Source organism: Nocardioides sp. WG-D5, assembly GCF_054031175.1.
In genome coordinates this window covers 895,697-948,093 of record NZ_CM132928.1, presented here as the reverse complement: position 1 = coordinate 948,093, position 52,397 = coordinate 895,697, and the positions used below count along the sequence as shown (strand labels likewise).

General features: G+C 69.1%; 63 protein-coding genes and 1 other RNA gene (2 of these 64 running past the window's edge). 38 read left to right on the top strand and 26 right to left on the bottom strand.

Annotated elements, in window-relative coordinates:
- On the bottom strand, positions 1–12 hold the 5' end (the start) of the coding sequence (locus ACWZJV_RS04685; protein WP_008357995.1) for a hypothetical protein. Its footprint begins 396 nt before the window's first position; 12 of the gene's 408 nt are visible here — the first part of the coding sequence; it begins with the start codon at positions 10–12; its stop codon lies beyond the left edge, outside the window.
- Between the two features lie 151 nt (positions 13–163).
- Entirely contained in the window at positions 164–742 is a 579-nt protein-coding gene (locus tag ACWZJV_RS04680; RefSeq protein ID WP_196873500.1) for a carboxymuconolactone decarboxylase family protein, read from the bottom strand.
- A gap of 272 nt (positions 743–1,014) precedes the next feature.
- Here ACWZJV_RS04680 and ACWZJV_RS04675 point away from each other — a divergent pair, with 272 nt between their 5' ends.
- Positions 1,015–1,404: a hypothetical protein gene (locus ACWZJV_RS04675; RefSeq protein ID WP_307785563.1), complete on the top strand. Its 390-nt coding sequence runs from the start codon at positions 1,015–1,017 to the stop codon at positions 1,402–1,404.
- A gap of 23 nt (positions 1,405–1,427) precedes the next feature.
- Here the strand turns inward: ACWZJV_RS04675 and ACWZJV_RS04670 are convergent, their stop codons facing one another.
- A complete protein-coding gene (locus tag ACWZJV_RS04670; protein ID WP_196873502.1) occupies positions 1,428–1,646 on the bottom strand; it encodes an imine reductase family protein in 219 nt (72 codons plus the stop codon).
- 149 nt (positions 1,647–1,795) lie between these two features.
- Here ACWZJV_RS04670 and ACWZJV_RS04665 point away from each other — a divergent pair, with 149 nt between their 5' ends.
- From ACWZJV_RS04665 to ACWZJV_RS04640, 6 genes are all read left to right on the top strand, one after another.
- Positions 1,796–2,359, top strand: a complete 564-nt coding sequence (locus ACWZJV_RS04665; protein WP_040755037.1) for an NADAR family protein — start codon at positions 1,796–1,798, stop codon at positions 2,357–2,359.
- Between the two features lie 127 nt (positions 2,360–2,486).
- On the top strand, positions 2,487–3,347 hold the full coding sequence (locus ACWZJV_RS04660; protein WP_008357990.1) for an alpha/beta fold hydrolase: 861 nt from the start codon (positions 2,487–2,489) through the stop codon (positions 3,345–3,347).
- A 211-nt stretch (positions 3,348–3,558) separates the two neighbouring features.
- The gene (locus ACWZJV_RS04655; RefSeq protein ID WP_008357989.1) at positions 3,559–3,987 is read left to right on the top strand and encodes a hypothetical protein; all 429 of its coding nucleotides are present in this window, start codon (positions 3,559–3,561) and stop codon (positions 3,985–3,987) included.
- A gap of 5 nt (positions 3,988–3,992) precedes the next feature.
- Complete coding sequence (locus tag ACWZJV_RS04650) at positions 3,993–4,607, top strand: hypothetical protein (protein WP_008357986.1); 615 nt, start codon at positions 3,993–3,995, stop codon at positions 4,605–4,607.
- A 235-nt stretch (positions 4,608–4,842) separates the two neighbouring features.
- Positions 4,843–6,357, top strand: coding sequence for a HEAT repeat domain-containing protein (locus ACWZJV_RS04645; RefSeq protein ID WP_008357984.1), 1,515 nt, complete (start codon positions 4,843–4,845; stop codon positions 6,355–6,357).
- 69 nt (positions 6,358–6,426) lie between these two features.
- Positions 6,427–6,834: a hypothetical protein gene (locus ACWZJV_RS04640; RefSeq protein WP_008357983.1), complete on the top strand. Its 408-nt coding sequence runs from the start codon at positions 6,427–6,429 to the stop codon at positions 6,832–6,834.
- A gap of 26 nt (positions 6,835–6,860) precedes the next feature.
- Here the strand turns inward: ACWZJV_RS04640 and ACWZJV_RS04635 are convergent, their stop codons facing one another.
- Complete coding sequence (locus ACWZJV_RS04635; protein WP_008357981.1) at positions 6,861–7,745, bottom strand: NAD(P)-dependent oxidoreductase; 885 nt, start codon at positions 7,743–7,745, stop codon at positions 6,861–6,863.
- 87 nt (positions 7,746–7,832) lie between these two features.
- Here ACWZJV_RS04635 and ACWZJV_RS04630 point away from each other — a divergent pair, with 87 nt between their 5' ends.
- Positions 7,833–8,216 carry a winged helix-turn-helix transcriptional regulator gene (locus ACWZJV_RS04630; RefSeq protein WP_008357980.1) on the top strand — a complete coding sequence of 128 codons (384 nt, stop codon included), beginning with the start codon at positions 7,833–7,835 and terminating at the stop codon, positions 8,214–8,216.
- A 6-nt stretch (positions 8,217–8,222) separates the two neighbouring features.
- Here the strand turns inward: ACWZJV_RS04630 and ACWZJV_RS04625 are convergent, their stop codons facing one another.
- Complete coding sequence (locus tag ACWZJV_RS04625) at positions 8,223–9,140, bottom strand: alpha/beta hydrolase (protein WP_008357977.1); 918 nt, start codon at positions 9,138–9,140, stop codon at positions 8,223–8,225.
- 80 nt (positions 9,141–9,220) lie between these two features.
- On the opposite strand from ACWZJV_RS04625, the gene ACWZJV_RS04620 reads away from it, so the two are divergent.
- Positions 9,221–9,778: a TetR/AcrR family transcriptional regulator gene (locus tag ACWZJV_RS04620; protein ID WP_457180386.1), complete on the top strand. Its 558-nt coding sequence runs from the start codon at positions 9,221–9,223 to the stop codon at positions 9,776–9,778.
- Here ACWZJV_RS04620 and ACWZJV_RS04615 read toward each other — a convergent pair.
- The gene (locus ACWZJV_RS04615) at positions 9,748–10,602 is read right to left on the bottom strand and encodes a helix-turn-helix transcriptional regulator (RefSeq protein WP_008357973.1); all 855 of its coding nucleotides are present in this window, start codon (positions 10,600–10,602) and stop codon (positions 9,748–9,750) included. The genes ACWZJV_RS04620 and ACWZJV_RS04615 overlap by 31 nt on opposite strands.
- Before the next feature lie 158 nt (positions 10,603–10,760).
- Here ACWZJV_RS04615 and ACWZJV_RS04610 point away from each other — a divergent pair, with 158 nt between their 5' ends.
- Both ACWZJV_RS04610 and ACWZJV_RS04605 read left to right on the top strand, forming a co-directional pair.
- Positions 10,761–11,456, top strand: coding sequence for an SDR family NAD(P)-dependent oxidoreductase (locus tag ACWZJV_RS04610; RefSeq protein WP_008357971.1), 696 nt, complete (start codon positions 10,761–10,763; stop codon positions 11,454–11,456).
- Positions 11,457–11,526: 70 nt separating this feature from the next.
- Entirely contained in the window at positions 11,527–12,996 is a 1,470-nt protein-coding gene (locus tag ACWZJV_RS04605; RefSeq protein WP_008357968.1) for a peptide MFS transporter, read from the top strand.
- A 117-nt stretch (positions 12,997–13,113) separates the two neighbouring features.
- Here ACWZJV_RS04605 and ACWZJV_RS04600 read toward each other — a convergent pair whose 3' ends face one another.
- The gene (locus ACWZJV_RS04600) at positions 13,114–14,466 is read right to left on the bottom strand and encodes an LPXTG cell wall anchor domain-containing protein (protein WP_196873505.1); all 1,353 of its coding nucleotides are present in this window, start codon (positions 14,464–14,466) and stop codon (positions 13,114–13,116) included.
- A gap of 419 nt (positions 14,467–14,885) precedes the next feature.
- On the opposite strand from ACWZJV_RS04600, the gene ACWZJV_RS04595 reads away from it, so the two are divergent.
- From ACWZJV_RS04595 to ACWZJV_RS04585, 3 genes are read left to right on the top strand one after another with little or no spacing between them, the layout of a single operon-like run.
- Positions 14,886–15,371, top strand: coding sequence for a GtrA family protein (locus ACWZJV_RS04595; protein ID WP_196873506.1), 486 nt, complete (start codon positions 14,886–14,888; stop codon positions 15,369–15,371).
- A gap of 24 nt (positions 15,372–15,395) precedes the next feature.
- On the top strand, positions 15,396–15,905 hold the full coding sequence (locus ACWZJV_RS04590; RefSeq protein WP_196873507.1) for a lecithin retinol acyltransferase family protein: 510 nt from the start codon (positions 15,396–15,398) through the stop codon (positions 15,903–15,905).
- 19 nt (positions 15,906–15,924) lie between these two features.
- Positions 15,925–16,176 (top strand): hypothetical protein, encoded by a 252-nt coding sequence (locus ACWZJV_RS04585; protein ID WP_008357952.1) that lies wholly within the window; start codon positions 15,925–15,927, stop codon positions 16,174–16,176.
- 25 nt (positions 16,177–16,201) lie between these two features.
- Here ACWZJV_RS04585 and ACWZJV_RS04580 read toward each other — a convergent pair whose 3' ends face one another.
- The 3 genes from ACWZJV_RS04580 to ACWZJV_RS04570 all read right to left on the bottom strand — a co-directional run bounded on the left by ACWZJV_RS04580 (position 16,202) and on the right by ACWZJV_RS04570 (position 18,331).
- Positions 16,202–17,200, bottom strand: coding sequence for a trypsin-like peptidase domain-containing protein (locus ACWZJV_RS04580; protein WP_457180385.1), 999 nt, complete (start codon positions 17,198–17,200; stop codon positions 16,202–16,204).
- A 97-nt stretch (positions 17,201–17,297) separates the two neighbouring features.
- Positions 17,298–17,771: a hypothetical protein gene (locus ACWZJV_RS04575; RefSeq protein ID WP_457180384.1), complete on the bottom strand. Its 474-nt coding sequence runs from the start codon at positions 17,769–17,771 to the stop codon at positions 17,298–17,300.
- Positions 17,762–18,331, bottom strand: a complete 570-nt coding sequence (locus ACWZJV_RS04570; RefSeq protein ID WP_008357948.1) for an RNA polymerase sigma factor — start codon at positions 18,329–18,331, stop codon at positions 17,762–17,764. The genes ACWZJV_RS04575 and ACWZJV_RS04570 overlap by 10 nt, the downstream gene beginning before the upstream one ends.
- Positions 18,332–18,511: 180 nt before the next feature.
- Between ACWZJV_RS04570 and ACWZJV_RS04565 the strand changes: the two genes are divergently transcribed.
- Genes ACWZJV_RS04565 through ACWZJV_RS04540 form a run of 6 tightly spaced genes read left to right on the top strand, consistent with a single transcriptional unit; the run spans position 18,512 to position 21,102 of the window.
- Positions 18,512–18,991 (top strand): Asp23/Gls24 family envelope stress response protein, encoded by a 480-nt coding sequence (locus ACWZJV_RS04565; protein ID WP_196873511.1) that lies wholly within the window; start codon positions 18,512–18,514, stop codon positions 18,989–18,991.
- Between the two features lie 2 nt (positions 18,992–18,993).
- Positions 18,994–19,323, top strand: a complete 330-nt coding sequence (locus ACWZJV_RS04560) for a hypothetical protein (RefSeq protein ID WP_008357944.1) — start codon at positions 18,994–18,996, stop codon at positions 19,321–19,323.
- Between the two features lie 22 nt (positions 19,324–19,345).
- Complete coding sequence (locus ACWZJV_RS04555) at positions 19,346–19,522, top strand: hypothetical protein (protein WP_008357942.1); 177 nt, start codon at positions 19,346–19,348, stop codon at positions 19,520–19,522.
- A 25-nt stretch (positions 19,523–19,547) separates the two neighbouring features.
- Entirely contained in the window at positions 19,548–19,925 is a 378-nt protein-coding gene (locus tag ACWZJV_RS04550) for an Asp23/Gls24 family envelope stress response protein (protein WP_457180383.1), read from the top strand.
- A complete protein-coding gene (locus ACWZJV_RS04545) occupies positions 19,922–20,521 on the top strand; it encodes a DUF6286 domain-containing protein (protein WP_457180382.1) in 600 nt (199 codons plus the stop codon). The genes ACWZJV_RS04550 and ACWZJV_RS04545 overlap by 4 nt, the downstream gene beginning before the upstream one ends.
- Positions 20,518–21,102 (top strand): hypothetical protein, encoded by a 585-nt coding sequence (locus tag ACWZJV_RS04540; RefSeq protein WP_457180381.1) that lies wholly within the window; start codon positions 20,518–20,520, stop codon positions 21,100–21,102. The genes ACWZJV_RS04545 and ACWZJV_RS04540 overlap by 4 nt, the downstream gene beginning before the upstream one ends.
- Before the next feature lie 119 nt (positions 21,103–21,221).
- Here the strand turns inward: ACWZJV_RS04540 and ACWZJV_RS04535 are convergent, their stop codons facing one another.
- The gene (locus ACWZJV_RS04535) at positions 21,222–22,016 is read right to left on the bottom strand and encodes an IclR family transcriptional regulator (RefSeq protein ID WP_457180380.1); all 795 of its coding nucleotides are present in this window, start codon (positions 22,014–22,016) and stop codon (positions 21,222–21,224) included.
- A gap of 159 nt (positions 22,017–22,175) precedes the next feature.
- Between ACWZJV_RS04535 and ACWZJV_RS04530 the strand changes: the two genes are divergently transcribed.
- Together ACWZJV_RS04530 and ACWZJV_RS04525 are read left to right on the top strand one after the other, a co-directional pair.
- The gene (locus tag ACWZJV_RS04530) at positions 22,176–22,976 is read left to right on the top strand and encodes a maleate cis-trans isomerase family protein (RefSeq protein WP_457180379.1); all 801 of its coding nucleotides are present in this window, start codon (positions 22,176–22,178) and stop codon (positions 22,974–22,976) included.
- Positions 22,977–22,989: 13 nt separating this feature from the next.
- Complete coding sequence (locus tag ACWZJV_RS04525; RefSeq protein WP_457180378.1) at positions 22,990–24,339, top strand: SLC13 family permease; 1,350 nt, start codon at positions 22,990–22,992, stop codon at positions 24,337–24,339.
- A gap of 89 nt (positions 24,340–24,428) precedes the next feature.
- Here the strand turns inward: ACWZJV_RS04525 and egtD are convergent, their stop codons facing one another.
- The 5 genes from egtD to ACWZJV_RS04500 all read right to left on the bottom strand — a co-directional run bounded on the left by egtD (position 24,429) and on the right by ACWZJV_RS04500 (position 27,872).
- Complete coding sequence (egtD, locus tag ACWZJV_RS04520) at positions 24,429–25,436, bottom strand: L-histidine N(alpha)-methyltransferase (RefSeq protein WP_457180377.1); 1,008 nt, start codon at positions 25,434–25,436, stop codon at positions 24,429–24,431.
- Positions 25,433–25,903, bottom strand: a complete 471-nt coding sequence (locus ACWZJV_RS04515) for a hypothetical protein (RefSeq protein ID WP_457180376.1) — start codon at positions 25,901–25,903, stop codon at positions 25,433–25,435. Before ACWZJV_RS04515 ends, egtD begins: the two co-directional genes overlap by 4 nt.
- Entirely contained in the window at positions 25,900–27,156 is a 1,257-nt protein-coding gene (egtB, locus tag ACWZJV_RS04510; protein ID WP_457180375.1) for an ergothioneine biosynthesis protein EgtB, read from the bottom strand. The genes ACWZJV_RS04515 and egtB overlap by 4 nt, the downstream gene beginning before the upstream one ends.
- Positions 27,157–27,316: 160 nt before the next feature.
- Positions 27,317–27,666, bottom strand: an RNA gene (rnpB, locus tag ACWZJV_RS04505) — RNase P RNA component class A.
- Positions 27,667–27,680: 14 nt separating this feature from the next.
- Positions 27,681–27,872: a DUF1918 domain-containing protein gene (locus ACWZJV_RS04500; protein WP_196873524.1), complete on the bottom strand. Its 192-nt coding sequence runs from the start codon at positions 27,870–27,872 to the stop codon at positions 27,681–27,683.
- Between the two features lie 88 nt (positions 27,873–27,960).
- Here ACWZJV_RS04500 and ACWZJV_RS04495 point away from each other — a divergent pair, with 88 nt between their 5' ends.
- Together ACWZJV_RS04495 and ACWZJV_RS04490 are read left to right on the top strand one after the other, a co-directional pair.
- Positions 27,961–28,383, top strand: coding sequence for a tetratricopeptide repeat protein (locus ACWZJV_RS04495; RefSeq protein ID WP_457180374.1), 423 nt, complete (start codon positions 27,961–27,963; stop codon positions 28,381–28,383).
- A gap of 23 nt (positions 28,384–28,406) precedes the next feature.
- Positions 28,407–28,718 (top strand): 4a-hydroxytetrahydrobiopterin dehydratase, encoded by a 312-nt coding sequence (locus tag ACWZJV_RS04490; RefSeq protein ID WP_008357788.1) that lies wholly within the window; start codon positions 28,407–28,409, stop codon positions 28,716–28,718.
- Between the two features lie 6 nt (positions 28,719–28,724).
- Here ACWZJV_RS04490 and ACWZJV_RS04485 read toward each other — a convergent pair whose 3' ends face one another.
- From ACWZJV_RS04485 to ACWZJV_RS04475, 3 genes are read right to left on the bottom strand one after another with little or no spacing between them, the layout of a single operon-like run.
- Complete coding sequence (locus ACWZJV_RS04485; protein ID WP_457180373.1) at positions 28,725–29,468, bottom strand: transglutaminase family protein; 744 nt, start codon at positions 29,466–29,468, stop codon at positions 28,725–28,727.
- A 14-nt stretch (positions 29,469–29,482) separates the two neighbouring features.
- A complete protein-coding gene (locus ACWZJV_RS04480) occupies positions 29,483–30,412 on the bottom strand; it encodes an alpha-E domain-containing protein (protein WP_457180372.1) in 930 nt (309 codons plus the stop codon).
- Complete coding sequence (locus ACWZJV_RS04475) at positions 30,412–31,908, bottom strand: circularly permuted type 2 ATP-grasp protein (RefSeq protein WP_457180371.1); 1,497 nt, start codon at positions 31,906–31,908, stop codon at positions 30,412–30,414. The genes ACWZJV_RS04480 and ACWZJV_RS04475 overlap by 1 nt, the downstream gene beginning before the upstream one ends.
- A gap of 75 nt (positions 31,909–31,983) precedes the next feature.
- On the opposite strand from ACWZJV_RS04475, the gene ACWZJV_RS04470 reads away from it, so the two are divergent.
- Positions 31,984–32,193 (top strand): hypothetical protein, encoded by a 210-nt coding sequence (locus tag ACWZJV_RS04470; RefSeq protein ID WP_008357784.1) that lies wholly within the window; start codon positions 31,984–31,986, stop codon positions 32,191–32,193.
- On the opposite strand, the gene ACWZJV_RS04465 is transcribed toward ACWZJV_RS04470, so the two are convergent.
- Positions 32,194–33,411, bottom strand: coding sequence for a PQQ-dependent sugar dehydrogenase (locus ACWZJV_RS04465; RefSeq protein ID WP_457180370.1), 1,218 nt, complete (start codon positions 33,409–33,411; stop codon positions 32,194–32,196).
- Between the two features lie 43 nt (positions 33,412–33,454).
- On the opposite strand from ACWZJV_RS04465, the gene ACWZJV_RS04460 reads away from it, so the two are divergent.
- Positions 33,455–34,099 (top strand): ion channel, encoded by a 645-nt coding sequence (locus tag ACWZJV_RS04460; protein WP_457180369.1) that lies wholly within the window; start codon positions 33,455–33,457, stop codon positions 34,097–34,099.
- Positions 34,100–34,199: 100 nt separating this feature from the next.
- Here ACWZJV_RS04460 and panB read toward each other — a convergent pair whose 3' ends face one another.
- Both panB and ACWZJV_RS04450 read right to left on the bottom strand, forming a co-directional pair.
- Positions 34,200–35,072, bottom strand: coding sequence for a 3-methyl-2-oxobutanoate hydroxymethyltransferase (panB, locus tag ACWZJV_RS04455; protein ID WP_457180368.1), 873 nt, complete (start codon positions 35,070–35,072; stop codon positions 34,200–34,202).
- Between the two features lie 95 nt (positions 35,073–35,167).
- Entirely contained in the window at positions 35,168–35,704 is a 537-nt protein-coding gene (locus ACWZJV_RS04450; RefSeq protein ID WP_457180367.1) for a GNAT family N-acetyltransferase, read from the bottom strand.
- A gap of 54 nt (positions 35,705–35,758) precedes the next feature.
- Between ACWZJV_RS04450 and ACWZJV_RS04445 the strand changes: the two genes are divergently transcribed.
- The 9 genes from ACWZJV_RS04445 to ACWZJV_RS04405 all read left to right on the top strand — a co-directional run bounded on the left by ACWZJV_RS04445 (position 35,759) and on the right by ACWZJV_RS04405 (position 46,487).
- Positions 35,759–36,229 carry an N-acetyltransferase family protein gene (locus tag ACWZJV_RS04445; RefSeq protein ID WP_457180366.1) on the top strand — a complete coding sequence of 157 codons (471 nt, stop codon included), beginning with the start codon at positions 35,759–35,761 and terminating at the stop codon, positions 36,227–36,229.
- A gap of 135 nt (positions 36,230–36,364) precedes the next feature.
- Positions 36,365–37,429, top strand: a complete 1,065-nt coding sequence (locus ACWZJV_RS04440; RefSeq protein ID WP_457180365.1) for a 3-keto-disaccharide hydrolase — start codon at positions 36,365–36,367, stop codon at positions 37,427–37,429.
- A 65-nt stretch (positions 37,430–37,494) separates the two neighbouring features.
- Positions 37,495–39,519: an NAD(+) synthase gene (locus ACWZJV_RS04435; protein ID WP_457180364.1), complete on the top strand. Its 2,025-nt coding sequence runs from the start codon at positions 37,495–37,497 to the stop codon at positions 39,517–39,519.
- Between the two features lie 96 nt (positions 39,520–39,615).
- Positions 39,616–40,251: a SatD family protein gene (locus ACWZJV_RS04430; RefSeq protein ID WP_457180363.1), complete on the top strand. Its 636-nt coding sequence runs from the start codon at positions 39,616–39,618 to the stop codon at positions 40,249–40,251.
- Positions 40,248–40,997 (top strand): hypothetical protein, encoded by a 750-nt coding sequence (locus tag ACWZJV_RS04425; RefSeq protein ID WP_457180362.1) that lies wholly within the window; start codon positions 40,248–40,250, stop codon positions 40,995–40,997. Before ACWZJV_RS04430 ends, ACWZJV_RS04425 begins: the two co-directional genes overlap by 4 nt.
- A gap of 21 nt (positions 40,998–41,018) precedes the next feature.
- Positions 41,019–41,210, top strand: a complete 192-nt coding sequence (locus ACWZJV_RS04420) for a hypothetical protein (RefSeq protein WP_196873535.1) — start codon at positions 41,019–41,021, stop codon at positions 41,208–41,210.
- 49 nt (positions 41,211–41,259) lie between these two features.
- Entirely contained in the window at positions 41,260–42,597 is a 1,338-nt protein-coding gene (gene glnA, locus ACWZJV_RS04415; RefSeq protein WP_008357768.1) for a type I glutamate--ammonia ligase, read from the top strand.
- Positions 42,598–42,778: 181 nt separating this feature from the next.
- Complete coding sequence (locus ACWZJV_RS04410) at positions 42,779–43,486, top strand: type 1 glutamine amidotransferase (RefSeq protein ID WP_457180361.1); 708 nt, start codon at positions 42,779–42,781, stop codon at positions 43,484–43,486.
- Between the two features lie 28 nt (positions 43,487–43,514).
- Positions 43,515–46,487 carry a bifunctional [glutamine synthetase] adenylyltransferase/[glutamine synthetase]-adenylyl-L-tyrosine phosphorylase gene (locus tag ACWZJV_RS04405; protein ID WP_457180360.1) on the top strand — a complete coding sequence of 991 codons (2,973 nt, stop codon included), beginning with the start codon at positions 43,515–43,517 and terminating at the stop codon, positions 46,485–46,487.
- A gap of 47 nt (positions 46,488–46,534) precedes the next feature.
- Here the strand turns inward: ACWZJV_RS04405 and ACWZJV_RS04400 are convergent, their stop codons facing one another.
- The gene (locus ACWZJV_RS04400; protein ID WP_457180359.1) at positions 46,535–47,830 is read right to left on the bottom strand and encodes an MHYT domain-containing protein; all 1,296 of its coding nucleotides are present in this window, start codon (positions 47,828–47,830) and stop codon (positions 46,535–46,537) included.
- A gap of 186 nt (positions 47,831–48,016) precedes the next feature.
- Here ACWZJV_RS04400 and ACWZJV_RS04395 point away from each other — a divergent pair, with 186 nt between their 5' ends.
- Together ACWZJV_RS04395 and ACWZJV_RS04390 are read left to right on the top strand one after the other, a co-directional pair.
- Entirely contained in the window at positions 48,017–48,715 is a 699-nt protein-coding gene (locus ACWZJV_RS04395; protein WP_457180358.1) for a spermidine synthase, read from the top strand.
- Positions 48,716–48,724: 9 nt separating this feature from the next.
- The gene (locus ACWZJV_RS04390) at positions 48,725–49,207 is read left to right on the top strand and encodes a YbaK/EbsC family protein (protein ID WP_457180357.1); all 483 of its coding nucleotides are present in this window, start codon (positions 48,725–48,727) and stop codon (positions 49,205–49,207) included.
- 73 nt (positions 49,208–49,280) lie between these two features.
- On the opposite strand, the gene ACWZJV_RS04385 is transcribed toward ACWZJV_RS04390, so the two are convergent.
- Positions 49,281–49,484 carry a cold-shock protein gene (locus tag ACWZJV_RS04385; RefSeq protein WP_008357755.1) on the bottom strand — a complete coding sequence of 68 codons (204 nt, stop codon included), beginning with the start codon at positions 49,482–49,484 and terminating at the stop codon, positions 49,281–49,283.
- Positions 49,485–49,807: 323 nt separating this feature from the next.
- Here ACWZJV_RS04385 and ACWZJV_RS04380 point away from each other — a divergent pair, with 323 nt between their 5' ends.
- Positions 49,808–51,460: a glycoside hydrolase family 13 protein gene (locus ACWZJV_RS04380; RefSeq protein ID WP_457180356.1), complete on the top strand. Its 1,653-nt coding sequence runs from the start codon at positions 49,808–49,810 to the stop codon at positions 51,458–51,460.
- Positions 51,461–51,465: 5 nt separating this feature from the next.
- Here the strand turns inward: ACWZJV_RS04380 and ACWZJV_RS04375 are convergent, their stop codons facing one another.
- Entirely contained in the window at positions 51,466–51,885 is a 420-nt protein-coding gene (locus tag ACWZJV_RS04375) for a DUF1707 SHOCT-like domain-containing protein (RefSeq protein ID WP_457180355.1), read from the bottom strand.
- A gap of 115 nt (positions 51,886–52,000) precedes the next feature.
- Positions 52,001–52,397, bottom strand: the end of a protein-coding gene (locus tag ACWZJV_RS04370; RefSeq protein ID WP_008357748.1) for an AEC family transporter. Its footprint extends 524 nt past the window's final position; only the last 397 of its 921 coding nucleotides appear in the window; its start codon lies off the right edge, out of view — the gene reads right to left on this strand; it ends in the stop codon at positions 52,001–52,003.

Here is a 52,397-nt window from a genome sequence, read left to right as displayed (position 1 = left end):
CTGGCGACTCATCCTCGGCTCCTCGCTTCAATACTCCCCCTACCGCCAGTGTCCTCCCGGACCGAGGGCTCGTCAGCGGTTTTCAGCGACATGATCAGGCCTTTCAAGTCGGGCCAGCACCGCTCGTGACACCTTCCTGGTGCGGCCAACCGAGTCATCCCCGTCAACCGGGCGCACGTCCCCAGGTGATGACCGTGCGTACGGCTGGATCGAGGGCGTCGGCGAGGGTGATGTCCGGCCGGGCGCCGAGAGCGCCGTTGATGCTGGAGAAGGCCGTGCGCAGCCCTGCGTAGATGGTCAGCGCCACGATCTGTGGCTCGCTGAACCCCGCGTCACGCAGACGCTCGATGTCTCGCGGTGTGCTGCTGCCGGGGGAGCGGGCGACGGTGCGTGCCCAGGCGGCCAGCGCGTGTTCGCGTTCGCTGAAGGGTTCCTCGTCGCCCGTGAGTGCGGCGATCGCAGTCTTTGGGTCGGACCAGGCGCTCAGGCGTTTGCCCCACGCGACAGCGCAGTAGGAGTCACCGACAGCCACGGCCTGGGCGATCACGATCATGGCTTTGTCGCGCAGTGTCAGTCCTGCCGCGTCGGCCGTGGCGTCGAACAGTCGCTGGAGCTGCTCCTTCATCTCCGGCTGATGTGCCCACACGCGGGTGAGGTCCCAGACATAGCCGTCGTCGGCGAGGTCTTCGGCGTACAGCTCTTCCTGGCCGGCGCTCGGCGCAGGTTCCTCCAAGAAAGTCACGAGCCCAGAACATCGGCGGCCGATTTACCCTGTGCCGAATTGGTGCCGTACGTCCCCGGTGTTGGGGATGGGAGTCAGGTCTCAGGCTCGCGGGCGATCCGCACGGTCGTGACGAGCCGTTGGCGTTGCGGCCACCGCGCCCGAACTCGGACTGGCCGAATCTGCCTGACGAATCTGCTAATCGAGTGGCATCTGACCGGTCGCGTGCATGACGATGACTATCCCGGTCCAGCATGGTCGAAGGAGGGAACGGCATTAGTCGGACCTCGTTCGTGAGTAAGCTTCGGGACCAGGTCATTCGACCGCTGATTCACAGCGCGCTGGTGGAGCAAGAGATCCCCGAGGTCACTGTCGCGGTCGTGGTCGGCACGGAGTTCGAGAGCTCTCTCCGGGACCGGGGGAACCGCATTGGACGTATCCCGAGGATGGGCACGAGTACGTATGGGCTCACGTCATATCAGCCCACGAACGCGGGAGCTGGGTGGCGGTTGGGGCGCTTAGAGGATCTCCATGATCCAGCGGTGCTGGTTGATGCGCTCCGGCAGTTGGGCTCGGATCTCGAGGACTGGGTGTGTGAGACGACATTCGCGTGGGGCGAGGAGCGCCATGCCCGGGTTCCGGAGATTCGAGACCTGCCTGAATGGTTGATCGCCGGTGACTGAGGGTGCAGGCGCCGGCGTTCACCTCAGACGTACGGCCGGATGGCGTCGATGATGCGCGACCAGTTCTCTGCGCCGTGGCTACGGGAGCGGGCCCAGGTGTAGTGGGCCTGGACGGCGCGGGGGAGGTCGGTGTCGATGCCGGCGGCCTCGCTGGCCTCGACGAGGTGGTCGGCGGTCGCGCCCATCATGGTGACGGTGATGAGGTGGCCGGGGTGGCGGCTGGCCTCGAGCTGGTCACCCATGACTTACGCCGCGTGGCCGAGCTCCGCCTTGGCTTGCCCGCCGTCAGAGCTGGCGAACGGACATTCGTTCGTACGACTTCCGACCTCAGAGTTGGGATCTCGGAGAAACACGGATGCTGGCAGCCGTTGATCGTCGGTACCGTGCGCCGGTGGAGACCGAACAGGCGCTGCGAGCGCGAAGTGTAGAAGAGCTCGTGGCTGCGTACGAGGCCGGCGAGCGTCCCCGATACGTCCACTTCTGGGGCCACACGCCAAAGGGGCCTGGTGTGGGCATGCACGTCTTAAGTCAGTGGTGGCCGAAAGTCTTCGCAGACGCTGATGGGCGGAGCTTTGCAAGCGCTGAGCATTACATGATGTGGCGCAAGGCCGTCCTCTTCGGTGATGACCGCACCGCTGCAAGGATCCTCGACGCTGCCAGCCCTGGGGCAGCGAAGGCACTCGGGCGCGAGGTCTCAGGCTTCGAGGATGAGGTGTGGCTCGAGCACCGCTGGCGGATCGTGGTCGAGGGGTCGACGCTCAAGTTCGGTAGCGACCCGGCGCTGCGCGACTACCTTCTTGCAACTCGCGGCCGGGTGCTGGTCGAGGCGTCTCCGCGCGACCGGATCTGGGGTATCGGCCTGGGAAAGAGCTCCCCGTACGCCGAGGAGCCAGCACGCTGGAACGGTCTGAACCTGCTCGGGTTTGCCTTGATGGAGGCCAGGAACCGGTTGTGAGGCCCTCGTCGATCGCTTCGGAACTTGGCACGGGGCGAGCAACGCCATGCCCGGCGCACGGAGCCTGATGGCCTGACGGATTGCCGTAAGGAATGGCAGCATAAGCACCCCGTCACCAGGAGGCCTCATGCCCACCGCAGCCACATTCGTCTCGCCGACCGACGGCACTGTTCTCGCAACCCGGACATGGGGAGCGGAGCTGTCGGCGCCGCGTGGCGTTGTCCAGATCGCCCACGGGATCGCCGAGCACGGGCAGCGTTACGACCGGCTCGCTCGGGCTCTCGTCGGGGCTGGGTACGTCGTGCGGGCGGTCGATCACCGCGGTCACGGCGGGTCCGTCGCGTCGGCCGACCAGCTCGGCCACTTCGAGTTCGAGGCGCTGGTGGCTGACGTCGCGGCCCTGGGTGCGTCGCTGCGCGAGGAGTTCTTCGGGATCCCGGTGTTCCTGGTCGCGCACTCGATGGGGTCCTTTGCGGCGCAGACGGTGATCGTGGACCGGTCCGACCTGTACGACGGTGTGGTGCTGTCGGGCTCGACCGCCCTCGACGTACTCGCTGGTGCGCTCTCGAGCGCCGAGGGTCCGGCCGGGCTGGAGGCGTTCAACGCCGGGTTCGAGCACCGGACCGGGTACGAGTGGCTCTCGCGCGACGAGGCCGAGGTCGATGCGTACGTCGCAGACCCGTTGTCCGGCTTCGATCTGCCCGACACCGCCGTGCCTCAGCTGTTCGCCGGCGCCGAGCGTCTGGCGGACCCGGCAGCCATTAGTCGGATCCGCCCCGATCTGCCGATTCTCGTCGTCTCCGGCGACGCCGACCCGCTTGCCGGAGGTGGCGCCCTGGTCGAGCTGCTGGGGCAGCGTTATCGCGAGGCCGGACTGAAGGATGTGACGGTGACGCTCTACCCCGGGGCGCGCCACGAGATCTTCAACGAGACCAACCGCGATGCGATCACCGCCGACGTGATCGACTGGCTCACGGCTCATTCCTGACTGTCGTGAGGGCGGCCTCCTTGCGGGGGGCCTCCCCGCGACAGCTCACCCCCGGCCGTAAGGCCGGATGGCGTCGATAATCCGTGACCAGTTCTCCGCGCGCCGTAGCCGCGGGAGCGGGCCCAGGCGTAGCGGGCCCGGGCGCCGGCGGGGTCAGTGTCGATGCCGACGGCATCGCTGGCCTCGAGGAGGCAGTAGGAGCCATCTTCGGGTGTACGAGATCGCCGGCGCGTCATCGCCGGGAGGATGGCCGGACTGGGTGCGCCAGCAGCCCGTTCAGCCGCGTCTGTCGGTTGTGGATCCGGTTACAGTCACCTCCGTGCCGGACGGATCCAGCAATACGTGGAAGCTCATGGAGAAGACGGAGGTCGTTGGCCTTCTCACCGTGACAGGGAGCGACTTCCCGTGGCTGGAGGGCGCCTTCGTCCCATCCGCTGGGTTCGACAAGTGGCGGGCGGTCTTCGCCGAAGAGAGCAGGCTCGTTGAACACGAGAACTTGGAGGAGACCGACGAGTACGACGCGTGGGAACTGCTCGTCGAGCAGATCACCGGGGCCCTGAACATGGTGGACCCACAAGGACAAGTGGTCGAAGAGTTCCTGCTCCACATCGACGGCGCTCATGCCAGTTGGCGTTGGTGAGCCCGATGGTGACAGACATCTACGGCGGTATCGAGATCCGTGATCCCTGGCCAGACGACGCGAATCAGGGTTGGATCAAGGCGATCGACCTGTTTCCTCTATTGGAAGACGGAGGACCCGCCGGCGCCTACCCGGCGTACGCGTTCCTGTTCGGCGTCCGAAACGAGTACGGGTTCAGCCCGATCGCCGAGGCGAGGGGATTACCTGCGGACGTCGCAGCATCGACACGGGAGTACCTCCAGCCGGAGTTGGACTATGGCCAGTTCGTCGTGTCGTGGCTGCTGTGGTCTGAGGTAAAGGACCTTGATCTCGATGGACCGTTCGGGCACATCGCCGGCCAGTTGGAGTGGAACGACGGGGCGTCGTTCTGGATCTCCAGGTTGATTCCAGCGGAGGTCGAAAGCGGAGTGCTCGCATTCGCGGGCGAACCGGCGTCGTCGCTGAATCTTGCCGAGGCGACGACATGGCAACACAACGGGGTCACGTACAGGTATCGACCGATGACTCTCGGGAGCTATTTCGGCGATGGGACACCGTGGGGGCATGTGTTCGCGGTCATGAGTGCTCTCGCCGGCAGGTTCGGCGATGAGGGCGTACGCCTAGTAGCGGGGTTTGACTGACATGCGAACGAACAAGGGTGCCGCCTGCTGACCATGCAGCCGACTCACGCCGAAACTCCGATGCGGGCGGCGACATGGGTCGGCAAAGGGGCATGGCTCCTCGGCAGGTAGCGGCTGTTCGTCGAGCGGATAGCGGGCAGTTGAGCGGGAGCACCTGGCGGTGATAGACGGGTTCCTCGCGGGGAAGCTGAAACCTGATGGCACGACACATCCGCGATCGGCGAGGATCAGCGCCATGTCTCTGACCTATCCCGAAGCATTCGACCTCGCGACTGCTGTGTCCCAAGCGATCGTGAAGGACGTCGGTGACCGGGATGAACTGCGCTCGACGCTGAGTTCGCTCTCGGGCAGAGAGTGGCTTGTGCTGGATCAGGCGGCACGGTCCTACCGCCATCCGACGACCCCGGTCTCTGGCCTCCGAGGTTGGCTGGACGAGTGCCTGAACGAACCCGACGGGTTCGTTGCTGCGGTGACGAGCATGCATGTTGACGGACGGTTCAGGGAACGGGCGACACGGGCGCTGGGCGGGGTCGCAGGGCCTCTTGCGGCTGCGGCTCTTGGCGTACGTCTCCTCGATCACGTCCCTCAAGTTCGTCAGGCTGCCGCGGAGTCTCTCCAGTACGCCGACATGGTGGAGCATCTGGATCGCGTGATGGACGTCGTTCTCGCCGGACGCGAGAGGCGCTTCGGCAGCCACGCCATCGAGCTTGTGGAGTCGCGCGTGCGCTCTGAGGTGGGGGAGGAGACGCTGGCGACGATGCTCATGGCGTCGCCCCTGATGCGGGTAAGACGGCGCGGCGTCGAGATGGCGCATGGAATCGGCCTGCTGCCGGTTGAGCGGCTTCGTGAGATCGCGCGTACCGAGACGGATCAGCTGGTCCTGGCCTGGTGTGCCGAGTGGCTGTTTGCCTCCAGGGAAGTGACGGACCTTGTCGATCTACTCGATGCTCGATCCGCGATGATCCGACAGGTTGTCGTGCTGGCCGTTGCGGACGACGACCTGACTGATGAGCGTCTGCTTGCGTTGGCAGTCGACCGGGTTCCGCGAGTTCGCGAGTCGGCTCGCTTCCGCGCGCGCAGGCGCGGTCTCGACGTCGCCGGCTGGTATCGAGCGCAACTGCAGCAAGACCTTCCGGGCCGTACCCAGGCCGCCGTCCTGGACGGGCTCCTTGCTGTCGGCGACGCAGCAGCAGACCTGCCGAGATTCGTCGGCGCGCTGACTAGTTCACGGCCCCGCGTGCGTGAGGTCGCCGTCCGAGCAGTCGCCCTCTGGGCGGGCCGCGACGAGGTACTTCGACTCTTGCCCGCGCTCCTCACAGATTCCAGCGGTCGGGTGTCCTCGGCCGCCGCACGTGCCCTCGGTCGGCTCGGGGCACCCGTCCGGATGGCGTCGGACGCATGGGCATCGGAACTTCGGTCGAACCGTCGCGCCGCGTGGCTCTTGGCGCGCTCCAACGGCGGTTGGGATCAGGTCGAGGCAGATCTCAGGCTCGCTGTAGACCAAGATGCTGAACTGGCCGGCCTCGGGCGCGCGCAAGTGTCGAACTGGTTGGAGGTCCGCGCAGCGACAACCTGGCAGCCGATGAGCGCTGAGCAGCGAGCCCGAATTGCTGCACTGCTGGAGATGTGGGACGGACAACCAGGCGCGAAACGTGCCATCGCCTTTCATGCTGGACTCAAGACCGAGGTTTCAGAGGACAACTACGACGACGGCGTGGCGGCACAGAAGTGGTGGTGGCGGCGTCGTTGACGTCTCGTCGCATGTGCGAGAAGAGCATGTGACGTCGTCTCCTGACCAGCTGGTGGAAGGAGTGAAGGCATGAGTCGGACCTCGTTCGTGAGCAAGCTTCGGGACCAGGTCATTCGGCCGCTGATCCAGAGCGCGCTGGTGGAGCAGGAGATCTCCGAGGTCACCGTCGCGGTCGTGGTCGGTACGGAGTTCTACAACTCGCTCCAAGACCCCGAGGAGCGTTGGACCTATCCCGAAGACGGGCACGAGTACGTCTGGGCGTACGTCACCTACCTGCCCACAAACGAGCGTTCTGGCTGGCGGTTGGGGCGCTCGGAGGACCTTCACGATCCGATCGAGTTGGTGAATGCGCTCTGGCAGCTGGGCTCGGACTTCGAGGACTGGGTGTGCGAGACGACGTTTGCGTGGGGCGAGGAGCGCCATGCCCGGGTTCCGAAGGTTCGAGATCTGCCTGAGTGGCTGACCGCCGGCGCCTGAGGGTCGCTCAGGCGCCGGTGAGCACCTCAGACGTACGGCCGGATGGCGTCGATGATGCGGGACCAGTTCTCCGCGCCGTACCCACGCGAGCGGGCCCAGGAGTAGTGGGCCTGGACGGCGCGGGGGAGGTCGGTGTCGATGCCGGCGGCCTCGCTGGCCTCGACGAGGTGGTCAGCGGTGGCGCCCATCATCGTCACGGTGCTGAGGTGGCCGGGGTGCTTGCCCGCCTCGAGCTGGGCGCCGAGGTCCTCGCCGGCGGCGAGCATCGGCGGGATTCCGGCGAGGGTCTGCATGAGCTCGGGCAGAGCAGCCGAAGGCTTGATGCCGCCCGTCTCCAGCAGCGCGACGGCGTGGAGGAGCGAGGAGAGTGAGGTCAGGAAGATGTCCAGGTTGGCCTGGTACATCAGTTGCGCGAGCCCCGGATCCTCGCCCAGGTAGCGGACCGACCCGATGCGGGCCAGCGCGTCCTGGTGCAAAGACAACACGGAGGCGGGGCCGCTGACATAGACGTACGCATCGGGCGTCCCGACCATCGGGGCCGGGACCATCACGCCGCCGGTGAGGAAGTGCGCGCCGCGCGCGGCAACCCAGGCGGCACCCTCACGCGTCCCGTCCGGCGACTCGGAGCCGAGGTTGACGATCGTGCGTCCCTCGAGCTCGTCGGTGGCGGAGTCGAGCACCTCGTACATCGCCTGGTAGTCGGTCAGGCTGAGGATGACCAGGTCGCTCGCCGCGACGGCCTTCGCCGGCGAGTCCGCCAGCTGGGCGCCGGCGGCGACGACCTCGTCGGCTCGCGAGGCCGTGCGGTTCCATACGGTCACCGGATGCCCGGCGGCGAGCAGGCTGTGGACCATCGCCTGACCCATGGGGCCCAGGCCGATAACGGTGACGGCGGTGAGAGGTTGATTCATGAGGACAATCCTCGGCCTTTACGTACGATAGCGGGAGTACCCACTATTTCCTGGGGTACTTACCAGAAGGTGAGTGAGGAGAACCCGATGGCGAAGGCGCCCCGAAACGGCCCCTACATCTGCGGCATCGACGCCGCGCTCGACGTGGTCAGCGGCAAGTGGAAGGGGCTGATCCTGTGGGAGCTCGACAACTACGGCGTACGCCGCTTCGCGGAGCTCCGCCGCGGCCTGCCCGGCGTCAGCGAGAAGATGCTGACCCAGCACCTGCGCGAGATGGAGCAGGACGGGCTGGTGCACCGGGAGGTGTATGCCGAGGTGCCGCCGCGGGTGGAGTACTCGCTGACCGAGCACGGACGCAGCCTCAACGCCGCGCTCGGGCCGCTGGGACGCTGGGGCATGGACCGTATCGCCCGCGAGCGCACCGAGCTGGTCGAGCACCGCGACGCCGAGATCCTGCCCCGACCGTCGTAACCGGCCTCAGGCCGAGACCGGCACGTGCTCGCGCAGGAACGCGAGCTGGTCGGCGATCACGGTGCTGAAGAGCGGCTCGACATACGGGTCGAAGTGGCCCCCGGGGTAGACACGTACGGTCGCGTCGGCCATGCGCGCAGCCGTCTCCTCCGCGACATGGCGAGGGGTGATCGCGTCCGACTCGACGATCTGGACCAGAGCAGGGCAGGTGACTCCGCGGGCCCATCGCCTCGGGGAGTACAGGCCGATCTTGAGCACGATCCGTGCGGCCACCTCGACGGGGTAGTCGCCGTTCTCGAGCCCGGACTCGGAGATGAGCGTGTCCATGCCGGGCAGCGCGTCGGGAGTGGTCATCACGGCGGTCTCCCCGGGTCGGCCTGCCGCGTCGACGTACACAGGCCCTCGCCTCGTCCAGGCGCTGATCTGGTCGCGGATGCCGGCCATCCCGACGCGCAGGCTGGGAACGAGGCCGGTCGCGCGGACGGCTGCGGGGCCGCTGACGTGCGGGACCTGGGCGATGATCGCCGCGAGCGGCTCGCCCTGTCCGGCGAGGCTGATGACGTGGCCGCCGGAGAAGGACGTACCCCAGGCGACCACGCGCTCGGCGTCGACCCCGGGAAGGCTGCGGGCGTAGGCCAGCGCTGCCCGCCAGTCCTGGTGCTGCATCGCCACGTCGAGCAGCTGGCGGGGCGTGCCGGCGCTCTCGCCGAAGCCGCGGTAGTCGAAGACGGCGACTGCGTAGCCCGCGGCGGCGAACTCCTCGGCGTAGGCATACAGCCGCAGGGCGCGGACGCCTCCGAACCCGTGAGCCATGACGATCACCGGGACGGGCACCGGCTGCCCGGACGGCCGGTAGACACGTACGGCGCACTCGACGCCCTGGGACGGGAAGGTCCCTTCGGACCAGGTGAAACGGTCGTTCACGGAGGACTCCCGGGCTCGTCTTGAATGGCGTGCAAGAAAGGTACGCGTCTTCTAGAACGGCAGTCAAGATAAGATTGCGTATGCCTCGAAACCGCAGACCCCAGGATCGTGAGGAGAAGCGGCAGGAGATCGTCCACGCCGCGGCGACTCTGTTCACCGAGGTCGGCTACGACGAGACGTCGACGACGAAGATCGCGACGGCCGCCGGCGTGACGACCACGACGATCTACTGGTACTTCGCGGACAAGGACGCGCTTCTCGTCGCCGTCCTCGATCATGTTCTCGAAGCGGCGCTCGCCGAGGCCGCTCTCCACTCACGACGTCCGTGGGCCGATCAGGTTCTCTGGGCCATCGATCGGTTGGAGAAGTATCGGCGGCTCGTCACGGTGGTGCATGCGCGCGCTTCGACCTCTGAGTCCATCGGCGCCTGGCACGACGAGTTCCACCGCCTTGTCGACTCGATGATGGTCGAAGGATTTCGGGCTGCCGGTGTCCCGGAGAGCGATGTGGGCGCGATGACGAAGATCGGTGTCTTCGTGGTCGAGGGTCTCCTGATGCACCCGCAGTCCGAGCAGGATCGTCGGGCTGTCGTCACCCTCCTCACGGATCAGGCCCGTCGGGGCTCCACCTCGTCCTGACGGGTAGGAAGCCCCGCGGAGGCCAGCAGAGCCAGCTTCTCCGCGTCGGGTGAGCCGGCGTCGGGGTGGTAGACGACGAGCATCAGGTCGTCGGTGCCGTTGATCGTCAGCCGCTCCCGGTTGAGGGTGAGCTCGCCGACCTGCGGATGGTTCATCTTGATCGGGGCGCCGGTCTGGGCGCGTACGTCATGGCGTGCCCAGAGCTGCCGGAACCGTGCGCTGGCCAGGGAGAGCTCGCCGATGAGCTCGATGAACCGAGGGTCGTCGATGTCGGTGCCCACCGCCTGGCGCAGGTTGCCGACGAAGCACTCCGTCATCGACTCCCACTCCGGGTGGAACTCCTGCTGGCTCGGGTCGAGGAACTGGTCGCGCAGCTGGTTGCCGCCCGGCGCGAGCCTCGGCGAGAGCGCGCGGGCGAGACTGTTGGCCGCGAGGATGTCGAAGTAGCGCCCCTCGATGAACGCGGGCTGCACCATCGAGTCGAGCAGCTTGAGCGCCCCGGGCGGGACGGTCTCCTTGCGTCGGCGTGGCCGACGGCGGCGGGGAGCCTCCGCGACCAGCGACATCATGTGGGCGGTGTGGTCGTCGTCGAGCTGGAGCACGCGGGCGATCGACTCGAGCACCTGCGCCGACGGGTTGCGGTCGCGGCCGCGCTCCAGGCGCAGGTAGTAGTCCGCGCTGATGCCGGCCAGCATCGCGACCTCCTCGCGGCGCAGCCCGGGGACGCGACGTACGCCCATGGCGGGGATGCCCGCCGCCTCGGGCGTCACCAGCGCCCGCCTGGCCTGGAGGAACGCGCCCAGCGGGTTCGTCGCCTCGCTCATCTCTGCCACCTCATGCCTCCAGCCTAGGTCGGCCCCGAGCGGACAGAGGGGGTCCTGTCAGGCCCCGGTCTGACCAGGACTCTGGGTGGACCCGGCCGGCGTGCCTAGCGTCGAAGACGGGCCCGACCGGGCCGTCTGTCGAAAGGGAAGAACACGCAATGACCGTCGCACTCATCACCGGCGCCAACAAGGGCATCGGCTTCGAGACCGCCCGCCAGCTCACCGAGGCCGGCTACGACGTCTACCTCGGCGCACGGGACGTCGAGCGAGGAGAGAAGGCCGCGGCCGAGCTCGGCGCGCGCTTCGTACAGCTCGATGTCACCGACGACGCCTCCGTCACCGCCGCTCTGGCGACCGTCGAGGAGGCCGAGGGGCGCCTCGACGTACTCGTGAACAACGCCGGTGTCCTCGTCGCCGAACCGCTCGACGGCCCGACCGCGCTGCGGGTCTTCGACATCAACGCGGTCGGGATCGTACGCGTCACCGAGGCCGCCCTGCCGCTGCTGCGCCGCTCGGAGGACCCACGCGTGGTCAACGTGTCCAGCAGCATGGGCTCGTTCTGGGCCAACACCACGCCCGGCCGGGTCGAGCAGGGGATGTTCCTGCCGCTCTACGCCGCATCCAAGGCCGCCGCCAGCATGCTGACGGTCCAGTACGCCAAGGCGTACCCCGACATCAGGTTCAACGCCGTCGAGCCAGGTCCCACGGCCACCGACATGACCGCCGGCTTCGGCATCGACGACATCGCCGGCCCGCCTGCGGAGAGCGCGAAGATCGTCGTACGCCTCGCCACGCTGGACCTCGACGTCCCCACCGGAACACTCCAGGACAAGGACGGCGAGCTCGCGTGGTAGTGGTCACATCCGGCGGTTATCGGCCGTTCGCGATTTGGGCGGGGGAGCGGAGCCTTGTGAACCTGAGGTAATGAGCCAACTGAAAAGTGAGACCACCGCCGGCGATCCCGGCGAGCGGTCTTTCCTCGGCCAGCCGCGCGTCCTCGCCAACCTGTTCGGCGTCGAGCTGTGGGAGCGGTTCAGCTTCTACGGCATGCAGGGCATCCTGGCGATCTACCTCTACTACTCCGCGGCCCAGGGCGGCCTCGGGATCAGCGAGACGGTCGCGCTCGGGATCGTCGGTGCGTACGGCGGTGCGGTCTACCTCTCGACCATCATCGCGGCCTGGATCGCCGACCGCCTGCTCGGCGCGGAGCGAACGCTCTTCGCCTCCGCCTGCCTGGTCGTCCTCGGCCACCTCGGCCTCGCGCTGATCCCCGGGATCGCCGGGGTCGGCGTCGGGCTCGTCCTGATCGCGCTCGGCTCGGGCGGCGTGAAGGCCAATGCGTCCTCCCTCGTCGGCACCCTGTACGCCGCCGATGACGAGCGCCGCGACGCCGGCTTCTCGCTCTTCTACCTGGGCATCAACCTGGGCGCCCTGGTCGGTCCGCTGCTGACCGGGCTGCTGCAGAAGCAGTGGGGCTTCCACTTCGGCTTCGGTCTCGCCGCGGTCGGGATGATCCTCGGTCTGGTGCAGTACGCCGTGGGCCGCCGCGCGCTGCCTGCCGCGAGCCGCGTCGTCCCCAACCCGCTTCCCGCCGCCGAGCGTGGCCGTTGGATCGGCATCGCGGTCGCCGCGGTGGCGCTCATCGTGGTGCTCTGCCTGACCGGCGTCATCACCGCGCCGCGCCTGGCCAACATCGTGATCGGCATCAGCATCGTCGCCGCGGTCGCGCTCTTCGCCGTCATCCTTTCCAGCCGGCTGATCTCCTCGGTCGAGCGGAGCCGGGTGTGGGCGATGGTGCCGCTCTTCGTGGCCAGCGCCGTCTTCTGGTCGCTCTACCAGCAGCAGTTCACCGTCATGGTGGTCTACTCCGACCAGCGCCTGGACCGCGACATCTTCGGCTGGGAGATGCCGGTCTCCTGGGTCAACTCGATCAACCCGGTCTTCATCATCCTGCTCGCCGGCGTCTTCGCCGCCCTGTGGACCAAGCTCGGCTCCCGTCAGCCGTCGACGCCGGTGAAGTTCGGTCTCGGCACCATCTTGATGGGGCTGGCGTTCTGGGCGTTCCTGCTGATGCCGAGCGGTGCGCACTCGGTGCCGCTGATCGGCCTGGCGTTCATCCTGCTGCTCTTCACCCTCGCCGAGCTGCTGCTCTCGCCGGTCGGCCTGTCCCTGGCCACCAAGCTCGCCCCGCAGCGCTTCCAGACCCAGATGATGGCGCTGTTCTTCCTCTCGGTCGCGCTCGGCACCGCGATGTCCGGCCGCCTGGCCGAGTTCTACGACGTCTCCAACGACAGCGGGTTCTTCTGGTGGGTCGGCCTCGCCTCCGTCGTCGTCGGAGTGCTCCTGCTCGTCGGCAACCGGCCCATCCGGCGGCTGATGGCCGGCGTGCACTGATCTCTGCGGCGTACGCGTCCGAAGGTGTGTTCCGGGCGAACGAAAATTCGTTCGCCCGGAACAGCGGCCACCCGGCCGCGGGGGCCTCACCCGAGTCATGCCCGCCTGGAAGGTGGGTCAGGCGTTCTTCCGGCGACGGGTGAGGAAGGTCCCGATGCCCCCGATGCCGGCGAGCAGCCCGCCGACGGCGAGAAGCGCTCCGTTCGGACCGCCCGTGTTCGGCAGGTTCCCGGTCAGGCCGGCATCGATCCGCGTCGGGACCTCGGAGTCTGCCTTGGTGCCGGCGACCTTGGTGCTGGCGACCTTGGTGCTGGCGTCCTTGGTGCTGGCGTCCTTGACGACGGCCGCGCACTTCTCCGACGTGTCGGTCTTGGTCTCGTAGACAGCCGGGACGACGACCGTGACCGAAGAGGCTGGCGTGTCCACCACGGTGACGTCAGAGGCCGGGCTGTCCTCCACCGTACGGGTGTCGACCAGGTCCCAACCCTCAGGCACCTCGGCGGTCCAGGATGCGTCGGCCAGGTTCGTGGTCGGCTCACCGTCCTCGACGAAGTAGAGCGTGACGTCGGGGTCGGTGTAGGCCTCCTTCGTGATCACGGTCTGCTCGTACTGCTCGCCGATCTGGGACAGGTTCAGGGGGTTGTCCTCGCCGTCCTGACCGTCCTCATCGGCAGGGGTGCCCGACGTGGTGGTCCAGGCGGTGAAGTGGTCCCACTGCCACGGGCCGAAGACGGCAGGAGTGGCCTCTTCGACCACGATGGTCTCGGTCCAGGCTTCCTTGTCGACGACGGTCTCGGTCCAGGCCTCCTTGTCCACGATGGTCTCGGTCCAGGCCTCCTTGTCCACGACCGTCTCGTCCCACGCCTCCTGGTCCACGACGGTGACGGTCTCGGTCAGGTCGCCCTCGGCGAAGCGGACCCAGCCCTTGTCGCCGTGCTCGTCCTCGCCGTTCCAGTTCGGCGTGCTCAGGTAGCGGACCTTCCCGGTCTCCTTCTGCCTGTAGGCGTAGCCACGGTCCCTGACGCGAGTCTCCTCGTGGGTGACCGCCTCATGGTGGACGACGTGGGTCTCGGCCGGGTGCTCGACGGTGTGGGTCTCGGCCGGGTGCTCGACCGTGTGGGTCTCAGCCGGGTGCTCGATGGTGTCGGTCACCGCGTCGGTGCCGGGCGTGTAGGTCCGGGTGTAGACCGAGTTGCGGAACTGGTTCTCGGTGAGGGCCTCGTGGCTCTCGCCGAGGACCACCTTCGAGAAGCGGGACTCCTCGTGGGTCACCGCGTCGGTGTGCTCCACATGTGTGACCGCAGGTGTGACGGTGGTGGTCTTCTTCTCGTCGGCGACCTTGACCTGAGAGGTCACGGTGGTCGTCTTGCAGTCCTGAGCGGCCTGAGCACCCGGGGCTGCCACGACGGTGGCCACTCCGGCAACGGCTACAGCCGCGAGGCCGATCTTGGTGGAGCTGTGCATGGTCATGGGTTCGTTCCTTCATGGGTTCATGCCTGCGGTGGGCAGGCAGGGCTGAGCTACCCGGGACCGGGCGGGCGGCCGCGGATGTCTGCCGGGGTCGGCCTGAGCCGATCTCGGGTGGAATCGCGGGGACCTCTTGAAACCGAGGAGCAAGTGCGGCGTGTGGGCCGCCTCGGCGAGGCCTGTGAGAGGAGGGTCTCCCGGCGCTGTCTCAGCGGGTTGCGGGAGTTCTCCCCACATACCCAACATTGGGGTAGACGGGACTTTCGACCCCCTTGTTCCCGGGCCCTGCTTGGGACCAGGTCGGGTGGTATCCACACACCCCATCCAGCGGCTGATGGCTCGCGGCACCGACCCGTCGTTGTGTCTGCCCGTACGTTAAAAGTGCAGGCAGTCGGGCCATTCGAGTCGGTAGCATCGTAAAGGTGACCACCGCAGCGAGCTGGAGAAGCCAGGCGCTTCGGCTGCTCGGCGAGGTGGTCCGGTTCATGGCGGTGGGCGGTCTGGCCACCGCTGTCTCGTTCGTGGGCTTCAACGCGCTGGCCCACGGCCTGCTCTTCGGCGCGGCTCCGCTGCGGAGCCATCCGATCGTCGCGTACGTGGTGGCCAACGTTGTCGCCGGAATCGTGGCGTACGTCGGGATGCGGCTGTGGGCCTTCCGGGAACGCGAGGCGCGCGATCAGACGACCGGTGTGATCAGGTTCTTCGTCCTCGGTGCGCTCACGATGGCCATCCCCGTCGTGTGCCTGTGGATCAGCCGCTACGTCCTGGGGCTGTCCAGCCCCCTCGCGGACAACCTGTCGGCCAACGTGATCGGGCTCGGGATCAGCACCGCGACGCGATTCTGGGTGTTCCGACGGTTCGTGTTCAACGAGCCCGTGGTTCGCGAGCCGTGGCGGCCTGTGGCGTGATGACCCGAGAAGGCAGGTGCTTCCGTGGCACGTGGTGACCACATCTTCGTCCACAGGGGTCGGGGTCGCTACTACACGCACCACGGCATAGATGGCGGTGACGGCACCGTCATTCACTACACGGGCACGGCGGCCACCGGCCGGCGCGTCGAGAGGAGCTCGCTCGAGTCCTTCGCCGATGGCGGCGAGATACTTCTCCGCACCTATCGAAGCCGACTGCCGGCGGACGAGATCATCAGCCGGGCTGAGTCCCGGCTCGGAATGAGTGGCTACCACCTGGTCAGGAACAACTGCGAGCACTTCGCGACGTGGGCCTCCACCGGCTCGGCCGCGAGTCGGCAGGTGCGCAGCTGGGCGGTGGCGGCGCCCGGGGCAGTCGCCTCCCTCGCCATGGCCCAGGCTGCCGGAATCCATCTGATCGTCCTGGGCACCGTGAGCATGTGTGCCTACGCCCTGCGGGGCCTGTGGCACCGTCGCAGCGGGTCACGGACGGCGGCCCTGCGCGTCGACGTCGACCGAGACTGCGCCGCCTGACCTGGCGTAGCCTGAAGACATGAGCGACGACGACCTGTACGGCGAGATCCCATCTCTCGATGAGCGATCCCGGCGCGCTCTGATGGTCGCCGAGAAGTGGATCGGGGAGGGCATCGCGGGGGTCGCGATCGGTGCCGCCGAGGATGGCGGACCGGCGGTGGTGGTCTACGCCCTCGACCCGGCCTCGGCGGCGGTGCGGTCGCTGCCCGAGGAGTGCGAGGGCCTGCCGGTGCGGGTGGAGACCGGAGACGCCTTCAGGACCGAGGACTGACGGCATCTCCGGGTCCGTGGGTCGATCACGGCCAGACACGCACTCCGAGGGAGAGCTGGACCAGCGCGATCGGGTTCAGGATCGTCGCCACGCTCGATCCGGCGAAGAGCAGCCCGACCGGGTTGTTCTGCAGGTCGAGCACCATCGAGCCGGAGTCGCCGCCGGCTGACATGTTGGTCGTGATGATCTGGTTGCAGAACTTCGCGACCTTGCCGGCGCCGTAGTTGACGTTCACGGTCGCCGCGACGGCGGTGACCCGGCCGGTGGTGAAGTTCGTGGTGCGGCCGGTCTTCTTGAGGAGCATGCCGACGGTCGCGGCCTTGGCGGCAGTGGCCGGGTAGCCGTTCCAGTAGACGTCGCGGTCGATGACGTGGAAGGGCACCTCCGCGACCGCGGCGTCCACGTAGTTGCAGGACCCGTCGAACCTGATCGGTACGAACCGGGCCAGCCGGCCGATCACGTCCGCCGGTGCCGTACCGCCGTCGAACGGGCCGGGCTGCAGGATCGGGTCGCCGATGCTCGCGTCGTTGGAGTTCGCGAGCACGTGGTTGTTGCTCAGGATGTAGTAGCGCGGCGGGATCCCCGGGAAGGTCCTCAGGTCGTACGCGCCCGCACCGATCGTGCCGGCGGTGATCTTGTAGTGCCCGACGCTGAACCCCGGACGGGCCGGCCGGATCCGGAGCGCCAGGGTCTGGGCATCGACCTCCTGGGTCTCCATGAGCTGCTGGCTGCCGCCGGCGAACAGATGCCCCACCTCGAGGACGTCGGTCGGCGTGCCGTCCACCGTGTCCGGGACGGTGTCCGCGTCGCTGACCAGCTCGGTCGGCATCTTCTGGCTGACCAGCACCATGACGCTGGGCGTATCGGTCTGCTCGCCGTCGGTGATCTTGAGGCCGACCCCGACACCGACCACGTTCTCCATGCCGAGCAGCTCCTCCTCGACCGACGCCTTCGACTCGGCGACGGCCGTGAGCTCCTCGGGCACGGCATCCGACTGCGCCATGAACAGATCTTCGTTGTCCATGTTCGTTCCCCCTGTCGGCTCCAGGTCCTGGACCGTCCAGAACGACGACCGGAGCCTTACTTGGAGGAGTGCGACCGGAAGGGCGCTGATACGCCGGTCAGGTCCGGTTCGGGTCGCCTCGGGTGACGTCGACGTACTCGATCTCGATCGCCGAGAGGTCGATGCCGGGAGCGGGCCCGAGGAGGGTCGTGACGATGTCGAGGATCTGCGGGCGCAGGGTGTCGGCGAGGGGGTGGAGCTCGACGCCGTACCTGGCGACGAGCCGGATGTCGATGCCGGTCAGGCGGCCCTCGTCGACGTGGAGCTCGATGTTGTCGGGCGCGTGGGTCGGGTGCTCCTGGAGGAGCCGGCGCAGCGCCGCGCTGACGACGCGCGCGGAGACGAAGGTCGCCGAGCTTTGCTCGTCGCGCGCGGAGATGCCCTGCTCGGTGAAGGTCAGGATCGGCTCGGAGGGGACGACGACCCGGCGCACGCGCGCCATGATCGACTCGGCAAGGTCGACCCAGCCTGCGGGCTCATCGGCTCGGGCGGCGCGGACGGCGCGACCGAGGGGGCTGGGATCTAGCGCCATCGTGCCATCCTCTCCGCGAGTGTGCGTCGACCGCGGTAGAGGTGTCCGCGGACGGCGCCGATCGGCATGGCCAGGGCGATGGAGATCTCCTCGTAACTCATCTCTTCGACCTCCCGCAGCAGCCAGGTCGCCCGTTGATGCCACGGTAGTTCATTCAATGCTAGCTGCAGCGCCTCGAGCAGCTCGGCGTCCAGTACGGTCTGCAGCGGGTTGTCCGCAGCGGGCGGGGTGAGCCTGGACATCAGCCCGTCGTCGATCGGGGTCGCGCGTCGATTGCGCTGGAGATCGGCCGCGCGGCGGTGGACGAGACGGAACAGCCACGTACGCAGGGAGGAGTGCCCCGCGAAGCCGGACAGGCTCCGCCACGCCGAGACGAACGCCTCCTGGGTCGCCTCGGCGGCGTCCGTGGCGTCGCCCACCAGGCGAAGGGCGTAGCGATACATCGCCGGGCCGTGGCGATCGACGATCTCCCGGAAGGCCTCCTGATCGCCCAGGCGGGCCGCGCGCACCAACGCCTCGTCCGTCGCCGACGGCTCAGCTGTCGCCTGCGGTTCCGACATCGCCCCCGAGTTTCTCTTCTGCCGCCCACGCAAGGGCAGCGTTCCGATACGAGGGAAGTTCTACCACCTCCAAGCAAAGAGATGTGATCCAGAACACACCACAATTTCTGTGACACATCGGTGGGACGTCGCGACCAACCAGCGTCAGCAAGACCGAACACGATCAGGAAGGTTCTTCTCATGACGCAGACGAAGTCCGGCGACACGAGCTCGACGACGAACGGCGCCGGTGGTCAGGCGGAGCGGAGCGACTCGGGTGCACTGGTGAGTGAGTACGGGCGTACGTCGATCGCCGACACGGTGGTCTCGAAGATCGCGGGCATCGCTGCTCGGGAGATCAGCGGCGTGCACGACCTCGGCGGCGGCGCGGCGCGTGCGGCAGGGGCGATCCGCGAGCGGATCCCGGGTTCGCGTACGAACCTCGGCCAGGGCGTCGCGGTGGAGGTGGGGGAGCGGCAGGCTGCCGCCGACCTCGACATCGTCGCCGAGTACGGCACCTCGATCCCCGACCTCGCGTCTGCGATCCGTCGCAACGTGAAGGCGTCGGTGGAGCGGATGACCGGCCTCGAGGTCACCGAGGTCAACATCACCGTGCACGACGTCTACCTCGAGGACGAGAGCGGCGACGCCGACCAGGATGCCGCCCGGCGGGTGGAGTGACCGTGACCGCCGACGCCGACCCACAGGGCCACGACGGCGCTGAGCCGGAGGTCGTGGACGTCGTCGCGGCCGCCGTGCTCGCGGTGCCCGGCGTCCACGACCTGCACGCCGGCGCCGGGGAGGTGGCCACCTACCTTCCCGGGCGCCGCGTCAACGGGGTGAGGCTGCGCGAGCCCGGCTGCGCGATCCACGTGGTTCTCCACTGGGGCGCACCGGTCCTCGGCACCACCGACGCGATCCGCGATGCCGTCCGGCCGTACGTGTCGGGCCCCGTGGACGTCACGGTGGAGGACATCCTCGCGCCCGACAGCACCGGCTCGGCCCCGCTCTGACCCTCAGAAGGAGAGAAACGTCATGACCAACTCGACACTCGGCCTGGTCGCCGGACTGTTGCTCACGATCGCCATCGTCACCGGTGGCCTGGTCGGCCTGTTGCTGGCCATCGTGCTGGGCGGGGCCGGCTACCTCATCGGCGGCCACGTCGACGGTGAGCTCGACGTCCGCAGCCTGCTGCGAGGACGTCGTGGTTGAGGCCCCGGTGCGTCCGAGGCAGCTCGTGGACGCAGACACCGAGACCGCTGACCCGACGGAGGACCGCGGGACCCTGGACGTCCGCAACAAGGCCCTCCAGCGGATCATCGAGCACGTCGCACTGAAGGTCCCGGGCACGGTGGTTCATCGCAGTGCCCTCGGCCGCGTCACCGGCTCGGCGTTCCCGAAGGCCGACATCACGGCGGAGGGCCGCGCCGTCCGGGTGAAGCTCGACGTCGCGATGGCCTGGCCCGGCAACGTGTCCCGCATCGCCACCACAGCCCGCGACGCCGTACGCCACGAGGCGTTCCGGCTCTCGGGCATCGAGGTCCGGAGCGTGGACGTCACCGTGCACGCGGTCGACCCGTCGGCCGCCGAGGACACCGGCAGGAGGGTGGAATGAGCACGCAGACCATCGAACCGACGGTCGAACGGATCGTCCGTCCCGCGGCGCCACGCACCCAGCCGCGCCGTGCGCCCGTGGTCGTCCCGACGGCCATCGTGCTCGCCCTGGTGCTGATCGGGGTCGCCGTGGTCGCCGTCCGTGAGCTATTGGTGAGCCAGGGATGGGCGGCCGGCTCCCCGGTCGTCCCGGACCTGGTCGCCGGCCTCGACGGGGTCGGCCCCTCGGTCGGGCTCGCCGCCGTCGGCGGAGCGATCGCCCTCGTCGGGCTGGTGGTGCTCTGGCTCGCGCTGCGGCCCGGCCGGCGTACGCACCTGCGGGTCGCGGGCGATGCCGATCTGTGGCTCGCGCCCGGCGCCGTCGCGGCCGTGGCCCAGGAGACCGCCGACCGGCTCCCCGGGGTCATGTCGGCCGACTCCTCGCGCAGCACCCGGCGTCGCACCGTCGTCGACGTCGTCGTGGGCGCCCGCAGCACCCCTGACGGTCCCCAGGAGGCTGCCGCCGTGACCGAGCACGTGAGAGCCGTCCTCGACGACGAGGTCGGCCGGCTGACCGGGACCCGCATCAAGGTACGTGCCACGGAGGTGCCCCGATGACTCCCCGCGTGATCAGGTTCGACCGGGCGATGACCCTGCTCGTGGCGGTGCTCGTGATCGCCCTGGGTCTGCTGATCGTCGACTGGCACTACCAGTGGGTGCTCCGGAGCTACCCGGCCGAGCTGTCCACCCGCCCGGCGAGCGACATCGTGACCTCAGACTGGTTCCCCTGGGCGTTCGCCGCCGTGGGCATCCTGCTCGGCCTCATCGGCCTGGTGTGGCTGCTGTCGCACCTGGGCCGGCGCGGTCCCTCGACCCTGCGGCTCGACGCGAGCGACCAGACCGGGCGCGTCCAGGCCGACCTGCGCTCGATCGCCGATGCTGCCGCCACCAGGCTGGATAGCCTGGCCCCGCTGACCGGAGTCACCGGGACGGTGGTCACCATCCGGTCGCGGCCGGTGATCCTGCTGCGAGGTCGGATCGACCCTGCAGCCGCCGTCGAGCCGGTCGCCGACGCCGCCGAGATCTGCGCCCGGGACGTCGCCGCAGCGTTCCCCGACGACTCGATCACCTGCCGCGTCCTCGTCGACCCGCCACGGCGGGGGAGGGGCCGCCAGCAGTCGCACGTACGCGTGCAGTGACAGCTGCTCGATGCCCCTGATGGCGTCGCGACCCCGCGCGGGGGCGAGGTCGCGCCGTCGCCAGGGGCATCGAGCAGTTTCGCGTGATCACCCTGGGCCGCGACGCGTCGTCTACACCGTTACACCGTCTCCGGTAGTGGACCGTCGTCGAAACCGAGCTGCTCGCTGGCGTCGCGTGCCGCCCGCAGGACGGGCTCTACGAGATGGTCCACCGCCTCGGGCGTCACCCGCTGTGTCGGGAAGCCCAGGCCGATGACGGCGGCGAGCCCTCGAGCGTGGTCGAAAACGGGAGCGCTGATCGAGGCGACGTCGGGGTGTCGTTCCCCGAAGGCGGCGAAGTAGCCCTGCTCGCGTGCCGTGGCGACCTGCTCGTCGAGCAGTTCCATGCTGCCAGGGGTGCTCGACGTGAACGTCGTCAGCTCGCCGCTCTTCTCCAGATCTGTCCGTGCCTCGGGGTCGAAGGCCAGGAAGATCTTGCCCGGAGCGCCTGCGTGTATCGGCATCACCATGCCGACCATGAAGGGACGGATGACGACGTGCCTCGTCTGGGCCACCGCGACGACGGTCCGATGGATTCCGTCTCTGACATAGAGGCATGCGGTCTCGCCGGTCTCGTCCCGAAGACGCGTGAGGATCGGTTGGACCACACGCACCATGTCCAGACCGAGGGTGCCCGGCGCAGCCCAGCGAACGAGCGCGATGCCGATGCGGTAGCGGTCACCGTCGCGGTCCAGAAACCCCTCGTTGGTCAGGTCCTGCACCAGGCGCTGACACGTGCTCGACGGCAAGCCCGTCTTGCGCAGGATTTCCTGGAATGTGGGATCGGGTGCGTCTATCGAGAAGCAGTCGAGGATGCGGACGATCTTCCCGAGGACCAGGGTGGAGGACTTTCGGTCGCGCTCGTCTGCAGTCATGCCACATTCCGCCCTTCAGAGGTAAGCCGACAGCCCACATCGTAGGACACCGCCCCACTATCTGGGTCTAGTGGTTGACATCACACCCATGTCGCCTGCATCGTGGGTTCCGAACCCAGAATGTGGGTTCGCGTCCCTACAACAGTTTCGGAGTGACACATGACGACTGGAGTCCCCAGCTCAGTTGCTGACAGTTCTCGGATCGGGCTGATCGTCCCGAGCTCGAACATCACCATGGAGACCGAGCTTCCGGAGCTGTTCCGTCGGCAGTCGATGACCACCGGACACCGCTACACCTTCCACTCGGCGCGGGCGACGCTGAAGAGCGTCACCAGGGAAGAGCTGCTGGCGATGGTCGACAAGGCGGCGGACTGCGCGGTTGCTGTCTCGGACGCGGACGTCGACGTCATCGCGTACGCGTGCCTGGTGGCCGTGATGGCCCAGGGGCCAGGTGCTCACGTCGGCTCGGAGACGGTCATTCGAGAGGCGGCGGCGGGAAACGGCATGCCGGCAGGCGTCACCAGCAGCGCCGGTGCGCTCGTTCGGACCCTCGAGGCCATCGGCGCGCGCAACGTGGCAATGGTGGCGCCGTATATGAAGCCGCTGACGAAGATGGTGAGTGACTACATCGAAGGTGCCGGCTTCTCGGTGGTCGACGCCACCAGCCTGGAGGTCTCGGACAACCTCGCCGTGGGCTGCCTCGACCAGCGCAACCTGCCGGCCATCGCCCGCGAGCTCCGATACTCCGAAGCCGACGCCCTGGTCCTGTCCGCATGTGTTCAGATGCCGTCGCTCCAGGCCGTCCAGGTGGTGGAGGACGAGCTTGGTCTGCCCGTCATCACCGCCGCGACGGCCACGACGTTCGAGATCCTTCGGACCCTGGGTCATCAGCCGGCCATCGGCAACGCGGGGCGGCTGCTCGAAGGGTCCCTCGTCGCGACACAAGCTCGCAACGGGTGAGGCGAGCGCCGACATGACACTGTCCCTCGTTGCATTTCTCGTACTGATCGCGGCCTTCGCCGTGGGCTGCTTCACCCGCATCAACGCCGGCCTCCTCGCCCTCGTCGCGGCGTTCGGTGTAGGTAGCCTCATCGGCGGCCTGTCGCTGGACGATGTGATGGCCGGCTTCCCGACCGAGCTCCTGCTGATTCTGGTGGGCGCGACCCTGCTCTTCGGGATCGTCAGGCACACAGGCACCATCGACCTGCTCGCATACTGGGCCGAACGGCTCGCCAACGGTCACCGTCTGCTCGTGGCGGTGCTGATGTTTCTTCTCACCGCGCTGCTTGCCTCGGCAGGGGCGTTCACTCCGGCCGCCATCGCGATCGTCGCGCCCGTCGCCTTGGCGCTCGGCTCCCGGTTCGGGATCAGCACGCTTGCGATGGGCCTCGTGGTGATCCAAGGGGCTAACGCCGGAGCGTTCTCTCCGGTCAATCCGTTCGGTGCTCTGGCCAATGTCATGCTGGACAAGGCGGGATCACCAGACGGCACGCTGAAGCTCTACGTGTACTGCTTCCTCTTCAACGCCGTCCTCGCGGTCATCGCCTATGCCTGCGTGCAGACGCTCGTTCGCCGCCGCACGGCGGCGCGCGCCGACGGCCGTCCGGCCGAAGTTGGAGGTGACCTGCAGACATCCGAGGCATCTCGTGGCGACGTCGGCGGTGGAACCGGCAGTGCTGTGCTCACCGGCCCGGCCAAGACCGAGGTCTCGCCCCAGAAGGTGGAGGTCACACCCATGCGTGTTCTCAGCCTGGTGAGTGTCGGGGCGCTTCTCGTCCTCACAACGGTCTTCGGGCTCGACGTCGGATTGGCTTCGATCGGTCTTGCTGTCCTCCTCATCGTGGTCAACCCCGACGTTCAGAAGCCGACCATCGACACCATGCCGTGGTCTGCGATCCTCCTGGTGACCGGCATCGTGACCTATGTCGGGATGCTCGAATCGGTGGGCGCGCTCGAGGACCTCCAGGCGGGCATCGAGAGCCTGGGCAGCGGCTCCATCGCCGCGCTCATCACCAGCTACGTCGTAGGCCTCGTGTCCGCCTTTGCCTCCACCACGGGCACGCTCGGCGTGATCAGTCCCGTCGTCGTTCCGATCGCCGCGGACCCCACTCTCACCGCGATCGGCGTCGTCACGGCGATCTCCATCAGCTCCTCCGTGGTCGACACGAGCCCGATGTCGACGAGCGGTGCACTGCTCATGGCCAGCGCCAAGCCCGACGAGGAACGACTGTTCTTCAGATCTCTCCTCCTGTGGGCGGTCGTGATGATCGCCGTGGTTCCACTGGTTGCCTGGCTGGCCTTCGTGAAGCTCGGCATCGCCTAGACGCGCTGATCGCCACGTCGTGGGCGACGGAGCGCCGCCCTGGGTCCGGGCTACCCCGAAAGCGACAGGTTGGACCCAGGGCGCAGCGCTCAGCGCTTGGCCAGCACCAGCGCGTACGCCTCGTCCGGGTCGGTCCACCAGCGGAGGTCGTGGAAACCCGCCGCCTCGAGCTCGTCAGCGATGCTGTTCCGGCGGAACTTGCAGGACAGCTCGGTGAGGAGCTCCTCGCCCTCGTCGAACTTGATGACGAGGTCGAGCTCGCTCAGCTCCACACGGGCGGACTCCTGGGCGACGAGCCGCATCTCGATCCGTTCCTCCTCGGTGTTCCACCGCGCCAGGTGCCGGAAGTCGTCGGGGTCGAAGTCGGCGCCCAGGCTGCGGTTGAGGACGCGTAGCGCGTTGAGGTTGAACTCGGCGGTCACGCCGGCGGCGTCGTCGTAGGCGGCGACCAGCTGGCCGGGGTCCTTGACCAGGTCCAGCCCGAGCAGCAGACCTTCCCCGGGCTGCATGGCGGCGGCCACCGATCCCAGGAACCGTTCACGTCCGGGACGGTCGTAGTTGCCCAGCGTGCTGCCGAGCAGTGCGATCAGCCGGCGTCCCGGGGTCGGCAGCTGCCCGAGGTGCTGGTCGAAGTCGGCGACGACCCCCTCCAGAACCAGCCCGGGCCGCTCCTCGGCGAGTGCGTCCATCGCCTGGGTGAGCGCGCTGGCGCTGACATCGACGGGGACGTACGTCGTCAGTCGGCCGGTCCGCTCCAGCGCATCGAGCAGGAGCCTCGTCTTCTCCGAGGAACCCGATCCGAGCTCGAGGAGCACCTCGGCGTCGGAGGCCTCGGCGATGTCGCGCGCGTGCTCGGTCAGCATCGCCCGTTCGGTGCGCGTCGGGTAGTACTCGGGCAGCCGGGTGATCTCCTCGAACAGCTCCGAACCACGCTGGTCGTAGAAGTACTTCGGTGGAAGCCATTTCGGCGACGCGCTCAAGCCGGTGCGGGCGTCCTCCGCGAGGCTCTGCCGCAGGTCCTCGGCGGTCAGCAGGGTGGTGATCCTGCCCCGGGCTGGTGTGCTGGAGGCGGTCCGGCCGTCGATGTCGAGGGTCACGTGAGGGTCTCCTTCGGGTTGTGACGAGGTGTGTCGAGCCGCCACCAGGTGGGCCCGCACGGGCTGAGGACGCCGATGGTGCGTGGCGGGATCGTGGTGGACGGAGCGCCTGGGAGCGGGCGGTGGCTGACGACGTACTCCCAGGCCGCGGGTTGGATGAGGTGGCTGCCCTCGTCCCCGGTCAGCAGGGCGAGGTCCTCCCCGTCGCTGAGGAGGACCGAGAAGCCGCCGACCTCCAGCTCGTTGGCCATCTGGACCACGGCCGAGCCGACCGGCAGGCGCTCCTGCTGCGCCTTCTCGAGGATGAGGGGCCAGGAGGTGTCGATGGTGCCGTCGACCGCGACGGTCCAGGTGCCGAGTCGGAGCGGCGCCGGGCAGTCGTCATGCGGGCAGGCCCAGTCGGCGTGGGTCCGGGGCGGTCCGAGGATGCCGCGGTGGGCGCACGGGATCGCGGCGGACCAGGTCACGCACGACGCCCGTCGTCGGCGAGCCGGAGCCCGGTGACGGGCCAGCGCGCGCCGGGCGGGAAGAAGTTGCGGTAGGAGGCCCGGGTGTGTCCCGGCGGGGTGAGCGCGCAGCCGCCGCGGAGCACCATCTGGCTCGACATGAACTTGCCGTTGTACTCGCCGATGGCGCCGGCGGCGGGATGGAAGCCCGGGTAGGGCAGGTAGGCCGAGGAGGTCCACTCCCAGCAGTCCCCGAAGAGCTGTCGCAGGCCGCCGGTCGCCGGGCCCGCCGCACGTGGGTGGAAGCTGTCCCGGTCGGCGAGGTTGCCGGACACCTCGTAGGTGCGGGCGGCGTGCTCCCACTCGGCCTCGGTGGGGAGGCGCTTGCCGGCCCAGGTGGCGTACGCGTCGGCCTCGTAGTGGCTCAGGTGGCAGACCGGCAGCCCCGGGTCGAGCGGTGTCGTTCCGTGCAGGGTGTGCTCGCACCACACCCCGTCGGCCTGGCGCCAGTAGAAGGGCGCCTCCCAGCCCTCGGCGTTGACCCGCGCCCACCCGTCCGAGAGCCACAGCTCGGGACGTCGGTAGCCGCCGTCGGCGATGAACTCCAGCCACTCGCCGTTGGTGATCAACCGGTCGGCGAGCCGGTACGGCTCCAGCCACTGCTGGTGGCGTGGCAGCTCGTTGTCGAAGCAGAAACCACCGCCCTCCGAACCGATCTCGACCAGGCCGCCCTCGATGTCGACCCACCCCAGCCGGTCGGTCCCGGCGCCAGCGACCGGGCTCCCGGCGTACGTCGGCTGCAGCGGGTTGAGCGACAGCACGTGCTTGATGTCCATGAGCAGCAGCTCCTGGTGCTGCTGCTCATGGTGGAAACCGAGCTCGATGGTCGGGGCGAGCTTGGCGAAGGTGCCCTCGTCCACGCGGTCGAGCAGGTCCCTGACCCGGTTGTCGACGTTGCGCCGGTAGTCGCCGACCTCGTGTGCGCCGGGGCGGCTGATCACGCCACGCATCGGCCGCGCGTACCGGGGCCCGACCTGCTCGTAGTAGCTGTTGAAGAGGAACCAGTACTGGTCCTGGAACGGTGTGAAGCCGGCCTCGTTCTCGGCCAGCACGAAGGTCTCGAAGAACCAGGTCACATGCGCGCGATGCCATTTGGTGGGGGAGACATCCGGCATCGACTGGACCGTCTGGTCCTCGGGTGAGAGGGGTGCTGCGAGGCGTTCGGTGTCAGCCCGGACTTCGTCGAAGCGGGCGATCGCGGTGGTCGGGTCCATCTCACGTCTCCTGTCGGGTCGTGCGGGGAGTACCAAGCAGCAGCACGGCGATCGCGCCGCTTGCTACGAACTACTCTGCCTGGTCGCCCAACCCGCGATCCGAACTCCGGGTGTCGGCAACAGCACGAGGCAGCCCGACGGCAGGCCGGGCCGGTGAGAGCGAACGGGCTGGCCTGTAAGCCGGGTTCTGTGATCGGCGACCATCCATCTCGGACCATCGTTGCCGATGGCCTCTAGCAACCTACCCGCATGCTCGGGCGGACAGCCCTCGAGCGCATGCTGTCTGGTCTTGCTCCGGGTGGGGTTTACCTAGCTCCTCGTGTCACCACGAGGACTGGTGGGCTCTTACCCCACCGTTTCACCCTTACCGCTACCTGGAGGGTAGAGGCGGTCTGTTCTCTGTGGCACTGTCCCGCGGGTCACCCCGGGTGGCCGTTAGCCACCACCCTGTCCTGTGGAGCCCGGACTTTCCTCGACGTATCTCTACGACGCGATCGCCCGGCCAGCCCGTCCGCAGGAAAAGTCTAGTGCGAGGCGGGCTCGATGTGGGCATCCGGACCGGGGAAGACGAGCGACTCGTGGTCGCTGTCGCTCCAGCGTACGAGGTAGGGCGGGCTGCCGTCGGGGTGGCTGACCTCGATGATCTCGGCCTCCCGGACGTGGTCGCCGACGTGCTGGCCCATGACGACGAGGTGGTCACCGACTGATGCGTGCATGCGCGTTCACCTCCTAACCGTCACCATGGTGCTCCCATCGCGGGCTCGGATGGAATACCGTGGTGGGGTATCACGTTCGGAGGGTGTGATGACTGAGAACGAGTTCGAGTACGTGGCCCCGGCGATCGTCTTCCCGGGCCAGGCTGCCCACGAGGCGGCCTACCGCACGGCGCACGATCTGCTCTCGCGCCGTTTCCCGGTCGAGGCGCTGGAGATCCTGGAGCCGGCGCTCGCCGACGACCCCGACAACATCGGGCTGCGCAGCATGCGCGCGTGGGCCTACATGCTCCGGGCCCAGCTCGCCAAGGCCGAGTCCGAGCTGCGCTGGCTCGTCGAGCGCGACCCCAGCGACGCCTGGAGCCAGCACTCGCTCGGCCGCGTGCTGGAGCGCCAGGACCGCCTCGCGGACGCCCTCGGCCCGCTGCGCCTGGCGGCCGTGATGAGCGACGACTACGACCATCACGCAGCCGTCTACCGCGTACGCAACCGGCTGGCCCAGCGCGAGGAGTGAGCGTGGGGTGAGAGGGTGGTGGCATGGAACCTGACACCACGACTCTCACCGCCGAGCAGGTCGCCCAGGAGCAGCTCGAGGGCTGGACGTACGACTCCTCCGGCGAGGCCGACAGCATCGTCGCCCGCGTGGAGACCGGTGACTTCATCACCGGTCTCGCGCTGGTCAACGCGATCGGGGCCAAGGCCGAGGAGGCCAACCACCACCCCGACATCGACCTGCGCTACCCCTACGTCGAGATCCGGCTCTCCAGCCACGACGCCGGCGGCGTCACCAGCCGCGACATCGCGCTGGCGAAGGTGATCAACGCGCTCTCGGCCGAGTCCTCGCTCTGAGCCGGACTAGGCCAGGCGCGTCATCTCGACGCTGACCTCGACGGTGGGCTCGGCGGGACCCGAGTAGATCCCGCCCAACGGCTTGACGTCGGTGTGGTCGCGACCCGTGGCCACACCGACGTAGGTGTCGCCGGGCTCGGCGCCGGTGGCCGGGTCGATCCCGTGCCACCCGTCGTCCCACCACTCCACCCAGGAGTGGGCGCCGCCGGGGTAGACGTAGCCGGAGACGTAACGCGCCGGGATCCCGACCGTCCGCAGCGCCCCGAGCAGCTGGTGGGCGGCATCGGCTGGTGCGGCGGAAGCGACCGCGCGGGCGATCTCGACCGCGGCCTCGCCCGGCAGTCCGACCGAGGCGGCGATCGCCTTGGCCTGACCCGCGAGCTCCTCCTCGGGCGCGACGTGCGCCGGCAGACCGAGGAACTCGACGAACCGGTCCGCGACACCGGGCAGCGCGGCCTCCTCCCAGGTGAGCACGGGCGCCGCACCGGGCTCGCGGGAGACCTGGACGGTGCTGGTCGCGGAGACCTTCAGGGTCCGGTGCGCGTCGAGCACCTCGATCGCGGTGACCTCGTTGCCGAAGTAGTCCTTGTACTCATACGTCCACGGTTTGGGCGAGACGTCGAGCCGGTGGTGGACCACGATCTGGTTGGGCGTGGTCAGCGGAGTCAGCCGCGCCTGGTTGTAGGAGGCGACCGCCGGTCCGTCGTAGCTGAACGTCGTGGTGTGCACGATCCGGAACTGCATGCTCATCTCGATCAGACTCCTCAGACCGGCTGCCACGCGAGCGCCTCGGCGCCGGCGAAGTAGCGCTTGGTGACCGCCTCGGTGGCCTCGGCGCAGGTGACCTGGAGGCGCTCCATCTCGGCGGGCAGGTCCGCCAGGAGGTCGTGGAGCGAGCGATACTCCAGCGACGCCCGCATCCGGCCGATCAGCCGGTGGGCCTCGTCGGAGAACCCGGCCCGCCGGGTCGTGCCCTCCAGCGTGTCCAGCGCCCCCTCGGCCCGCTGCAGCGCGTGCACCACCGAGCGCGGGAAGATCCGGTCCAGCAGCAGGAACTCGGCCGCCGCCTGCTCGGTCTCGACCCCCTTGTTGACCCGCAGGAACGCGTCGTACGCACCACAGGCGCGCAGCGTCGAGTTCCACTGCGAGGCTCCGCCGGCCGAGGTAAGCGACGTGGTCGCGACCAGCCGCGAGGTCATGTCGGCGCGCTCGACGTAGCGCCCGAGCATCAGGAACTGCCAGGACTCGTCACGCATCATCGTGGCGTCGGCGGTGCCGTTGATCTGGGCCACCCGGTCGCGCACCCAGCCGAAGATGAACGGTGCCCGCATGTGCTTGAACTGCCCGGCCGGGATCGCCCGGTAGGTGGTGTTCAGCGCCTCCCACAACGGCACCGAGAGCGTCTCCCGCGCGCCTCGGGCCGCCTCGCGGGCCGCCCCCAGGGCATATGCCATCGAGGTCGGTGCGGTGGTGTCGTACGCCAGCATGTCCAGCGTCTGCGGCAGGCCGACCTTCTCGTCGGAGGAGATCTCGACGCCCATCACCGCGAGCAGGGAGCGGCAGGCCGTCTCCTCGTCGGTGGCGGCGTCCTCGAGGATGTGCTGCGTCTGGACGTCGAGGATCCGTGCGGTGTCCTCGGCACGCTCCACATAGCGTCCGATCCAGAACATCGACTCGGCGATGCGACTCAGCATCACGCAACCCCCTGCGCTTGAGACTGACCCTGACTCTGACCCCGGTCGGTCGGCCGGGGCGACGTCGGTCCGGCGAGCACCCAGGTGTCCTTCGAGCCGCCGCCACGGGAGCTGTTCACGATCAGCTCGCCCTCGGCGAGCGCCACCCGAGTCAGGCCACCGGGAAGGACCCAGACCTTGTCGCCATCATTGACCGCGAACGGCCTCAGGTCCACATGCCGCGCCCCGAGATCTCCGTCGATGAAGGTCGGGACCGTGGAGAGCTGCACCACCGGCTGGGCGATCCAGGAGCGGGGGTCGTCCAGGATCTTGCCGCGCAGCACCTCCAGCTCGCGCGCCGAGGCCGCCGGCCCGATCACGATGCCCTTGCCGCCGGAGCCGTCGACGGGCTTGAGGACGAGCTCGTCGAGCCGGTCGAGGACCTCCTCGCGGGAGGTCGCGTCGCCCATCCGCCAGGTGTCGACGTTCTTGATGATCGGATCCTCCGCCAGGTAGTAGCGGATGATGTCGGGCATGTAGGTGTAGACGAGCTTGTCGTCGGCGACCCCGTTGCCGACCGCGTTGGCCAGGGTCACGTTGCCCATCCGGGCGGCGTCGATCAGCCCCACGCAGCCGAGCATCGAGTCGGGCCGGAAGTGGACCGGATCGAGGAACTCGTCGTCGATGCGCCGGTAGATCACGTGCACCGGGGCCAGCCCCTTGGTCGTACGCATCAGCACCTGCCCGTTGCGGCAGACCAGGTCGCGCCCCTCGACGAGCTCGACCCCCATCGTCCGGGCCAGCAGCGCGTGCTCGAAGTAGGCGCCGTTGTAGACGCCCGGGGTCAGCACGACCACGGTCGGGTCGGCGACACCGGCCGGAGCGGCCGCACGCAGTGCCGCGAGGAGCTTCTGCGGGTAGTTGGCCACCGGCCGGATCCGGTGCTCGGCGATCGTCTCCGGCAGCGCGGCCGAGATCGCGCGACGGTTGGTCATGACGTACGAGACGCCCGACGGGACCCGCACGTTGTCCTCCAGCACGCGGAACTCGCCGGCGTTGTCACGGACCAGGTCGATGCCGGAGACCTGCACGCGTACGCCGTTGGGCGGGTGCACGCCCGCGGCCGCGCGGTGATAGTGGCTGGAGGTCGTGATCACCTCGCGCGGGATCACCCCGTCGTCGAAGACCTTGCCCTCGTCGTAGACGTCGGCCAGGAACAGCTCCAGCGCCTTGACCCGCTGCTGGACGCCCTTGTCGATCGTGGCCCAGGTGTCGCGCTCGATGACCCGCGGCACGATGTCGAGCGGGAAGGCCCGCTCCTCGCCGCCGATGTCGAAGGTGACGCCCTGGTCGAGATAGCTGGCCTGCATCGCCTCGACCCGGCTGATCAGCTCGGAGGCGCTGAGCCTGCGCAGGGAGTCGCCGAGCCGCTGGTAGGGAGGCCGCAGCTCGCTGCCGGCGAACATCTCGTCAAAGGCCGGATCTCGAGTCTCGTAGGCGTCGAACATCTGGCTCATGGTGGCAACCTACTGAAATCCGTGTAACAGCGCTGTTGCCCACGCGAACATCTCGCACAACGGTAGGTTGGGGACATGAGCGACGAGCACGCTGGCGAGTTCTACTACTGCCTCAAGCACCAGACCGTCGAGCCGTACGAGGGCTGCAAGGCCAAGGATCGTCTCGGCCCCTACGCCTCCCACGCCGAGGCCGCCCTGGCGCTGCAGAAGGTGCAGGAGAACAACGAGCGGTGGGACAAGGAGGACAAGGCCTGGGAAGGCGACGCGGGCACCGAGGACAAGTGATCAGCGCGGGGTGACCCGGAGCAGGACGTCCTCGCCGCCACCGTTGTCGGTGGTGACGAGGAGGTCCCCGTCGGCCGCCAGCGAGACCGTACGCAGCCGCCCGTGGTCGTGCATGACCTCGGGCGACCGGTCGTCGGTGAGCTTGCCGGACTCGTCGAAGGAGATGATCCGCAGCTCCTGGTCCTTGAGCACGGCGACCGCGAGCGCTCCGCCGAACGCGCCCCACCGCTCTTGGACGGGGATGAAGGTGCCGCCGCCGGTGGCCACGGTGGGATTGCCGGAGCTCCAGGCCGCCTCGATCTGCTTCCCGGGCAGATCCTGGTCGGTCATCGGCACCGACTCGTCGTAGCCGGAGCCCGGGTTCCAGCCGTAGTCGCCGCCCAGCGTGATCTCGTTGACCTCGTCGTCGCGGTCGGGGCCGTGCTCGACCGACCAGACGGTGCCGTCGGCACGCTGCGCCAGCCCCTGCACGTTGCGGTGGCCGAAGCTCGTGATGAATCGTCGTGGTCCCTCGTCACCACCCCACGGGTTGCCCGGCCAGGGCTCGCCGGTCTCCGGGTCGAGCCGGAGCGTCTTCCCGCCCAGGGAGTCGAGGCTGCGCGGGTTCTCCTCGTTCGCGGCATCGCCGGTGCCGACCCACAGTGCGCCGTCGGCGCTGATCAGCAGCCGGCAGCCACCGTGCCTTCCGGAGCTCGTGGGGAAGCCGTCGATCAGGGTGCGCTCCTGGGTGGCCCGAGTGAGTCCGGCGTCGAGGGTCCAGGAGATGACGCGTACGTCCTCACCACCGTTCCACCCCTGGCAGGTGTAGATGCGCCGGTTCTCGGCGAAGCCGGGGTCGACCTCCAGGCCCATCAGGCCGGTCTCGCCGGAGACCCAGATGTCGTTGTCCTCGAGCGGGATCTCGCGCCGCTCCCCGTCCTCGATCAGCGACAGGACCGCCCGGTCGCGCTCGGTGACCAGGAACCGGTCCTCGCCGAGGTCGGCGACGTCCCACGGATGGTCGAGCCCTTCGCCGGCCACCTCGACGTCGAGCTCGGGCACCCGGTCGGAGGCCGGCAGCACGGCCGGGGGAGCGGACGAGGAGGAGCTCGGCGGCGCACTGGCCGAACCCGACGGGTTCAGCGGCGGCGGGGTCGTGGCCGGAGAGGAGTCTCCGGCGCAGGCGGCGGTCGAGAGCCCGAGAGCGACCACGGAGGCGAGGGCTAGGGCAGCGCGCATGGTGCCGACGGTACTGGCCCGGTGGGCCCTAGGGTGGGCGGTTGTGACGAACGCCTTCAACGCGATGCGGAATCATCCCTCGGCCGTGCTGCTCGTGGGGCAGCTGGTCGCCGTCCTGGCCTACCCGTTCCTCGACGGCTCGACCGCCGGCCGCGCCGGGATCGGCGTCCTCCAGCTGTTGCTGCTGGTCGTCGCCGTCGCGGCCGTACGCCTCACCCCGGCCCTGTCCTGGGTGGCGATCCTGTTCGGTGCGCCCGCGACGGTCTTCGCGGTCTGGGAGGCGGTCGCGCCGGACGAGGGCTGGGTGGTCCTGGTCTCGGCCCTCTTCCACGTGCCGTTCTACCTGTTCGTCTCCTACGCGATGATCCGCTACCTCTTCCACGACGACGTCGTGACCCGCGACGAGCTCTACGCCACCGGCGCCGCGTTCACCGTGGTGGCCTGGGCCTTCGCCTACCTCTACGCGGCCGTGCAGGTGATCTGGCCGGGCTCGTTCGACACCCAGCGCACCTGGTTCGAGCTCCTCTACCTCTCCTTCACCACCCTGACCTCCCTCGGCCTCTCCGACATCGTCCCCGTCCAGCCCCACTCCCGCTCGGTCGTCATGGTCGAGCAGGTCGCCGGCGTCTTCTACGTCGCGCTCGTCGTCGCCCGCCTCGTCGGCCTCGCCCGGCCGGTCAGCCGCTGACCTGTTCCGCCTGTGGAAGCAGGACCCGAGAAGTGGTCGATCCGGGCCCGGCATTGAGCCGGCGGACGGCCCGGATCGACCACTCAGTCGGAGACGATCCTCAGAAGGTGTGCTCGGGGCCCGGGAAGGTGGAGCCCTTGACGTCGGAGATGTAGGCCTCGGCGCCGTCGGAGAGGACCGACTTCACGTCGGCGTACTGCTTCACGAAGCGGGCCATCTTGCCGCTGCGCATCCCGAAGGCGTCCTGCCAGACCAGCACCTGGCCGTCGCAGTCGGGGCCGGCGCCGATGCCGATCGTGGGGATGTCGAGCTCCTTGGTGATCTGCGCGGCGACGTCGCCGGGGACCATCTCCATGACGACCGCGAAGGCGCCCGCCTCCTGGACGGCCTTGGCGTCGTCGATGATCCGGTCGGAGGCGTCTCCTCGGCCCTGGACGCGGTAGCCGCCGAGCACGTGCTCGGACTGCGGGGTGAAGCCGATGTGGGCGATGACCGGGATGCCGCCCTCGGTCAGCTTCTTGATCACCGGGGCCATCTCGGCGCCGCCCTCGAGCTTCACGCAGTGGGCGCCGGCCTCCTTCATGAACCGCACCGCGGTCAGATAGCCCTGCTCGGGCGAGGCCTGGTAGGAGCCGAAGGGCAGGTCGCCGACGACCATCGCCCGCTTCACGCTGCGGGATACGGCGCGGGTCAGCGGCAGCAGCTCGTCCACGGTCACCGGAAGCGACGTCTCGTTGCCGAGGACGTTGTTGGAGGCGGAGTCACCGACGAGCAGCAGGTCGACCCCGGCCTCGTCGAAGATCTGGGCCGTGTACATGTCGTAGGAGGTGAGCATCGTGATCTTGTCGCCACGCTGCTTCATCTCGCGAAGATGATGCGTGCGCACCTTGCGTACGGGCTTGGCCGGAGAGTTCCCGGCAGCTCCGGTGCCGTAGGGCGCGGTCTCCTCGGCAGAGGGGTTCGTGCTCATCATCGAGCCTTTCTGGTGTCATCTCGCAGCTCCCTGATGGAGTCCACGGACTACCTCCAGCGTAGGTCCAGACGAACCCGTTGGCGCTGTGGTGGTGATCACAGCCGGTCGAACGGCGCGGCATAGCGGAACGGACCCCGAAGACCCGGTTCGTACGCAGCCAGCGGCCGTGCCTGGAAGTAGTCGCCCCACGCCGGATCGGGCGCCTCGATCCCGAGCGAGGAGGCGGGCACGAAGCCGAAGCGCGCGTAGTAGGCCGGTGAGCCGAGCAGCACGACGACCGGCTCGCCCAGCGCGTCGGCGCCGCCGAGGATCGCGTGCATCAGCGCCGAGCCGACCCCGTCGCGCTGGCGCTCCGGGGAGACGCTCACCGGGCCGAGCCCGAGTGCGGGCCGGCCGGCGAGCTCACCCCGCGTGGCCACGGCGTGGCCGACGACCTCGCCGTCCACCTCGGCGACCAGCGAGAGCTCCGGGACCCAGCCCGGGTCCTCGCGCAGCCAGCCCACCAGCGTCGCCTCCCCGGGCGCGCCGTCGGGTTCGATCGGCGGGGCGGAGTGCTCCACCCCGGAGAAGGCGGCGGCGGTGACCGCCCGGATGTCGGCCACGTCCTCGGGACGCTCACGTCGGATCAGCACGATCCGACGCTAAACCGAACGACAGCCCCGGCGCTCCTGGTTATCGTCGCGTCCATGCGGGTGCGAGAGGCGACGACGGCGGACCTCGACGCGGTGATCCACGTCGGAGTGACGACCTGGCGGGCGACCTACCCGCCGATCACCGGGGAGGCGTACGTCGAGAAGGGCATCGCCAGATGGTGGGCTCCCGAGGCCGTGATCCCCGGGATCGAGGACGGCCGGGTCCTGGTCGCCGAGGACGGCGACCGGGTCGTCGGCATGGCCGCCTACACGCCCTTCGAGGACCACGTGATGCTCTGGAAGCTCTACGTCCTCCCCGACGCCCAGGGCTCGGGTGCCGGTGGCGCGCTGCTGACGGAGGTGATCGGCCGCGCCGGCGACCTGCCGGTGCGTCTCACCCACCTGGCCGGCAACGACCGCGCCCATGCCGTCTACGAGCGCCTCGGCTTCGTCGAGACCGACAAGGTGACCAGTCCGATCGACGGCGGCCCGGAAGAGATCGTGATGGAGCGTCCCGCAGGCTGACCTCGGAGCTTCGACACTTTCGAAGATTGTCCGCGAAAGTCGTTCAGGGATGGTTGAAAGTCGCCGGCGGTCGCCACTAGCATCCAGCGTGACGCGCATCACACCTCGCTCGGCGTCCCGACGTTCGGAGTCTCGATGTCTCACTTCCTCCACTCACGCCGCACCCGGACCCGGCTCGCGCTCGGATCGGCCGTCCTCGGGGTCGCCGCACTGTGCCTGGGCGGTCAGGTCGGAGCGGCCGCGACGTCTGCCGGGACACCTGCGACGACCGCAACCTGTCCGGCGCCCGACGCCCGCCCGAGCGTGGTCTTCCTCGATCTCGACAGCGGTGTGGCCAACAGCACCCTGAGCTCCGGCTGCACCATCAACGACGTCATCGACGACGAGCGGACGTGGCCGGCTCACGGGGCCTTCGTGGCGCACGTCCGCAGCGTCACCGCCGAGCTGGTCGCCACCGGCGAGGTGACACGGGCCGAGGCCGGCCGGCTGCAGTCCGCGGCCGCCCGCTCGCAGGTGGGGAAGGTCGAGGGTTACGACTGGCTCTTCGACGGCTCGGCCGGCTCGTTCGACGACTGGGCGTACGCCGGCGACGGCGGGTTCGACCTGGTGCCGGACGGCACCATCCGCAGCCGCGCCGGCGCGGGTGGCGGCTTCGGCACCCTGTGGTACCCGGCACGGGAGTTCGGTGACTTCTCGCTGCGACTGCAGTTCCGCGACGACGCGCCCGGCGCGGCCCGCGGGAACAGTGGCGTCCAGGTGCGCTTCCCCGAGCTGTGGGGCCCGGTCGAGGGATGCCCGACGACGTACAACGGCAGCGAGACCGGCAACCTCTCCTGGATCGCGGTCAACTGCGGTCACGAGATCCAGGTCAACGACTCGCCGGAGACCGGCAGCAACGACCCCCGCAAGACCGGCTCGGTCTACGGCTTCGCCGACCTCACCCTGGCCCAGGCACGACCGACCCCGAAGGGCACCTGGAACGACCTCGAGATCCGCGTCGTCGGCCAGCACTACACCGTGATCCGCAACGGCGTCGTGATCAACGAGTTCGAGAACCTGCCCGGGCTGCCGTTCCCCGGCCGTCCGAACGATCCCGACTCCAGCAGCCGGGGCCTGACCGGTCATGTCGGGGTCCAGGCGCACGGCAGCGCCCCTGACGTGGTGTCCTACCGGAACATCCGCATCCGCGAGCTGTCCTGAGGTCGTACGCGGCCGGCGGCGGGCATCGGGTGGTCGGATAGCCGGTCGCGCCTAGACTCCCAGGTGTGGACTTCTACTCCGCCTACTCCCATGGCTTCGCGCGGGTCGCGGCGTGCACCATCCCGATCTCCGTCGCCGACCCGGCGGCCAACGCGCGCGAGGTGATCGCGCAGGCTCGCGAGTGCTCCGACGAGGGGGTCGCGGTGGCGGTCTTCCCGGAGCTGTGCCTCTCGGGCTACTCGATCGACGACCTCGTCCTGCAGCGGACCCTCCTCGATGCCGTGCACGCCGCGATCAGCGCGATCGTGGTGGCCTCCGAGGAACTGCTGACGGTGATCGTCGTCGGCGCCCCGCTGCGCCACGGCGACCGCGTGCTCAACACCGCGGTGGTGATCCACGGCGGCGAGGTGCTGGGCGTGGTGCCCAAGTCCTACCTCCCCAACTACCGGGAGTTCTACGAGAAGCGCTGGTACAGCACCGGCGACGATGCAGACGGCACCATCATGCTCGGTGGCGAGGAGGTGCCGCTCAGCAATGGCCTGCTCTTCCGCTGCACCGACGTCAAGGATCTCGTCTTCCACGTCGAGATCTGCGAGGACATGTGGGTCCCGGTGCCGCCGAGCGCGAAGGCGGCACTGGCCGGGGCGACCGTCCTGCTCAACCTCTCCGCGAGCCCGGTCACCGTGGGGCGCTCCGAAGCGCGCCGCCTGCTGGTGCAGTCGGCGAGCGCGCGGTGCGCGGCAGCGTACGTCTACACCGCTGCGGGGCCGGGCGAGTCGACGACCGACCTGTCGTGGGACGGGCAGACGATGGTGTACGAGCTCGGCGAGTTGCTGGGGGAGACCGAGCGGTTCCCCGACAGCGCCAGAAGGACCGTGGTCGACGTCGATCTGGAACGGATCCGCGCGGAGCGGATCCGGCAGAGCACTTTCGACGACAACCGTCGGGCAGAGGGCGGATATCACTCCGAGATCGAGTTCGAGCTCAGCCCGCCGCTGGTCGGCGACGGGCTGCGGCGCAAGGTCGACCGGTTCCCGTTCGTCCCCGACGACCCGGAGAAGCTCGCGCTGGACTGCTACGAGGCCTACAACATCCAGGTCTCCGGCCTCGAGAAGCGGCTGCAGTCGATCGGCCCGGACACGAAGATCGTCATCGGCGTCTCCGGCGGGCTCGACTCGACCCACGCGCTGATCGTCGCGGCCAAGGCGATGGAACGGCTCGGCCGCCCGGCGAGCGACATCCTGGCGTTCACGATGCCCGGCTTCGCGACCTCCGACGACACCAAGTCCAACGCGATCCACCTGATGGAGGCGCTCGGGACGACCTACGAGACGCTCGACATCCGCCCCACCGCCACCCAGATGCTCAAGGAGATCGGCCACCCGGCCGGCGACGGCGAGCCGGTCTACGACGTGACCTTCGAGAACGTGCAGGCGGGGCTGCGTACGGACTTCCTCTTCCGTATCGCCAACCAGCGCGGCGGCATCGTGCTCGGCACCGGCGACCTCTCCGAGCTGGCGCTCGGCTGGGCGACGTACGGCGTCGGCGACCAGATGTCGCACTACAACGTCAACGCCGGCGTGCCGAAGACCCTGATCCAGCACCTGATCCGCTGGGTGATCACCACCGAGCAGTTCGACGGCACCGCCGACGAGGTGCTCCAGGCGATCCTCGACCAGGAGATCTCGCCCGAGCTCGTGCCGGGGGAGGAGCTGCAGTCGACGGAGCAGAAGATCGGCCCGTACGCGCTGCAGGACTTCACCCTCTTCCACACCGTCCGCAACGGCTTCACGCCCTCGAAGATCGCCTTCCTGGCGTGGAACGCGTGGCACGACGTCGAGGCCGGCGAGTGGCCGCCGGGGTTCCCCGAGGGCAAGCGGACGGCCTACGAGATGAAGGAGATCCGGGCCTGGCTCGAGGTCTTCGTGAAGCGCTTCTTCGCCAACCAGTTCAAGCGGTCGGCGCTGCCCAACGGTCCGAAGGTCTCCAACGGCGGCACGATGTCGCCCCGCGGCGACTGGCGGATGCCCTCGGACGCCTCGCCGGCGGCCTGGCTCGCCGAGATCGAGGCGCGGGTTCCTGTGGAGTGAGGTGGCTGGCGCCGGATGTTGGTGAAGCAAAAAGCTTCATTTCATTCAGGTGAAGCAAATATCTTCATTTCAGGTCGATGAAGGTATGATCTTCATATGACGTCCGTGGCAACGGTGATCGGCGACCTCGTGGGCTCGCGCACCAAGTCCGACCGCGCGAAGGTCCACGAGGTGTTCGCCGCCGCCATCGAGGAGATCAACCGGGAGTGGCGACCGATCACGCCGCTGCGGATCACGGTCGGCGACGAGTACCAGGGCGCCTTCGAGACCGTCGGGGCCGCGATCCAGGCCACCTTCCGGCTGCGGATCGCGCTCGACCCCGTGGTCGGCGTACGCCACGGCATCGGCTGGGGCGCCACCCGGGTGCTTCGTGACGACCCGCGGGTGGAGGACGGGCCGGGGTGGTGGTCGGCGCGGGCGGCGATCGAGGCGGCGGAGGCCGCGGAGAACAAGGCGGCCACGCGCGGCGTACGGACCTGGTACCAGCCCGCGGAGGAGGCGGGTGGTCCCGACCCGGCCGCGGTCAACGCCGCCCTGATCGCGCGCGACGAGCTCTACTCCCGGCTGGATCGCTCCTCGGTGTCGGTGCTTTCTGGCATGCTCTCCGCCATGTCCCAGAAGGCCATGGCCGACGAGCTCGACATCACCCCCTCCGCGGTCTCCCAGCGGGTGCGCCGCGACGGCATCGCCGTGATCGTGCGCGCCGACGAGCTGTTGGGGGAGGTCAGATGAGCTGGATCGCCTTGTTGCTGATCGGGGTCGGCACGGTCGACTTCGCGCACGCGCTCGTCGACCCGCTCCGGCGGATCCGGTGGGTGCCCGAGGCGATCGGGGCCGTGGTCGTGATCGCCTTCGGCCTGCTCTCGGCCCTCTTCGGGGGCGACCTGGCGGCGGTGATCGTCATCGCCGGGATCACGGTGCTGTGGGGCTTCCTGGCCCATCCGCCCGAGGGCTCGGACAAGAACCCTCACCCCGGGGTGCCGCTGGCCCTGCTGGGCGGGACGATCTTCCTCGGCATCCTGCTGGCGCCGGTGGCGGGCGAGGTCGCCGGGCCGGTCGCCGCGTGGGCGGATGGCGCGCCCTGGGCCTGGGTCGAGGCGGCGCGGCCCGAGGCCGTGCTGCTCGCCTTCGGTGGCCTGCTGGTGCAGATCTCGACCGGCAACGTCGTGGTGCAGCTCGTCCTCGACGTCGCCAAGGTGGCCAACCCGCTCGACGGGGTCGACGGCAACAATCTCAAGGGCGGCAGGCTCCTCGGCCCGCTCGAGCGGCTGACGATCTTCGGCCTCGGCCTCACCGGCAGCATCGCCGCCGCCGGCCTGGTGGTCGCGGCCAAGGGTCTGATCCGCTGGCCGGAGCTGCAGTCCTTCCGTGGGGAGACCGAGGGGCCGAGCATCAACGACGTGACCGAATACTTCCTGGTCGGCAGCTTCGTGTCCTGGATGACCTCGCTGGTGACCCTCGCCCTGGTCATCACCTAGGCCGAGACTAGATTGCGTGTCATGACAGTGGGAAAGGCTCTCGCGCTCGTGGTGGCCGCGGTGCTCCTCGTGGCCGGTGGAGCGCTCGCGCTGACCGGCATGGGCTATCTCGGCGGAGGCGGCACGAGCACCGCCTGGTCGGTCATCGGCGCGGCGCTGGCGGGGTTCGGTGTGGCGCTCGTCATCTCGATCTTCAGGGGTCCCGGCCGCTGACGCTGGCGCGGGAGTCCCAGCCGTAACGTCGGACCGTTAGTGTTCACGCATGGGCAAGCAACAGGACTTCGTGCTCCGCGCACTCGAAGAGCGAGACGTACGTTTCGTGCGGCTGTGGTTCACCGACGTGCTCGGCTATCTGAAGTCGGTCGCGGTGGCGCCGGCCGAGCTCGAGAGCGCCTTCGCGGAGGGCATCGGGTTCGACGGCAGCGCGATCGAGGGGTTCGCGCGGGTGACCGAGGCCGACATGCTGGCCCTGCCCGATCCGAGCACGTTCCAGATCCTGCCGTGGCGTACCGACGGCCCGTCGACGGGCCGGATGTTCTGCGACATCGTGATGCCCGACGGGTCGCCGTCCTACGCCGACCCGCGCTACGTGCTGAAGCGCACCCTGTCCAACGCCGCGGAGAAGGGCTTCACCTTCTACACGCACCCCGAGATCGAGTTCTACCTCTTCAAGGACAACCCGCGTGACGGCAGCGAGCCGACCCCGGTCGACTCCAGCGGCTACTTCGACCACACCGCGCAGTCGATGGGCGCCGACTTCCGGCGTGAGGCGATCACCATGCTCGAAGCCATGGGCATCAGCGTCGAGTACAGCCACCACGAGGGCGGTCCGGGCCAGAACGAGATCGACCTGCGCTACGCCGACGCGCTGAGCACGGCCGACAACATCATGACCTTCCGCACGGTCATCCGTGAGGTCGCGCTGAGCCAGGGCATCTGGGCCAGCTTCATGCCCAAGCCCTTCACTGAGCACCCGGGCTCGGGCATGCACACCCACCTCAGCCTCTTCGAGGGCGACGCCAACGCGTTCTACGAGCCGGGTGCCGAGTACCAGCTCTCCAAGACCGGCCGCAGCTTCATCGGCGGTGTGCTCCGGCACGCTCCGGAGATCACCGCGGTCACCAACCAGTGGGTCAACTCCTACAAGCGCCTGATCGGCGGGGGAGAGGCACCGGCTCACATCGCCTGGGGCCACAACAACCGCTCCGCGCTGGTCCGGGTGCCGATGTACAAGCCGCTCAAGGGCCAGTCGACCCGCATCGAGGTGCGCAGTCTCGACGCCGCCTGCAACCCCTACCTGGCCTTCGCCGTGATCCTGGCGGCGGGCATGAAGGGCATCGAGGAGGGCTACGAGCTGCCGCGCGAGGCCGAGGACGACGTCTGGGCGCTGACCGAGCGCGAGCGCAAGAGCCTCGGCATCGACCCGCTCCCGGAGAACCTCGACGAGGCGATCGGGATGGCCGAGGACTCCGAGCTGCTCGCCGAGACGCTCGGCGAGCACGTCTTCGACTTCTTCCTGCGCAACAAGCGCGCCGAGTGGGCCGCCTACCGCGAGCAGGTGACCGCTTACGAGCGCTCCCGGATGCTGCCCGTCATCTGAGCCAGCAAACTGGTTGTCAGGGAAACTCAAGCCCGATTCCACACTTCCGATCCGGTGCTGCCACACTGGATCGAACGGGAGAGTGGGAGTGATGTCGTTGAGTCTTCCCCGAGTGCTTGTGATTCAGCACGAGGAGACAGTTCCGCCGGCGTTGTTCGGTCATTGGCTGGCTGAGGCGGGCATGTGTGTCGACGTCTGTCGGGCGTACGCCGAGCCGATCCCGCCGCTCTCGTCGCTGGACGCCTCCTACTCGGGGCTGCTCGTCATGGGCGGCTCGATGGACGCCGACTCCGACGCCGAGCACCCCTGGCTGCAGGTCACCCGGGAGCGCATCGCCCAGGCCGCCGAGGCCGGCATCCCGACGCTCGGGATCTGCCTGGGTCACCAGCTCGCCGCGATGGCTCTGGGCGGCACCGTGGAGCGCAGCCCGTTCGGGCTCACCGTGGGCGTCCACCAGGTGACCTGGGAGCCCGAGGTGCTCTTCGACCCCCTGATGCGCCTGCTGGCGGGCGACGACCGCGCCCTGCACTGGCACCGCGACGTCGTCGGTGAGCTGCCCGAGGGCTCCGTCAAGCTGGCCAGCTCGATCGACGGCCAAGTGCAGGCGGCGCGGTTCGCCCCGACCGTGTGGGGCGTGCAGTTCCACCCCGAGGTCGACGCCGCCGCGGTCGCCGTCTGGGCGAACGAGTCCGTCAAGGAGCTCGAGCAGATCGGGCGCAGCGTCGACGATGTGGTCGCGACCGCCACCTTCGCCGAGAACGAGCTGATCAAGACCTGGCAGCCGCTGGCCTTCGGGTTCGCCCGCCTGGTCCGCGAGCGCGCTGCCGCGGTCGCTCCTGGAGGCACCCGCGGCGGTGTCATCCCGACCCCTAGGCCCTGGAGCGCCTGACGCCGACCCGGGTGACAGAATCGGGGCCATGACGTTGCCAGGCAAGGGCGAGCTGCTCCGGCTCGGGTTCAACGATCCGGACACCGCCCTGGGAGACCTGGCAGCTCTCGGCCCCGGCACCCAGGAGCTGCTGGCGATCCTCGGGCAGGCCGCCGACCCCGACGCCGCGCTGGCCGGTCTGGTCACCCTCGCCGAGTCCCAGGGCGACGGTTTCGTCGAGGAGCTCGCCGGGGACGAGGGCACCGCGATGCGGCTGGTCTGCGTGCTCGGCGCCTCGCCCGCGCTGGCCGACCACCTCGCCCGTCATCCCGCTCAGTGGCGGGAGCTGGCCGACCCGACGCTCGGCACGACCAGGCCCGCGGCGTACGTCTTCCGGGCATCGCTGCTCGAGGCCGTCGGTGCGGAGCCGGGTGAGGAGTCCCCGGTGGCCACGGTCGCGGACGCGGAGGCGCTCGACGCGCTCCGGGTCGAGTACCGCCGCTGGCTGCTCCGGCTCGCCGCCCGCGACCTGGCCCACCAGCTCCCGGTCGACGATGTCGCCGCCGAGCTCTCCGACCTGGCCTGCGCGACGCTCGAGGCTGCGCTGGCGGTTGCCCGTGCGCGGGTGGGGAGCGATGCCGACAAGGTCCGGCTGGCGGTCATCGCGATGGGTAAGTGCGGCGGGCACGAGCTCAACTACGTCTCCGACGTCGACGTGATCTTCGTCCACGAGGCCGCCGACGGCGTCGGCGACGAAGTCTCGCTGCGCGTCGCCACCCAGCTGGCCAGCAACCTGATCCAGGTCTGCTCCGCCCACACCGGCGAGGGAACCATCTGGCCGGTCGACGCGGCGCTGCGTCCCGAGGGCAAGGCGGGCGCCCTCTCGCGCACGATCCCCGGCCATGTCGGCTACTACGAGCGCTGGGCCAGCACCTGGGAGTTCCAGGCGCTGCTCAAGGCCCGTCCGGCCGCCGGCGACCTCGAGCTCGGCCGGGCCTACGTCGACGCCGTCAACCCGTTCGTGTGGAAGGCGGCCGAGCGCGACGGGTTCGTGTCCGACACCCAGGCGATGCGGCGCCGGGTCATCGCCCACATCCCGTCGAGGGAGGCCGATCGCGAGCTCAAGCTCGGCGCCGGTGGGCTGCGCGACGTCGAGTTCGCCGTGCAGCTGCTGCAGCTCGTCCACGGTCGTGCCGACACCGGCATCCGCCAGCCCACCACGCTCTCCGCGCTGGCGGCGCTGACCAGGGCCGGCTACGTCGGTCGCGAGGACGGCGAGGCGATGCACGAGGCCTACGCGTTCCTGCGGCGGATGGAGCACCGGCTCCAGCTCTACCGGCTCCGGCGCACCCACGTCGTGCCCGACGACGAGGAGTCCCTGCGCTGGCTGGCGCGCTCGCTCGGCTACCTGCGCGACCCGGTCGTGCGCCTGGAGAAGGAGTGGGGACACCAGCGGATCGAGGTGCGCCGGCTCCACGAGAAGCTCTTCTACCGCCCGCTCCTCGACGCGGTCGCCCGGATCCCGTCCGGACAGGCGCACCTGTCGGCGAAGGCCGCCGAGGAGCGGCTGACCGCGCTGGGCTACGCCGACCCGAAGGCCGCGCTGCGGCACCTGGAGGCGCTCACCACGGGCGTCTCCCGGCGCGCGGCGCTGCAGCGCGCGCTGCTGCCGGTGATGCTCCAGTGGCTCTCCGAGGGCTCCGACCCCGACGCCGGTCTCTTCGGGTTCCGCCGGATCTCCGACGCGCTCGGTGCCACGCCCTGGTATCTCCGCTCGCTGCGCGACGAGGGCCTGGTCGCCCAGCACTTCGCCACGATCCTGTCCACCTCGCGCTACACCACCGCGCTGCTCGAACGGGAGCCCGAGGCGCTGCGCCTGCTCGGCCACGATCTGGCCCCGCTCTCGGCCGAGGCGCTGACCGACGAGATGGTCGCCCGCGCCGCACGCCGCCGCACCACCACCTCCGCCGAGGAGGCCGTACGCCACATCCGGGCGATCCGCCGGCGCGAGCTGTTCCGGATCTCGGCGGCCGAGCTCCTCGGCGAGGCCGGGATCGACACCATCGGCGCCGCGCTGTCGCGGCTCACGGACGCCACCTTGGAGGCCTCGCTGCGCACGGTCGTGGCGGAGGAGGTCGCCCGCCGCGAGATCGAGGAGCCGCCGACCAGGATCGCCATCATCGCGATGGGCCGCTACGGCGGCTTCGAGCTCTCCTACGCCTCCGACGCCGACGTGCTCTTCGTCCACCAGCCCGTCGAGGGGGCCGACCAGGGCGAGGCGACCCAGTTTGCGCTCAAGGTCATCGCCGACCTGCGCCGACTGCTCGCCCTTCCCGGTGCCGACCCGCCACTGGAGCTCGACGCCGACCTGCGCCCCGAGGGGCGGCAGGGCGCGCTGGTGCGGACACTGCCTGCGTACGCCTCCTACTACGCGAAGTGGTCGGGCATCTGGGAGTCGCAGGCGCTGCTGCGCGCCGACGCGGTCGTCGGCGACCCGCAGGTGCGCGAGGCGTTCACCGAGATGATCGACCCGCTGCGCTATCCCGAGGGCGGGCTGACCGAGGACGAGATCATCGAGGTGCGCCGGATCAAGGGCCGCGTCGACCACGAGCGGCTGCCGCGCGGCGCCGACCCCAACACCCACCTGAAGCTCGGCCGCGGCGGGCTCGCCGACATCGAGTGGACGGCTCAGCTGCTGCAGATGCGGCATGCGTACGCCGTCCCCGGGCTGCGCACTCCCCGCACCGTCGAGGCGCTGCAGGCTGCCCGCGATGCCTCGCTGATCGATGCCGACGACGCCCAGACCCTGATCGAGGCGTGGCGGATGGTGAGCCGGGTGCGCAACGCGGTCACGCTCGCCCGCGGCCGCCCGGCGGACTCGCTGCCAGCAGGACCGGTCGAGCAGCACGCCGTCGCCGCCATCCTCGGCTATCCGGCCGGTGCCACCGACGAGCTGGTCAACGACTACCTGCGGATGACCCGGCTCGCCCACGGCGTGGTCGAGCGCGTCTTCTGGGAGTGAACGGACCGCGGGGGTAGGGGCGGATCGCCCCTACCCCCGCGAGCTCGCTACAGGTTGTTGTTGCGCGGCGGCAGCCAGCCCGGCGGGCGCTGGGGGCGGGGCTGCTGGGCCGGAGGCTCGTTGGCCGCCTCCTCGGCGGGCTGCCTGGACTGGGGCCTGAAGAAGTCGGGCTGCCGCTCGGACGCGCCGTTGGCGGGGCTGCCGTTGGAGGGCTGCTGAGCGTAGGGCCGGGGCGTCCAGCGTCCGTTCTGGGGGCGCAGCTGGGTCGGGCGCTGGGCGAACATGCCGCCGATGCCCTCGCCGGCGGGCTGGTTCGCCTGCGGGCTGCCGGAGGCGGCCGGCTGCCGGGTGGGGAGCGGCTGCAGCGGCTGGTGCGGGTCGGGCTGCTGGCCGAACTGCCCGTGCTGACCGGACTGGCTGAGCTGACCGTGCTGACCGGAGTGACCGAGCTGGCCGAGTTGACCGAGCTGGCCGAGTTGACCGAGCTGGCCGGGCTGACCGGGCTGGCCGGCGAAGGGCGACCGCCCCATGCCCGGGAGCTGCGGCATCGCGTGGGCACCGGAGTCGGACATCCTCCGCTGGTCGGGGGTCCAGGGGTCGTCGAGATCGTCGTTGATGCCGGCGAACATGGTGCCGAAGCCGATCACGATCAGCATGCCCGCCGAGATCGCGAAGATCGGCATCGCCAGGTAGACCGGGTCGGCGCCGCTGACGTGGCCGAGCTTGTCGTCGGGCGAGCTGTGGATCTCGAGGGCGAGCATGCCGGTGTAGTGCATCACGCACACGCCGATGCCCATGATGAAGGCCGCGGCCACCCGCATCAGGCGTGAGGTCACGTTGAAGGCGAAGAAGAGCGCCAGCGCCGAGGCGGCCAGCGCGATGATGATGGAGATGACGACGATCGCCGGCTTCCAGACCATCTTGGCGCTCATGTCCATGGCGTACATGCCGGTGTAGTGCATCGCGCCGACGCCGGCGCCGGTGACCAGCCCACCGACGACGTATCCCGTCTTGCCACGCATCGCGGTGGCGATGAGCATCCCGACCATCGCAGCGACGATGGCGACGGCGAGCGAGATGAGGGTGGTGCCGATGTCGAGGGCGTACGCCACGTGGCTGTCGAAGGCGAGCATTCCGATGAAGTGCATGGACCAGATCGCGCCGCCGCCGATCGAGGTCGCTGCGCCGAAGAGCCAGAGCCAGGAGGTGGAGCCTGCGCCCGGCCGGAGGGCACGGCTCGCACAGGTCAGTCCGACCCATGATCCGAGGACGGAGATGATGAAGGACATCCCGACCAAGGGCTGGCTGAACGCCCCGATGGTGACTTCTTCAATGGTTGTCACGCGTTTCGACTTCCTCTCGTTCCTCGCCGGACGGGGTGTGGGGGATCGGCGGGGTAGATATGGAACCACATGGATGCCCCTAGGGGTATCCGGGATGCTCCGTAACGGGTCATGGTTCCGCTGTAGCGCAGGTCACAATAGAGGAACAAGTCCTCCATTTCCATGCAGGGGTAGGGTGTCTCCGCTATGCCCGGTGATGTATATGTGCTCGAGCTCGACGACATGCAGCAGTCGGCCGTCGACCTGGGAGACCCGACCCGCCTCGTCTTCGACTACATGAGGCGTGTCGGCGATGTTATCGACCGAATGCCCCCAGGGCCAGTGCGGGTCCTTCACGTCGGCGGTGCCGCGATGACGCTTCCGCGCTACGTCCACGCCACCCGGCCGCGCTCCGCGCAGATCGTTCTCGAGCCGTCGGTCGAGGTCATCGAGCGCGTACGCAGCGAGGCGCCGCTCCCACCGCGCAGCGGGATCAAGGTGCGTCCCGTCGACGGGAGGGCGGGCATCGGCGGCGTACGGGACGGCTTCGCCGACCTGGTGATCCTCGACGCTTTCGACGGCGGCCACACCCCGCCCGAGCTCACCTCCGCCGCCTTCGTCGAGGACGTACGCCGCGTGCTCGCGCCGTCCGGAGTCTTCGTCGCCAACCTCGTCGATCGCCCGCCGTTCGCCCGGGTGCGGGACTTCGTGGCGGTGGCCAGGGACCTCGGGGACGTGGTCGTCGGCGTCGAGCCGGCGACCTTGAAAGGTCGCCGGCCCGGCAACCTGGTGATCGTGTGCGGCGCCGCGCCGGAGTCCCCGTTCGGGTCGCCGCCGCCGATGGAGTACCGCATCTTCGCCGGTCGAGCCGTCGCCGACTCCTTCGGTGGCGGGACGCGGCACTAGGCTGCGGGCATGTCGATCGAGCTCGCCCGCGCCCACCTGGACCGCTTCGGACGTGGTGGGGACATCATCGAGTCGCAGGAGTCGAAGGCGACCGTCGAGCTCGCCGCGGTGGCCCTCGGGGTGTCCCCGGCGGAGATCGCGAAGACGATCAGCCTCTACACCGAGGACCGCACCGCCGCGATCCTCGTCGTCGCGGCCGGCGACGCCAAGATCGCCAACGCGAAGTTCAAGGCCCATTTCGGCACCAAGGCGCGGATGCTCGCGGCGGAGGACGTGGAGCCGATGACGGGGCATGCGATCGGCGGTGTCTGCCCGTTCGGCAACCCCGCCTCGGCCGAGGTCTGGCTCGACGCCTCGCTCAAGCGCTTCGACATGGTCTACCCGGCAGCGGGCAGCGCCAACACGACCATCGCGCTCACGCTCGGTGACCTCGAGACGATCAGCGAGGCCCGGGGCTGGGTCGACGTCACCAAGCTTCCCGAGACCTCCTGACCGGCTGGTCCGAAAAGGGGGACAGCCCCGCCCTGCCGAAGCAGGAGCGGGGCTGCCTTGCAGAAAGCCGAAGTCAGACCGGGCGGACGTTCTCGGCCTGCGGGCCCTTCGGGCCCTGGGTGACGTCGAACTCGACGCGCTGGTTCTCGTCCAGGGTCTTGTAGCCCTGGGTCTGGATCGCGGAGAAGTGCACGAAGACGTCGTCGCCCCCGTTGTCCTGGGCGATGAAGCCGAAGCCCTTGTCGCCGTTGAACCACTTCACGGTTCCCTGAGTCATGAATCTAATCCTTGTGTACACAGGGCGACTCCGTGCCGCCCTTTGGGCGTTGAATCCACGAGTACTGATTTCTGCTTCTGCGGAAGACCAAGTGCTGCACGAACGGTCACCGAGAGCAACCGCGAAGCGCGTGGGGACGCCTCCTTCAACGCCGGTAAGCCTACATGCCACAAGCCGACTTCGGATATCCCCGAGTTTTCGGCGTTTCCGGCGCGGGATCCACCGCGAATCCGGTGTCGTATACGTGGCCAGGTTTGACAACCCCGAGCATCGCATCGACAAGATCGGGGTACCGGCGATCTACCGACGAGATAGGGGCATGCGTGGACCAGCCATGGTGGCGCGAAGCAGTGGCGTATCAGATCTACCCGCGATCTTTCGCGGACTCGAACGGCGACGGCCTCGGAGATCTGCAGGGCATCACCGATCATCTCGACTATCTCGCCGCGCTGGGTGTCGACGCGATCTGGATCTGCCCGTTCTACACCTCGCCGCAGAACGACCACGGCTACGACGTCGCCGACTACTGCGACGTGGACCCGATCTTCGGCACGCTCGAGGATGCCGACCATCTGATCGCACGGGCGCACGAGCTCGCCCTGAAGGTGATCGTCGACCTGGTGCCCAACCACACCTCCTCGGCCCATCCCTGGTTCATCGAGGCGCTCGCCGAGGCGAGGTCCGAAGGGACGGGCACTGCCGAGGCCACCGGGTCGAGCGCCCGTGACCGCTACATCTTCCGCGACGGCCGCGGCGAGGCGGGGGAGGAGCCACCGACCAACTGGCGCTCGGTCTTCGGCGGTCCGGCGTGGACCCGGGTCGAGGACGGGCAGTGGTATCTCCACCTCTTCGACGACGACCAGCCCGACCTCAACTGGCACAACCCCGAGGTGGTCGAGGAGTTCACCAGGATCCTCACCTTCTGGCTCGACCGCGGCGTCGACGGGTTCCGGGTCGACATCGCCCACGGGCTCTTCAAGGAGCTGCGCGACCAGGTCGTTCCCGACGGCCTCGCGCTCACCTCGGACGCCGCGGTCATGTACCAGCGGGGCATCACCGACGCGCCGATGTGGGACAACCCGGGTGTCCACGAGATCTACCGCGCCTGGCGCAAGCTGATCGACTCCTTCGACGGTGACCGGATGATGGTCGCCGAGGCCTGGACCCCTGGGCCGGCCGAGCTGCGGCGCTACGTACGTGCCGATGAGTTCAACCAGGCGTTCAACTTCTCCTGGCTGCAGGCGCCCTGGTCCGCCGAGGCGTTCAGCGAGGTCATCGAGTCGACGCTGAAGGCGCTCGGCCCCTCGCGGGCGGCGCCGACCTGGGTCCTCTCCAACCACGATGTCGTCCGCCACCGCTCGCGCTACGGCGACGGTCTGCAGGCGCTGCACCGGGCGCGCGCGGCGACGCTCACGATGCTGGCGCTGCCGGGGTCGGCGTACCTGTACCAGGGGGAGGAACTGGGCCTGCCCCAGGTCTACCTACCGCCCGAGTATCAGGAGGACCCGTGGTCGGAGACCGGCGAGGGTGGTCGTGACGGCTGTCGGGTGCCGCTGCCGTGGAGCGGCTTCGAGCCGCCCTTCGGGTTCAGCCGTGTGGCCGAGGAGGACCTGCCGACGCAGCCGTGGCTTCCGCAGCCCGCCGAGTGGGTCGACCTCACCGTGGCCGCGCAGAACGGTGTCCGGGACTCGACGCTGGAGTTCTACCGGGCGGCGCTGTCGGCGCGGCGTACCTACGCGCTCGGAGCCGACGAGGACGTGGAGATCCTCGACGCGCCCGAGGGTGTCGTCTCGTTCCGGCGAGGCGGTGTCGGTGGTTCCGAGGACACCAGGAGCCAGCTGATCGTCGTCCTCAACTGCGGGATGGAGCCGACGCCGCTGCCCGAGGGCGAGATCGTGATGTACAGCGGCGACCCGGTGGTCGGCGACCTGCCCACCGACTCCGCGGTCTGGATCCTGGCGCCTGCGGTGAAATGATCCGGCTACGGCCGTGATCCGGCTCGGCCGTGGGTGGGCAGACAGCCGTGATGCATCGCGTGGTGGTGCCGGTGGCGGCTCTTGCGGAAGGCGAGTGCCCCGAGCGCGATCGCGGCGAAGACCCACCACGGCACGCCCATCACCATCAACCCGATCGCCACGAGCAGGAAGCAGGCGATCAGCGGGAAGGGCCGCGGCCCGCCTCGGTGCGGGCGGCGCGCGACCTGTGGCGGCTGCGGCGCACTCCTCGGCAGGTCGGTGAAGAGCATCTCCAGGTCGGCGCGGACGCGCGCGGACCAGACCGCGTCGAGGCGCTCGTAGTAGTCGTCGTCGGAGAGCCGGCCGGTCGAGTAGTGCTCGGCGAGCCTCGCCGACGCCTCCTCCCGGTCGGCCTCGCTCACCCGCAGGTTGTCGAGGTTGCTCATGTCATCTCCCTTGTGAAGCTGCATCGACTGTCGGCGTAGTGTCTCGATATATCGCGAGGGTACGCCCGAAGGAATGCGGCCGCAAGGGACTTTCGTCGTGCTCGGCGGTCGGGGGTCAGGTGAGCAGCAGGACGACCAGCAGGATCGCCGGCACGGTGGCCAAGGTGCTGACGAAGATGACGTCGCGGGCCAGCAGCACGGCCCGGTTGTAGCGCTGCGCGACGACGAAGACGTTCTGGGCGGTCGGCAGCGCGGAGAGCACGGTCACCGCCAGCAGCGCCTCGGCGTCGAGCCCGAGCAGGAACCGCCCGATGACGTACGCCGCCACCGGCTGGACCACCTGCTTGGTCGCGACCACGGCGGCCAGGTCGAGCGGCGGCACACCGCGTCCAGGGAGCGGGCCGAGCCGGAGCGCGACCCCGTAGGCGATCAGCATCGAGGGGACCGCCATGCCCGCGACCAGGTCCAGCGGGTCGGAGACCGGTGTCGGCAGGTCGAGGTCGGTGACGGAG

What these genes read in the sequence shown, in the direction of transcription:
- ACWZJV_RS04670 (WP_196873502.1), bottom strand. Translation starts at nt 1,646, where the DNA reads ATGGGTGACCAGCTCGAGGCCAGCCGCCACCCCGGCCACCTCATCACC.
- ACWZJV_RS04660 (WP_008357990.1), top strand. Translation starts at nt 2,487, where the DNA reads ATGCCCACCGCAGCCACATTCGTCTCGCCGACCGACGGCACTGTTCTC.
- ACWZJV_RS04650 (WP_008357986.1), top strand. Translation starts at nt 3,993, where the DNA reads ATGGTGACAGACATCTACGGCGGTATCGAGATCCGTGATCCCTGGCCA.
- ACWZJV_RS04645 (WP_008357984.1), top strand. Translation starts at nt 4,843, where the DNA reads ATGTCTCTGACCTATCCCGAAGCATTCGACCTCGCGACTGCTGTGTCC.
- ACWZJV_RS04640 (WP_008357983.1), top strand. Translation starts at nt 6,427, where the DNA reads ATGAGTCGGACCTCGTTCGTGAGCAAGCTTCGGGACCAGGTCATTCGG.
- ACWZJV_RS04635 (WP_008357981.1), bottom strand. Translation starts at nt 7,745, where the DNA reads ATGAATCAACCTCTCACCGCCGTCACCGTTATCGGCCTGGGCCCCATG.
- ACWZJV_RS04630 (WP_008357980.1), top strand. Translation starts at nt 7,833, where the DNA reads ATGGCGAAGGCGCCCCGAAACGGCCCCTACATCTGCGGCATCGACGCC.
- ACWZJV_RS04620 (WP_457180386.1), top strand. Translation starts at nt 9,221, where the DNA reads ATGCCTCGAAACCGCAGACCCCAGGATCGTGAGGAGAAGCGGCAGGAG.
- ACWZJV_RS04615 (WP_008357973.1), bottom strand. Translation starts at nt 10,602, where the DNA reads ATGAGCGAGGCGACGAACCCGCTGGGCGCGTTCCTCCAGGCCAGGCGG.
- ACWZJV_RS04610 (WP_008357971.1), top strand. Translation starts at nt 10,761, where the DNA reads ATGACCGTCGCACTCATCACCGGCGCCAACAAGGGCATCGGCTTCGAG.
- ACWZJV_RS04605 (WP_008357968.1), top strand. Translation starts at nt 11,527, where the DNA reads ATGAGCCAACTGAAAAGTGAGACCACCGCCGGCGATCCCGGCGAGCGG.
- ACWZJV_RS04600 (WP_196873505.1), bottom strand. Translation starts at nt 14,466, where the DNA reads ATGACCATGCACAGCTCCACCAAGATCGGCCTCGCGGCTGTAGCCGTT.
- ACWZJV_RS04585 (WP_008357952.1), top strand. Translation starts at nt 15,925, where the DNA reads ATGAGCGACGACGACCTGTACGGCGAGATCCCATCTCTCGATGAGCGA.
- ACWZJV_RS04580 (WP_457180385.1), bottom strand. Translation starts at nt 17,200, where the DNA reads ATGGACAACGAAGATCTGTTCATGGCGCAGTCGGATGCCGTGCCCGAG.
- ACWZJV_RS04575 (WP_457180384.1), bottom strand. Translation starts at nt 17,771, where the DNA reads ATGGCGCTAGATCCCAGCCCCCTCGGTCGCGCCGTCCGCGCCGCCCGA.
- ACWZJV_RS04570 (WP_008357948.1), bottom strand. Translation starts at nt 18,331, where the DNA reads ATGTCGGAACCGCAGGCGACAGCTGAGCCGTCGGCGACGGACGAGGCG.
- ACWZJV_RS04565 (WP_196873511.1), top strand. Translation starts at nt 18,512, where the DNA reads ATGACGCAGACGAAGTCCGGCGACACGAGCTCGACGACGAACGGCGCC.
- ACWZJV_RS04555 (WP_008357942.1), top strand. Translation starts at nt 19,346, where the DNA reads ATGACCAACTCGACACTCGGCCTGGTCGCCGGACTGTTGCTCACGATC.
- ACWZJV_RS04545 (WP_457180382.1), top strand. Translation starts at nt 19,922, where the DNA reads ATGAGCACGCAGACCATCGAACCGACGGTCGAACGGATCGTCCGTCCC.
- ACWZJV_RS04540 (WP_457180381.1), top strand. Translation starts at nt 20,518, where the DNA reads ATGACTCCCCGCGTGATCAGGTTCGACCGGGCGATGACCCTGCTCGTG.
- ACWZJV_RS04535 (WP_457180380.1), bottom strand. Translation starts at nt 22,016, where the DNA reads ATGACTGCAGACGAGCGCGACCGAAAGTCCTCCACCCTGGTCCTCGGG.
- ACWZJV_RS04530 (WP_457180379.1), top strand. Translation starts at nt 22,176, where the DNA reads ATGACGACTGGAGTCCCCAGCTCAGTTGCTGACAGTTCTCGGATCGGG.
- ACWZJV_RS04525 (WP_457180378.1), top strand. Translation starts at nt 22,990, where the DNA reads ATGACACTGTCCCTCGTTGCATTTCTCGTACTGATCGCGGCCTTCGCC.
- egtB (WP_457180375.1), bottom strand. Translation starts at nt 27,156, where the DNA reads ATGGACCCGACCACCGCGATCGCCCGCTTCGACGAAGTCCGGGCTGAC.
- ACWZJV_RS04500 (WP_196873524.1), bottom strand. Translation starts at nt 27,872, where the DNA reads ATGCACGCATCAGTCGGTGACCACCTCGTCGTCATGGGCCAGCACGTC.
- ACWZJV_RS04495 (WP_457180374.1), top strand. Translation starts at nt 27,961, where the DNA reads ATGACTGAGAACGAGTTCGAGTACGTGGCCCCGGCGATCGTCTTCCCG.
- ACWZJV_RS04490 (WP_008357788.1), top strand. Translation starts at nt 28,407, where the DNA reads ATGGAACCTGACACCACGACTCTCACCGCCGAGCAGGTCGCCCAGGAG.
- ACWZJV_RS04485 (WP_457180373.1), bottom strand. Translation starts at nt 29,468, where the DNA reads ATGAGCATGCAGTTCCGGATCGTGCACACCACGACGTTCAGCTACGAC.
- ACWZJV_RS04480 (WP_457180372.1), bottom strand. Translation starts at nt 30,412, where the DNA reads ATGCTGAGTCGCATCGCCGAGTCGATGTTCTGGATCGGACGCTATGTG.
- ACWZJV_RS04475 (WP_457180371.1), bottom strand. Translation starts at nt 31,908, where the DNA reads ATGAGCCAGATGTTCGACGCCTACGAGACTCGAGATCCGGCCTTTGAC.
- ACWZJV_RS04470 (WP_008357784.1), top strand. Translation starts at nt 31,984, where the DNA reads ATGAGCGACGAGCACGCTGGCGAGTTCTACTACTGCCTCAAGCACCAG.
- ACWZJV_RS04465 (WP_457180370.1), bottom strand. Translation starts at nt 33,411, where the DNA reads ATGCGCGCTGCCCTAGCCCTCGCCTCCGTGGTCGCTCTCGGGCTCTCG.
- panB (WP_457180368.1), bottom strand. Translation starts at nt 35,072, where the DNA reads ATGATGAGCACGAACCCCTCTGCCGAGGAGACCGCGCCCTACGGCACC.
- ACWZJV_RS04445 (WP_457180366.1), top strand. Translation starts at nt 35,759, where the DNA reads ATGCGGGTGCGAGAGGCGACGACGGCGGACCTCGACGCGGTGATCCAC.
- ACWZJV_RS04440 (WP_457180365.1), top strand. Translation starts at nt 36,365, where the DNA reads ATGTCTCACTTCCTCCACTCACGCCGCACCCGGACCCGGCTCGCGCTC.
- ACWZJV_RS04430 (WP_457180363.1), top strand. Translation starts at nt 39,616, where the DNA reads ATGACGTCCGTGGCAACGGTGATCGGCGACCTCGTGGGCTCGCGCACC.
- ACWZJV_RS04425 (WP_457180362.1), top strand. Translation starts at nt 40,248, where the DNA reads ATGAGCTGGATCGCCTTGTTGCTGATCGGGGTCGGCACGGTCGACTTC.
- ACWZJV_RS04420 (WP_196873535.1), top strand. Translation starts at nt 41,019, where the DNA reads ATGACAGTGGGAAAGGCTCTCGCGCTCGTGGTGGCCGCGGTGCTCCTC.
- glnA (WP_008357768.1), top strand. Translation starts at nt 41,260, where the DNA reads ATGGGCAAGCAACAGGACTTCGTGCTCCGCGCACTCGAAGAGCGAGAC.
- ACWZJV_RS04410 (WP_457180361.1), top strand. Translation starts at nt 42,779, where the DNA reads ATGTGTGTCGACGTCTGTCGGGCGTACGCCGAGCCGATCCCGCCGCTC.
- ACWZJV_RS04405 (WP_457180360.1), top strand. Translation starts at nt 43,515, where the DNA reads ATGACGTTGCCAGGCAAGGGCGAGCTGCTCCGGCTCGGGTTCAACGAT.
- ACWZJV_RS04395 (WP_457180358.1), top strand. Translation starts at nt 48,017, where the DNA reads ATGCCCGGTGATGTATATGTGCTCGAGCTCGACGACATGCAGCAGTCG.
- ACWZJV_RS04390 (WP_457180357.1), top strand. Translation starts at nt 48,725, where the DNA reads ATGTCGATCGAGCTCGCCCGCGCCCACCTGGACCGCTTCGGACGTGGT.
- ACWZJV_RS04385 (WP_008357755.1), bottom strand. Translation starts at nt 49,484, where the DNA reads ATGACTCAGGGAACCGTGAAGTGGTTCAACGGCGACAAGGGCTTCGGC.
- ACWZJV_RS04375 (WP_457180355.1), bottom strand. Translation starts at nt 51,885, where the DNA reads ATGAGCAACCTCGACAACCTGCGGGTGAGCGAGGCCGACCGGGAGGAG.